Raw genomic sequence first — 57,671 nt, forward strand, 5'->3', positions numbered from 1 at the left:
GGCCTCAACCACGGCTTCGTCGACGCCGGCTCCCGGCTCGCGGTGATCACCGGCAACGACATCAGCGGCGGCCGCGGCGCCTCCACCAAGGACATGCGGCGGATGCCGTCCCGCCGGCGCAACACGATCGACCCGCTCGAGCTCAAGCCGGGCGACTTCGTGGTGCACGAGCAGCACGGCATCGGCAAGTACGTCGAGCTGGTGCAGCGCACGGTCAACGGCGCCGACCGGGAGTACCTGGTGATCGAGTACGCGCCGTCCAAGCGCGGCCAGCCCGGCGACCGGCTGTACGTGCCGACCGACCAGCTCGACCAGCTCTCCCGCTACGTCGGCGGCGAGCAGCCCTCGCTGCACAAGATGGGCGGCTCGGACTGGCAGAAGAGCAAGGCGCGGGCCCGCAAGGCGGTGCGCGAGATCGCCGCCCAGCTGATCCAGCTGTACGCGGCCCGCCAGGCGTCCAGGGGCCACGCCTTCGGCGCCGACACCCCTTGGCAGCGCGAGCTGGAAGACGCCTTCCCGTACACCGAGACCCCCGACCAGCTGGCCGCGATCAGCGAGGTCAAGCACGACATGGAGCTGGCCGTCCCGATGGACCGGCTGATCTGCGGCGACGTCGGCTACGGCAAGACCGAGATCGCCGTACGGGCGGCCTTCAAGGCGGTGCAGGACGGCAAGCAGGTGGCCGTGCTGGTGCCCACCACGCTCCTCGCCCAGCAGCACTTCAACACCTTCACCGACCGGATGGGCCAGTTCCCCGTCAAGATCAAGCAGCTGTCCCGGTTCCAGACCCCGTCCGAGGCCCGGCAGACGCTCGACGAGGCCGCCGACGGCACCGCCGACATCGTGATCGGCACCCACCGCCTGCTCGCCAGTGCGACCAGGTTCAAGAACCTCGGCCTGATCATCGTGGACGAGGAGCAGCGCTTCGGCGTCGAGCACAAGGAACAGCTCAAGGCCCTGCGCGCCTCGGTCGACGTGCTCACCATGTCGGCGACACCCATTCCCCGTACGCTCGAAATGGCCATCACCGGCATCCGCGAGATGTCCACGATCGCCACCCCGCCCGAGGAACGGCACCCGGTGCTCACCTTCGTCGGCGCCCACGACGAGAAGCAGGTGGCCGCGGCCGTGCACCGCGAGCTGCTACGCGACGGCCAGGTGTTCTACCTGCACAACCGGGTGGAGTCGATCGACCGGGCCGCCCGCAAGCTGCGCGAGCTGGTGCCCGAGGCCCGGGTCGCGGTGGCGCACGGCCAGATGAGCGAGGACCAGCTGGAAAAGGTGATGGTCGGCTTCTGGGAGAAGGAGTTCGACGTCCTGGTCTGCACCACGATCGTCGAGTCCGGCATCGACATCCCGAACGCCAACACCCTGATCGTCGAGCGCGCCGACCTGCTCGGCCTGGCCCAGCTGCACCAGATCCGCGGCCGGGTCGGCCGGGGCCGTGAGCGGGCGTACGCGTACTTCCTGTACCCGCGCGAGAAACCGCTGACCGAGCAGGCCCACGAGCGCCTCGCGACGATCGCCCAGCACACCGAGCTCGGCGCCGGCATGTACGTGGCGATGAAAGACCTAGAGATCCGCGGCGCCGGCAACCTGCTGGGCGGCGAACAGTCCGGCCACATCGAGGGCGTCGGCTTCGACTTGTACGTCCGCATGGTCGGCGAGGCGGTCCAGGCCTTCAAGGGCGAACGCCCCGAGGAGGAGCCCGAGGTGAAGATCGACCTCCCAGTCGACGCCCACCTCCCGGTCGAGTACATCTCGGTCGAGCGCCTCCGCCTGGAGATGTACCGCAAACTGGCCGAGGCCCGCGACACCAAGCAGCTGGACGAGGTGGTCGCCGAGATGACCGACCGCTACGGCGAACCCCCCGAGCAGGTCGCCAACCTGATCGCGGTCGCCCGCTTCCGCCAGGTCGCCCGCGCCTACGGCCTCACCGACGTCTCGATGCAGGGCAAACACATCCGCTTCTCGCCACTACCCTTGCCCGACTCGAAACAGCTACGCCTGAAGCGCTACCACCCCGACGCCGTGTACAAGCTGGCCACCGACCAGGTGAGCGTCCCGCGCCCGGCCACCCGCCGCGTCGGCGGCGAGCCCCTGCGCGACCAGGCGCTGCTGCAGTGGTGCGCCCAACTCCTGAAGGACGTGCTGGGGGAGGCGCCCGCCAAGGTCCCCGCCTAGACATCTGTTCGTGCGGCCGGTTGGGCTGGGTGGGTGGCCGGCCCGCACGGGCAGCAACCACGCAGCCCCGGGCCATGGCGAGCCGGCCCAGCCACCCACCAGGCCCGACCAAGCAGCGCCGGGCGACGGCATGCCAGCCCGTCTTTTGTTGCAGGAGCGTATCGGGGCTGCCGGCCACGCTGCCGGCCGTGCAGAATCTTCGGGCCTGATCAACGCCGAGCCGGGGAGCTGTCGTGGAGACCGTGGGTGCGGAGACGACCTGTTATCGCCATCCGCGGCGGGAGACGTTTGTTCGGTGCAGTCGGTGTGATCGGTTCATCTGTTCGGACTGCATGCGGGAGGCGCCGGTCGGCCAGCGCTGCCCCGAGTGTGTGAAGGGCGAGAACCGCACGATCCGGCAGGCTCGCACGATCTTCGGGGCGCGGGCCGGCGTGGCCACCGCCTACGCCACGTATTCGATCATCGGGATCAACCTGCTTGCGTACGTGGTCGAGCTGGTCCGGCCGGAGGTCGTGAACCGGTTCGACACGCTCGGGACGGGGCTGGTCGACAGCGCCGGCAGCTACTACGTCGACGACGGGACGTATCCGGGGTATCGGGCGATCGGCGTGCTGCACGGCGAGGTGTGGCGGCTGTTCACCGGCGCTTTCCTGCACCAGCTGCCGGGGAACGGGTTCGGGCTCACGCACATCGTCTTCAACCTCATGTGGATCTTCACGCTCGGCGTGTTCCTGGAGCGGCAGCTGGGCTGGGCCCGGTTCCTCGCGGTCTACCTGATCGCGACGCTGGGCAGCTCGGCGTTCGTGGTGATCATCGACCCGCACCAGAGTGCGATAGGCGCGTCCGGCGGCGGGTTCGGCCTGGCCGCCGCCTACTTCGTGCTGACACGCAAGCTGCACGAGCAGCCGATCGACCGGAACCGGCTGATGCTCAGCTTCGTGCTCTGGCTGGTGCTCGCCGCCGGGATCACGTCCTGGCAGGGGCACCTCGGCGGACTGCTCACGGGTGCGGTTGTCGCGCTGGGGATCGCGTACGCACCAAGGAAGTTTCAGACGGCGGCGCAAGTGATCGTCCTGGCGGTGGTCACGCTGGTGTTGATCGTCGCGATCGCGGCGAAGGCCGCCGGTTGATCCGGTTTCCGGGGGTCGGCGACGTGTGTCACAGCGGACGTGAGAGAGTCATGCCCATGCGCCGTGCTCGCCGACTCGTCTCCGTCGCCGTCGTCGCCTCCCTGGCCGTGATCGGGCTGTCCGCCTGTCGCTCGACCCCGAGCGTGGCGGCCTACATCGGCGCCGGCCAGATTGCCGACACGCGTGCGCAGGCCGTTTATGCCGAGGTGCACAAGGCGATCCTCGATGCCGGGAAACCCGCGCCAGGTGAGCTCGGCCCCGCCGAGGTGACCCGCGCCGACGTGGTGGGTGTCCTGGTCGGCGCCGAGCTGCTGCCCGAGATGGCGAAAGAGCAGGGTGTGTCGCTTCCGGCCGACGCCCAGATCGACAAGTATGCGAGCGCCCTCCGCCTCCCGCCGAACACGGAATTCACCCGGCTCTACGTTCAGGAGAGCCTGTACGCCAACCAGCTGATGCAGAAGGCGACCGGCGGTCCCGCGCCGACCGAGGCCGACCTGCGCGAGGTCTTCAACGGCTTCGTCGAGGCCAGCGGCGGCGACATCGGCGTCACGTTCGACCAGTTCAAGGGCACCCTCAACGACAACGGCAAGAAGGCCGTGCAGGCCGCCGTCAGCCTGCGCGAGGAGATCCGCGGCGCCGCCACCAAGGCGCAGGTCCGGATCAACCCGCGCTACGGGGAGGCCAGCGTCCCGGTCCTGATGACCCCGCTGCAGAGCGGCGTGTTCGCCCGCCTGATGAACGCCCCGCTCGTGTCGGCGGCGGACGCGGCCCCGGTCAGCGCCGCTTCCTGAGAATGACCGCGCGGATCGTCCTGCTGGTCACCTCGCCGCGGCTGCCCGCGGGCCTGCTGACCGCGGCCGCGTGGGACGTCGTACGGGCGTATCCGGTCTTCGCCGCCGCCGAGTCCGAGCAGGCGGCCGTGCTGCGGCAGTCGGGCGTGCCGGTCACGGTGGTCGAGCCCGATCCGGAGCGGCTGCTCGCCGAGTTGGGTTCCGCACCCGTGCTGATCTGGCTGGCCGGCCCGGCCGGCGACCAGGATTTCGCCCGCCGGCTGGGCCTGCGCCTGACCCGGCAGCCCGACCTGGCCGAGCTCGAGCTGATGTACGGCTCCTGGGACCCGCCCGGCGCCCGCCTGCTGGACGCGGTCGCGGTGATGGACCGCCTGGCCTCGCCCGGCGGCGACCCGTGGAAGCGGGCCCAGAACCATCGCACGCTCGCGCCGTACATGCTGGAGGAGGCGTACGAGGCGTACGACGCGATCGTGACCGAGGACATGGCCGCCCTGCGCGAGGAGTTGGGCGACGTGCTGCTGCAGGTCGTGCTGCACGCCCGGCTGGCCGAGGAGCTGCCGGACGGCTCGGCCTGGGGCATCGACGACGTGGCCGGCGGCCTCGTGGAGAAGATGGTGCGGCGCAACCCGCACGTCTTCGCCGGTGCCGACGTGGACGGCATCGACGAGATCACCGACAACTGGGAGCGGATCAAGAAGGCCGAGAAGTCCCGCGAGTCGATCCTGGACGGCATCGCGCTGAGCCAGCCCGCGCTCGCGCTGGCCGCCCAGATTCTGCAGAAGGTCGAGCGGGCCGGCCTCGACGTACCGCTGCCGACCAGCGACGATCTCGGCCCGGCGCTGCTCCGGCTGGTTGCCGAGGCGCGCGCGGCGGGCGCGGACCCCGAGGCAGAGGTACGCCGGGCCACGCTCGAATACGCCGAACTCGTGCGGAGCGCCGAGCGGAAAACTGTCAGACCGGCCGAGTAACTTTCACGGCATGCCGGAGTTCGTACCTCTTGCCGAGAGCATCGTCGACGCCATCCTGCGCGCCGATCCCGGGCTCGCGTCCGCCACGGGCGACCACCGTTTCGACGACCGCGTGCCCGACCTGTCCCCGGGCGCCGTCGCCGACCGGGTCGCCATGCTGCGTGATGCGGCCGACGCGCTCTCCGGCACCGATCCCGAGGCCTTCGGCCCGGAAGACCAGGTCGATCATGCGATTCTCTCGGCCATCGTCGAGCGAGGGCTTTTCGAGCTGACCGACGTACGTGAACACGAGTGGAACCCGCTTCACCACAACCCCGGCCCGCTCCTGCACGCGCTGATCGCCCGCCAGTTCGCGCCGGCCGAGGAACGGCTGGCCAGCCTCGGCGGCCGGCTCGCCGCGATCCCCGACGCGCTGGCCACCGCCCGGGCCGTGCTGCGCGACGTTCCGCGCATCCACGCCGAGACGGCGATCGGCCAGTTCGCCGGCACCGCCGCGCTGATCCGCGACGAGCTGCCCGCCCTGATCGCCGAGGAGCCCGGCATGCGCTCCGCGGTCGAGCCGGCCGCCGCGGCGGCGCTGGCCGCGCTCGGCGAGTTCGACGGCTGGCTGCGCGGCCGGCTCGACAGCGGCGAGCCGGGCCGTGACCCGCGCCTGGGCCGCCCGCTGTGGGAGGCGCGGCTGTGGCACACCCTCGACACCGAGCTGCCCGCCGCCGAGGTGCTGTCCCGGGCCCGTGCCCGGCTCGACCAGGTCGGCGCCGAGTTGCGCGCGGCCGCCGCCGAGCTGGTCGGCGGCCCGGAAAGCGACGAGACGGTCCGCCGCGCCCTGAGCAAGCTCGCCGCCGACCACCCCGGCGACGACACGATCGTCGACCTGGCCCGCGTGACGATGGATGAGGCGACCGATTTCGTCCGCAAGCACGACGTGCTCACCCTGCTCGACGACCCGTGCGTGATCGAGGAGATGCCGGAATTCGCCCGCGGCGTCGCGGTTGCCTATTGCGACCCGCCCGGCCCGCTCGAGACCGCCGAGGTGCCGACCTTCTATTGCATCTCGCCGACTCCCGCAGGCTGGTCGCCGGAGCGGGTCGAGTCGTTCTACCGCGAGTACAACGACCACATGATCCGCGAGCTGACCGTGCACGAGGCGATGCCCGGCCACTTCCTGCAGCTCGCCCACTCCCGCCGGTTCCGGGCCGAGACCCGGGTGCGGGCGCTGGGCTGGTCCGGCCCGTTCGTCGAGGGCTGGGCGGTGTATGCGGAGGAGCTGATGGCCGCCCTTGGCTTCGGCGGTCTCCCGGTGCGCCTCCAGCAGCTGAAGATGCAGCTCCGCATGTCGCTCAACGCCGTCATCGACCAGCTGGTCCACTGCGAGGAGCTGCCCGAGGCCGAGGCGATGGCCCTGATGACCGGCGCCGGCTTCCAGGAGGAGGGCGAGGCCGCCGGCAAGTGGCGCCGAGCCCTGCTGACCTCGACCCAGCTGAGCACGTACTTTGTGGGCTACACCGAGGTCGCCGCGATCGCCGCGGCCCGCCCCTTCGGCGCCACCCCGAAAGCCTGGCACGACGCGATGCTGGCGCACGGCTCCCCGCCACCCCGCCATCTGCGCACCCTCCTGGGCGTGTGAGGCGCCGGAACGGCCCACACCCGCTCCGGCCCGATCGACGGCGCGGCGGCGCGGCGGCTGCGCTGCGGCGGCGCGGCGGCGTGGCGGCGCCGGCGTGGCGGCTGCGCTGTGGCGGCGTGGCGGCTGCGGCGCGGCGGCGTGGCGGCTGCGCTGTGGCGGCGTGGCGGCTGCGGCACGGCGGCGTGGCGGCGTGGCGGCTGCGCTGTGGCGGCGTGGCGGCTGCGGCGCGGCGGCTGCGGCGTGGCGGCGTGGCGGCTGCGGCGTGGCGGCGTGGCGGCTGCGCTGTGGCGGCGCGGCGGCGTGGTGGCGCCGGCGTGGCGGCTGCGCTGTGGCGGCGTGGCGGCGCCGGCGTGGCGGCTGCGCGGCGGCGGCCGGGCCGAGCTGCCGTCCACCGGCCACGTGCTGCGCTTCCTCAGCCAAACACGGATTCGCACCCCGCGGCGACCCTGCTGACAACGCTGGCCGAGCGAGGGGTGCCGGTGCGCGAGGGTGAGCTGGTCACCTCGGTCACCGTAGCCGAGGCTCAGCTCGTCACGGCCGGCGAGGTGGGCCCCCTCCCGGTGGTCAATGCGGCGGTCGCGACCGAGCTCATGCGCCGCTTCCCGACACCGCCGGCTGGTGATCGCGACATTCCGGCAACGCGGGCTGGCGACGGCCGCATCGCGACGCCGCCGTGGGCCGGGTCGGCGTGGGGGCGACGTAGCCGACCGGGCGTGGCCGGGCGGTGTGGGGGGTGGCCGGGCGGTGTGGGGCGTGGCCGGGCGGTCGGGCTACTTCGTCTTGGTGCGCTTGTCGGTGAGCTTGGCGGACGGAGGGAGGTCGAAGGCGTCCGGCGCGACCTTTTCCGTGTATGTGGTCAAGGCCTGCTCGTAGTGTGTGCCCGCGATCGTGGCGGCGAAGCTGCCCAGGGCGCCCTCGTTGGTCACGCAGAGGCTGAAGCGGCGGGTCGGGGTGCCGTCGACATTGTCCAGGTCGAGGCAGAGCGCGTGGCGGCCGGCGATCGTGGTGTCGTGCTGGGTGGCGTTGACCTTTTGATCGAGCGCGGCCGTGTTGAGCAGCGCGAGCGCCGCCTCGGGGGTGATCAGCGTGCTGCCGGCCAGCGGGGCCGCGGTCGCCGGGGCCGGGTCGGTCTCGGTGCAGGCCGCCGCCTTGCCCGAGCCGCCGCTGCCCGATCCGCCGGCGCTGCCAGTTTTGCCCGCGCCGCCAGCGTTGCCCGGGCCAGCGGTTCCCGGGCCAGCGGTTCCCGGGCCAGCGGTTCCCGGGCCAGCGGTTCCCGGGCCAGCGGTTCCCGGGCCAGCGGCTTCCGGGCCAGTGCTGCCTGGGCCAGTGCTGCCTGGGCCAGTGTTGCCGGTTTTGCCCGATCCGCCGCTGCCGGTGCTGCCGGTCTTGGCGCCGCTGCAGCGGACCGTCCCCGTGGCGGTCTGGATCAGGCGGCCGCCGGGATAGACGTACGCCGTGCGGCTTGGTTTCTGGGCCTGCGTGACGGTCGCCGTGCCACCCCCGGCGAGCTGATACGTCGCCGTATAGGTGAGACCGGTCACCCGCGCCAGCTGAATGGACGTCTCCGACAGCAGGTCGTCATGGCTGATGCCCGCTGCGCTGGCCTGGTCGAGATCGGTGCACCCGGCCGCACCCAGCAGCAACGCCGCGGCGGCGGTGACGCTGAGCGCAGTAAGGCGCGGGCCGGAATGCACGACTGACACCTTGGCCTATGCACGCAACCCCGCGCAAACGAGTAACAGGCGCCCCTCAGCTACCTCGGTTCCGGGCCATCAGCTGGTGCCGCATGATGTACCGGCGTACGACCTTGGCCTGGGTCTCGTCCTGGTCTTCGGCGAAAACCGCCACCATTTCCACCGACCGGGGACCCTCGACCGGCACCTGCTGGAGCATCGAGCTCACCTTGAGCGCGGTCGCCGCGAAGGCCACCTCCTCGTCGCCGAGCGCGATCCGCAGGACCATCTCCTCGCCGTCCTCGAGGTCGATGTCGGTGAAATGCGCCCGCACCGCCCGCTCGCTCATGTCGTGCACCAGGCCGTGGGCCGGCTCCCGGTCCGGCCGGATCAAGGTGATCGCCTCGCCGCCGCCGCCGCGCACGAACGAGCGGCTCTGCAGCACCGTCGGCTGGCCGGTGATCCGGACCTCGATCCGGTTGCCGTCGACCGCGATCACGTGCCCGGGCTGGCTCATCCGCCCGCGCGGCGGCGCCGCCCAGCGCAGCTCGACCGGTGACTGTGCCGGCGGCACGTGCACCAGCGCCATGGAGAGGGTGAACCTCGTGCCGGAGGCCTGCACGACCCGCACCTCGGGGACCGTTTCGCCATACGAGGTCATCTCGATGATCGACCCGTTCGGCGGGAGCATGGAAGCACTCATAGTGCCAAGGTGATCGGCATTCGCCGAGCCGGGCTGAGGCATCGGGCGGAAGTTCACCGGCCGCGCGCACGCCCGCCACCCGGCCCCGATACGCTCAGGTCCGTGGTCGGCCGCAGGGTCGCGGTCGAAGACTGCAGCCTTAAGACATGAGGAGCGACACGACACATGGCCACCATCGAAGCAATCGTCGCCCGCGAGATTCTCGACTCCCGGGGCAACCCGACGATCGAGGTCGAGGTCGGGCTGGACGACGGCACGGTCGGCCGCGCCGCGGTGCCCTCGGGCGCCTCGACCGGCGCATTCGAGGCGCTCGAGCTGCGCGACGGCGACAAGGGGCGATACCTGGGCAAGGGCGTCGAGAAAGCGGTCGCCAACGTCGAGGACAAGATCGCCGATGAGCTCGTCGGCTACGAAGCGAGCGAGCAGCGCCTGATCGACCAGAAGATGCTCGACCTGGACGGCACCGCCGACAAGTCCGAGCTGGGGGCGAACGCGATTCTGGGCGTGTCGCTGGCGGTCGCCAAGGCCGCCGCGCTCTCCGCCGAGCTTCCGCTTTTCCGGTACGTGGGCGGGCCGAACGCCGCCGTGCTGCCGGTCCCGATGATGAACATCCTGAACGGTGGCGCGCACGCCGACTCGAACGTCGACGTCCAGGAGTTCATGATCGCCCCGATCGGCGCCCCGACCTTCCGCGAGGCGCTGCGCACCGGCGCGGAGGTCTACCACGCGCTCAAGTCGGTGCTGAAGAAGAAGGGCCTCTCCACCGGCCTGGGCGACGAGGGCGGCTTCGCCCCGAGCCTGCCGGCCAACGCCGCCGCGCTCGACCTGATCGCCGAGGCGGTCAAGGCGGCCGGCCTCGCGCTGGGCACCGACATCGTGCTGGCCATGGACGTCGCGGCGACCGAGTTCTACAAGGACGGGGCGTACGTCTTCGAGGGCTCGCCGAAGTCCACCGACGAGATGATCACCTACTACGCCAAGCTCGCCGACGAGTACCCGATCGTCTCGATCGAGGACCCGCTGGCCGAGGAGGACTGGGCCGGCTGGAGCGCGATGACCGGTCAGCTCGGTAACAAGATCCAGATCGTCGGCGACGACCTGTTCGTCACCAACCCGACCCGCATCGGCCGCGGCATCGCCGAGGGCGCGGCCAACGCCGTGCTCGTCAAGGTCAACCAGATCGGCTCGCTGACCGAGACGCTCGACGCGGTCGACCTGGCCCACCGGGCCGGCTTCAAGACGATGATGTCGCACCGCTCGGGCGAGACCGAGGACACCACGATCGCCGACCTCGCGGTGGCGGTCGGCAGCGGCCAGATCAAGACCGGTGCCCCGGCGCGGTCCGACCGGGTCGCCAAGTACAACCAGCTCCTGCGCATCGAGGAGCAGCTGGAGAGCGCCGCCCGGTACGCCGGTGCGGGGGCTTTCCCGCGTTACCGGGCCGCGTAAGGCCCGACCGAAGATCATGGAGTTGTGGCGCCCGCACAATCCGGCATAGGTTGCAGCGGGTGCCACAGCACCTGATCGGTCGAGCGGGGGTGCAAAGGTGACCACACAGCGACGTACGCCGAGCGGCCAGGGCCCGACCCGCCGCCCCGGTTCGTCGCGTGTCCGCACCACGAGCGCGACCCGCACGACCAGCGCGACCCGCGTCTCGCCGGGCCGCACCCGGTCCCGCCCGGCCCCGACCCGCCGCACGGTGAACGGCGGCACCGGCCCGGCGAAACGCACCGCCGCCCCGCGGCCACGGGCGCTGACCGGCCGCGCGACCGTCCTGATCGTCGTTTTCGTGGCGCTGGCCTTGGCGTACACGTATCCGCTTCGGGTCTATCTCGCGCAGGAGTCGCAGATCGCCCAGCTCCAGGCCGATCAGGCCGCCCAGCGCAAGGTGATCGCGGACAAGCAGGAGCAGCTGCAGAAGTGGAAGGACCCGGCGTATCTCGAGGCGCAGGCCCGGGAAAAGCTGTTCTACGTACGCCCGGGGGACAAGACGCTGCTGGTCCTGCCCAACCCGAACCCCGCCGCGAGCACCACCGGCGCGCAGCCGGCGGCCGCGCCCGACCCCTGGTACGACACGCTGTGGAGCAGCGTCCGAGCCGCCGACGAAGAGTCTCAGAACTGATGGACGAACTCAATCCGGCCGACCTCGAGCTCGTGGCGGCCCAGCTCGGCCGTACCCCCAGAGGCACCCGCGCGATCGCCCACCGCTGCCCGTGCGGCAATCCGGACGTGGTGGAGACGACGCCCCGCCTGCCCGACGGCACCCCGTTTCCCACGCTCTTCTACCTGACCTGCCCGCATGCGACCGCCGCCTGCAGCCGGCTGGAGTCGGCCGGCGTGATGCGCGACATGCAGCAGCGGCTGTCGACCGATCCGGAGCTGGCCGAGCGGTATGAGAAGGCCACCGAGGACTACCTGGCCCGGCGCAAGGCGATCGAGGACGTGCCGGAGATCGCGCAGGTGGCCGCCGGCGGCATGCCCGACCGGGTGAAGTGCCTGCATGTCCACCTCGGGCACGCGCTCGCGGTGGGCCGCGGCGTGAACCCGTTCGGCGACGAGGTGCGCGACGCCGTCGAGCCGTGGTGGATCGAGGGCCCGTGTGTCACCCTGAAAAAGGACGAATAGGTGGAAATCCGGCGAGCGCGGACGAGGGACGTCAAGGCCATCCGTGCCCTGGTCGACGAGTACACGGCCGACCGCCGCCTGCTCAGCAAGGCCACGGTCACCCTGTACGAGTCGGTGCAGGAGTTCTGGGTCGCCGTGGACGAGCAGGGTGCCGTGCTCGGGTGCGGGGCGCTGCACGTGATGTGGGAGGACCTGGCGGAGATCCGTACGGTCGCGGTCGATCCTGCCTTCCGCGGCCGGAAGATCGGGCACAAGATCGTGTCCCGCCTCCTCGATGTCGCTCGTGACCTGGGCATCGCCCGGGTCTTCTGCCTGACCTTCGAGACCCACTTCTTCGGCTCGTTCGGCTTCACCGAGATCGACGGCGCGCCCGTGCCGCACGCCGTCTACGAGCAACTGCTGCGCTCGTACGACGAGGGTGTCGCCGAATTCCTCGACCTCGAGCGGGTCAAGCCCAACACCCTGGGGAACACGAGAATGCTTCTTCATCTATGAAAGTCGCGGCATCTAGGAGAGTCGCGGCGATCGACTGCGGCACCAACTCGATCCGCCTGCTCATCGCGGACGTGTCCGGCGGCCGGCTCACCGACGTCGTCCGGCGCATGGAGATCGTCCGCCTCGGCGAGGGCGTCGACCGCACCGGCCGCCTCTCCGACGCCGCGCTGCAAAGAACCAAAAAGGCCCTGCTTGCGTACGCCGGGGAAGTCGCCGACCGCAAGGCCGACCGGGTCCGGATGTGCGCCACCTCGGCCTCGCGCGACGCCTCGAACGCCGCCGACTTCCGGGCGATGGTCCGCGAGGTGCTCGGCGTCGACCCCGAGGTGATCACCGGCGACGAGGAGGCCCGCCTCTCGTTCGCCGGCGCGGTGGCCGGCCTGACCGCCGAGCCGCCGTACCTGATCTTCGACATCGGTGGCGGCTCGACCGAGTTCGTCACCGGCGCGACCGGCGTCGAGCACGCGATCTCGGTGGACATCGGCTGCGTCCGGATGACCGAGCGGCACCTGCACGACGACCCGCCGACCGCCGCCCAGATCGAGGCCGCCACCCGCGACATCACGGCGGCCGTGGACACCGCACTGGCCGCCGTCCCCGGCCGGGAGGCGGCCACCCTGGTCGGCCTGGCCGGCACGGTCACGACGGTCACCGCGCTGGCGCTCGGCCTGCCCGGGTACGACTCCACCCGCATCCACCACGCCCGGGTCTCCCGCGCCGCGGTCGCGAAGGTGGCCGACGACCTGCTGGCCATGACCGTCGCCGCCCGCCGCGCGCTGCCGGTCATGCACCCCGGCCGCGCCGACGTGATCGGCGGCGGCGCCCTCATCCTGCGCATCATCACGGAGCGGACCGGTCAGGAGTCCCTGATCGCCTCCGAACACGACATCCTCGACGGCATCGCCTTCTCGATCGCGTAATTCAAGGTCGAGGCACCATCAGCGCCTCACCGCCGACCGGCCGGAACCCCGCGGCCTGGAACGTCCGGATGCTCCGCGCATTGCCCGCCGCCTGCTGCGACCAGACCGGCCCACCGCCCGGCACCAGATGACGCGCGGCCACCGCCAGCAGCCGCCCGAGCCCGCGATGCCGTTCGGCGGGCTCCACCTCGATCGCCGCCTCCCACCGCCCGGCCACCCCACGCCCGAGCACCAGCACCCCACCGTCGGCCGCCCACACCCGCACGTCGTCCCGATGCGCCAGCGCCCGCCGCACCCGCGGATGCTCCGGGTCCTCGATCTCCGTCAGCTCCACCGGCGGCGGCCCGTCCAGCGACGAGGCCACCGTGAGCAGATCGATGGTGTCCATCCGCCGCCGGGTCCGCACCAGCATCGCGTTAAGAAATGTGGGATTCATCGCGGCGGCCAACTCGTCGGTGTCCACATCGGCCAGCGCCCGCCGCACCCACCCCGGATCCTCGTCGACAAAGACCACCGAGTGGGCGGTGAACGCCACCACACCCGCATCCCGCGCACTCGGCTGCGCCACCACGGTCGTGGTCCCGTCGTCGGGCGGGAACCGCCCCTCGGCCGCCGCCTCCAGAATCCCGGCAAGTGTCTCGGTCACCCACCCATTAGATCCACTCGACCGGGATGTGCTGTGCTGGGACCGTGAGTTTGGGTGAGCTGATTACTCGTACGGCAGCCGGGGTTGTGGAAAACGCGGCCTCGGCCGCGTCGCTGAGCGTGCTGGACGAGCGGATCGCGGATTGTTTTGCCTGCCCGAGGCTGGTGGCCTGGCGGGAGGATGTCGCGCGGATCAAGCGGGCCTCGTTCCGCGACCAGGAGTACTGGGGGCGGCCGGTGCCCGGCTACGGCCCCGAGGACGCCGCGATCGGGATTCTCGGGCTCGCCCCGGCGGCGCACGGCGGCAACCGGACCGGCCGGGTCTTCACCGGTGACCGGTCGGGGGACGTGCTGTTCGCGGCGATGTATCGGGCCGGGCTGACCAACCAGCCGACCAGCGTTTCCGCCGATGACGGGCTGGAGCTCAAGCACACCCGGATCTTCGCGGCGGTGCGGTGTGCGCCGCCCGACAACAAGCCCACTCCGGAGGAAAGGGACACCTGCGCGCCGTGGGTACATCAGGAGATTCGTCTCATTCGCCCGACCCTGCGGGTGGTGGTGGCGCTCGGCGCGTTCGCGTGGGCGGCGTGGTGGCCGGCGATGGCCGCGGTTTATGGCACAAAAGCGCCCGTGCCTCGGCCTAAGTTCGGCCACGGCACGTTGGTGCGGGTGCCGGGCGGCCCGGATCTGCTCGGGTGTTTCCACGTCAGCCAGCAGAACACCTTCACCGGGCGGCTCACCCCGGCCATGCTCGACGATGTGTTCGGCCGTGCGAAGAGTCTGGCGGGCCTGGCATGATTCGGCACAGCCGAACGGAAGCAGCCCAAACATGGATCTCGCCGCACTGAGACGCTGGTGGCCCTTCGCCGCCGTCCTCGGGCTGCTCTTCGTGGCCGGGCTGTCCGCCACCCGGTCGGCGCCGCAGCTGGATCAGATCGAGCCGGATGCCACGCCGACCGCCGCGCCCCTGCTGCCCAAGACGCAGCCGAGCGCCAACAACGCCGCTCACGGCGGCCCGGAGGCGGCGCAGGGGCTGCCCGATTGGGTCGGGGGCGCCGCCCTCGTGCTGCTCGGCGTGGTGGGGCTGGTCGTGGTCGCCCTGGTGATCTGGGGGATCCTGCGCGACCAGGCCAAGCGCCGGGCGCGCAAGGGCCGGCGCGACGCCGCGGCCGGGCGGCACGGCGCCCGTACGGCCGAGGAGTTGGTGGCCGCGCTCGACGCCGGCCTGGAGGAACTCTCCGACACCGACCGTGACCCGCGCCGGGCGGTCATCGCCTGCTGGGTGCGGCTCGAGCAGGCCGCCGCCGCGGCCGGCACGCCGCGCAGCCCGGGGGACAGCCCGACCGACCTGGTCGGCCGCCTGCTGCGCGAGCAACAGGTCGACGAGCGGGCGCTGGCCGCGCTGCTGGCGGTCTACCGCGAGGCCCGCTACGCCACGCACACCGTCGACGACCAGATGCGGCGGCAGGCGCGCAGCGCGCTCGAGCGGCTCCGCGCCGACCTCGGGGCGGGGGTGCCGGCGTGAGCGACGGCGGTCTCGACGATCTGTTCAGCCTCGCCGGCGAGCCGGTCGAGGAGCCGGCCGAGCCGGCCGTCAAGAAACGCTCGACCCCGCTGTGGATCCTGCGCAACGCGCTGCTGATCGTCGCCGCCACGGTGGTGACTGTCGCGGCCCTGCGGTCGGCCGGCACGCACGTCTCGATCCTGCTGATCGTGGCCTTCTACACCGGCCTGCGGCTCGTGCTGTTCGCCGTCTCCGAGGTGGCGCCGCCGCCGTCGCCGAAACGCCGCAGCGGCTTCACCAGGGGCGGCGAGCGTACGCCGGACTCGTTGCGGGCGGCCGTGCGGCGCTGGGAGCGCAACCTCGACCGGGCCCACTCCGACCCGGATCTCTATGCGCGTAACGTCTTGCCCGTGCTCGCGGAGCTGGCCGACGAGCGGTTGCGGCTGCGCCACGGGATCACCCGCGCCTCCGATCCGCGCCGGGCCCGGGAGTTGCTCGGCGACCCGCTCTGGGCGGCCCTGCACGACCGTGGGCGGCGCTCGGCGAAGTCGAGTGAACTGGAGACCTACGTGAATGCGTTGGAACGACTGTGAGAAAGGTGTGCCGGTGACCGAGAACGCCCTTCCGCCGTACGAGGTGGGCAGGTTGGCCGGTGCCGTCCTGGACTCGGTCGGCAGCGTCGTGGTGGGCAAGCGCGAGTCGCTGGAACTGGTCCTGGCCGGCATCCTGGCGGGCGGCCACGTGCTGCTGGAGGACCTGCCCGGCCTGGGCAAGACGCTGACCGCCCGCAGCTTCGCGCAATCGCTGGGCCTGGATTTCCGCCGTCTGCAGTTCACCCCCGACCTGCTCCCGGCGGATGTCACCGGTTCCTTCCTGTACGACCAGCGCAAGGGCGACTTCGCCTTCCGGGCCGGCCCGGTCTTCACCAACATGCTGCTGGCCGACGAGATCAACCGGACGCCGCCGAAGACCCAGGCCGCGCTGCTCGAGGCGATGCAGGAGAAGCAGGTGTCGGTCGAGGGCGTGACCTACCGCCTCGATCCGCCGTTCCACGTGCTCGCCACCGCCAACCCGATCGAGTACGAGGGCACCTACCCGCTGCCCGAGGCGCAGCTCGACCGCTTCCTGATCCGGGTCTCGTTCGGCTACCCCACCGCCGAGGAGGAGTGGGAGGTGCTGCGCCGCCGCATGTCCCGCCGCCAGGAGGAAGCGTTCCTGCCGCCGGTGGTCGACGCGCGGATGCTGCAGGCGATGCAGGGCGCCCTCGAGTCGATCACCGTGGAGGACTCGATCGGCCGGTACATCGTGTCGCTCGCCTCGGCCACCCGCGAGCACCCCTCGGTGCTGGTCGGCTCGTCGCCGCGGGGCTCGCTGGCGCTGCTGCTGCTCGCCCGGGCCCGGGCCGCGATGGCCGGCCGCGACTTCGTGGTCCCCGAGGACGTCAAGGACGTGGCGGTGCCCGCCCTGGCGCACCGCATCACGCTCCGGCCGGAGATGTGGCTGCGCCGCGTCGACCCGGCGTTCGTGGTGCAGGAGGTGCTGACCAACGTGCCGGCGCCGGCCAGCGGGGCGTTGCCGACCTACGCGCGGCATGACTGACCGGCTGTCCCTGCGTACCGCGGTGCCACCCACGGCGGCCGGCGGCGAGGGGGAGGCGTGGGCCGGGCCGGCCTGGGTGCCGACCCGCGCGCTGGGCCGGGCGGTGCTGCTGACCGGCCTGTTCCTGCTGCTCGGCGTGGCGCTCGGCCGGGTCGACCTGGTGCTGATGGCGGCGCCGTTCGCGATCGGCGCCGCGGCCGGGCTCCGCCGGATGCCCCGCTCCGCGCCCGAGTTGACCATCACGGCCGACGAGGAACACATCGTCGAGGGTGGACACGTCGAGGCCGCGGTCACCGTGAGCAACACCGACGTCATCCCGTACGACCTGGTCGTGCTCCGCACCCGCACCTCGCCGTGGCTCAAGCTGGAGCAGGCGGACCGCCCGTTCGCGATCACGGTGCCCCGGGACGGCTGGTATTCGGTGCAGCTGCCCGGCGACGCGATGCGCTGGGGCCGGCAGCCGGTCGGCCCGGCCGCGGCCCGCGTCGCCGCCTGCGGTGGCCTGCTCGCCTGCCGCCCGGTGGTGGTCGAGGCCCGCGGCGTGCGGGTCTACCCGGTCACCGAGCCGTTCAACGCGACCGAGGCCATGCCCGCCGCCGCCGGCCTGGTCGGCAACCACCGTTCGCGCCGGCCGGGCGAGGGCGGCGAGCTTGCCGGCGTACGCCCGTTCGCGCCCGGCGACCGGCTGCGGCGCATCGACTGGCGGGTGTCGCTGCGTACCCGGGACCTGCACGTCGCCGCCACCCTCTCCGACCGTGACGCCGAGGTGGTCCTGCTGCTCGACGTGCTCGGCGAGATCGGTCTCTCCGGCGGCGTGGCCGGCAGCGCGTCGGTGCTGGACACCACGGTCCGGGCGTCCGCCGCGATCGCCGAGCACTACCTGCAGCGCGGTGACCGGGTGTCGCTGCTGGAGTACGGCGCGGCCGCCCGCCGCCTGCGCCCGGCGACCGGCCGCCGGCAGTACCTGACCGTGCTCGAGTGGCTGCTCGACGTGCGGCCCGACCCGGTCGAGGTCGACGAGAACGACTACGACAACGTCTTCGGCATCCACCACCTGTCCTCGGACGCGCTGGTCATGGTGCTCACCCCGCTGGTCGACCCGCGCTCGGCCGACATGCTGGCCCAGCTCACCCAGTCCGGCCGGTACGTGGTCGCGGTCGACACCCTGCCGGCCGATGCGAAGGTCACCGGCGGCGGCAACTGGACGCCGCTGGCCGGCCGGCTGTGGCGGCTGGAGCGGGAGAACGTGCTGGGCCGGCTGCGCGAGCACGGCGTGCCGGTGGTCGCCTGGGCCGGCGCCGGCAGCCTCGACCTGGTGCTGCGGGACGTCGCCCGGCTCGCCCTGATCCCCAGGGGACGCTGATGTTCAAGCTTGGCGCGCAGATCGACGCGGCCCGCGGCGTGCTGGCCCAGGCCACCGCCCTTCCCTTCCTGGTCCGCGCGGCGGTGGCGCTCTGCGGGCTGATCGCGATCGGCGTGGCCTGGCCGGCGGAGCTGATCGCGAGCCAGCTCACCGCGCCGCTGCTGATGCTGGTCGCGATCTATCCGGCGGTCGCGCCGCGCGGCCGCGGCGCCACCTCCTCGGCGCTGGTCGTGGTGGCCGGCTGGATCGCCGACACGGTCGGCGTCGGCGCCCACGTCGAGCTGTGGCGGGTGATCACCATCGCCACCCTGCTCTACCTGGGACACACGCTCACCGCGCTGGCCGCCGTCCTCCCGTACGACGCGATCGTGAGCTTCGACATGGTCGGCGGCTGGCTGCTGCGGGCCGGCGCGGTGGTGCTGGTCTCGGCGGTACTCACCGTGGCCACCCTCGGACTCTCCGCTGATCTTGCGGGCGGCGCGTTTGTGCTGGCCACGATCGTGGGCATCGCCTGCGCCGTGGGAGCCACGATCCTCATAGCACGCCTTTTGCGCAGAGCGTGAAATCTCTTGGAAATATGTGCGTCACGGCACTTGACAAACGGCTTTGGGATAGATCACAGAACGAGGCGCGACGGCCCGTCGCAGGCCACAATCGATACGTGAATCCGCAGCGCATCGTTGTCGTAGGGGCAGGTCACGTCGGGTTGTACGCGGCCCTTCGCCTGTCCAGGAAGCTCACCCGGCGCCGTGCCGAGGTGGTCGTCATCGACCCGCAGCCGCACATGACCTACCAGCCGTTCCTCCCCGAGGCGGCGGCCGGCAACATCAGCCCGCGGCACTCGGTGGTCCCGCTCCGCCGGGCGCTCCCCAAGTGCCGCATCGTGTCCGGCGAGGTCACGAGGATCGAGCACGCGCGCAAGACGGTCACGATCCAGCCGATCGACGGCCCGTCCACGGAGATGACGTACGACCACATCATCGTGGCGCCCGGCTCGGTGTCCCGGACCCTGCCCATCCCCGGCCTCCGGGAGCGCGGCATCGGGTTCAAGACCATCGGCGAGGCCATCTACCTGCGCAACCACATCCTGGACCGACTCGACGTCGCGGCGGTCACCCCCGACCCGGCGGTGCGCAAGGCATCGCTCACCTTCGTCTTCGTCGGCGGCGGCTTCGCCGGCATCGAGGCGCTCGCGGAGATGGAGGACGTCGTCCGCGACGCCCTGCAGTACTACCCCGACCTGGACCCGTCCGAGGTCAGGTTCGTCCTGGTCGAGGCCACCAACCGGATCCTGCCCGAGGTAGGACCGAAGATGGGTGCGTACGCGGCCCGCGCACTCGACGCCCGCGGCATCGACCTGCGGCTGGACACCCGGCTCGAGTCCTGCGTCGACGGCGAGATCGTGCTCTCCGACGGCGACCGCTTCCAAGCCGAAACCCTGGTCTGGACGGCTGGCGTGAAGCCGTCCCCCATGCTCGACCGTACGGACCTGCCCCGCGGCCCCCGCGGCCACGTCACCTGCCTGCCCACGCTGCAGGTGGCCTCCTCGTCTGGCGAGGTGCTCGACGGGGCGTGGAGCGCCGGCGACTGCGCCCAGGTGCCCGACCTGACGAACCCGGGCGCGTACTGCTCACCGAGCGCCCAGCACGCCGTACGCCAGGCTCGCGTCCTGGCCGACAACATCCGCACGGTCATCCTCGGCGGCCTCCCTCGCGAATACCGGCACAAGTACGTCGGCAGCGTCGCCGGCCTGGGCCTGTACAAGGGCGTGGCGCACGTCTACGGGATCAAGGTCAAGGGCCTGCCCGCGTGGTTCATGCACCGCACGTACCACATGAGCCGTATCCCCTCCTTCAACCGCAAGGTCCGGGTGGTCGCGGACTGGACGCTGGCCTTCTTCCTGCGCCGCGAGACGATCGCCCTGGGCCAGTTGCACGCCCCGCGCGAGGAGTTCACCCACGTCACCCCCCGGGTGGACCTACCCGACGACCGCGAAACGGTCGGCGCGGGAGCCCACTAGCCGGATTCCACCGCCCGGGCGGCAACCGATACGGTGTTACACGCCGCCCGGGTGGTGGAATGGCAGACACGGCCGCCTTAAAAGCGGCTGCCTCGAAGAGGCGTGCGGGTTCGAGACCCGCCCCGGGCACCGAGTCTGCACCATGTTCTCCCTGGTCAACGCCTTGGTCGCCGCTTGACTCGTAAGAGCGAAGCGGCTTTGTTGCCTTCGGCTGGCCGACGTCCAGCGTGTTTGTGCTGGTCAGCGCATGGCGGAGGTTTGGAGTCGCGGGGTCGGGGGGAGTCACACAAAACCTCCGCATGCCGTGTTCTCGTGGCTGGGTCGGCTTCGATGGGAAGCGTGCGAGGTTTGGTAGCGGCCGTGGCAGGCACTCCTACATCCTCTTGATCGACGATTCGGTCACCCTGGCGGGTCGCGAGGGAGAGCGATGGCACCGACACACCGGACACGTACGGGAAGAAGCGCGGTCAGGCGCCGGTCAGTTCCACCAGGGTCGCCCACGCGCCTGGTACGTCGAGTGCACGAGCGGCGTACGCGCGGTTGAGTACTTCTTCGCTGAGGTATCGGTCGTACTTGTCGTGGACCTTGGCGCGGACGGTCGCCGCGAGCGCGTCCGGTTCGGGCGCCGGACCGGCGGCGAGCTTCCGGATCAGCTCCCTGAGTTGGGTCGGCGAGCAGTTGCCCACCGTGATGGCCAGTCCGTCCTGGCCGACCGTCAGGCCGTGGGTGGCGAGGACGACGGCGAGCGTGTTCATGATCCGGTCACCCCGCCAGGGGAAGAGGACCGTCTCGGCTTGCTGGGCGAAGATCCGGCTGGTGGCGTGGCCGTACGCGTGGAATCCGGCTCGGCCCTCCGCCAGCATTGTCCGCGCGGTGGCGTCTAGGTATCGGGGCACCGCAGTCGACCGGTACAACCGGTGCATCGCCCGCCGCACCTCGTCGGCGACCTCGCCGCCGGTGCCGGGGAAGACCGGTGGCCGTCCCGCCTCGGCGGCCGTCAGCTCGATCACGCGCTGGGCGCTGTCCACCGAGATGACGCGCCACCGCGCACCGCCGAAGATCAGGAACGTGCCGGGCAGGATCGGGCGGTCGACGGGGAGGGAGCCGAGCGTGTAGCCGTCGGCGACCAGCCGGTAGTCCATCGAAGTCCGGAACGAGGCGTAGAAGCTGTAGTGGGCCAGCAGCCGTTCGCCTTCCCGGCCGGGCAGCAGCAGGCCGCCGGGCTGCTGCTCGAGCAGTTCGTGCCGGCCGAGATCACGCAGGACGGCGGCGAAGGTCGGGCGGTCGACACGATGGAACGGCCCGCGGGCGCAGAGCAGGTCGAAAAGCTGGGCGGCCGTCGCGCCGCCGTGCTGCACGGTGGCCGACAACACCTGCTGGATGAGGGTGGACAGGTGCAGTCCCGCGGTGTCGGGCGCCTCGTACCAGGATGCGATCAGCAGCTCGATCATCGCCACGGCTTGGAACAGCTCCGCGCGCAGGGCATCGGTCGGGCTGAGGCCGGCCGTGAGTTCGGGTTCAGCGACGTAGACCCGCAGGACGGCCGGGCGGCCGGGCCGGCGACCGGAGCGTCCGAGTCGCTGGCGCAGGCCGGCGACGCTCGGCGGCGCACCGATCTGGGCCACCGAGTCCACCGTGCCGACGTCCAGACCCAGCTCCAGTGTCGAGGTGCAGATCGCCGTCACCGGGGTGGCCGAGTCCTTGAGCCGCTGCTCGACGTGCTCGCGCACCTCCTTGGCGAGGCTTCCGTGGTGTGCGAGGAAGGTCGCGGGCAGCCCACTCCGTACGGCCCGCTGGGTCAGCATGTCGGCGTAGACCTCGACGGCCGCCCGGGAGTTGGCGAACACCAGGTTGTCGGTGCCGCGCAGGGTTTGGAAGAGGTGGTCGGCGATGGCGGCCCGGTCGGCGGGCTCCTTCTCCGGTACGGCCGGGGCGGCCGGTTGGAGATAGCCGCGTACCTGAAGCCGGATCTCGCCGCCGGGCTCGGTGGAGGCGACTACCGCAACCTGGGATCCGTGCCGCGGCCGGAGGAATTCCGCGGCGCCGGCGTAGTCGCCGAGGGTCGCGGACAGGGCGACTCGCGGTATTCGCCGGGCCGCGGCCGCCTCCACCCGGTGGAGCAGCGCCTGCAGCTGGGCACCGCGTTCGGTGCCGGCGAAGGAGTGCAGTTCGTCGACCACGACGTACCGGAGCCCGCCGAAGATCCGGCGGATCCGGTCGGGGTGCCGGACCAGGAGGGCCTCCAACGACTCCGGGGTGATGAGCAAAAGCCCGGCAGGCGTACGCAGGACGCGGGCTTTGCCGGCCGCCGGCGCGTCGCCGTGCCAGCGGTGTACGACCAGATCGAGCGCGCCGGCGAGGTCGCAAATGCGGTCGTACTGGTCATTGATCAAGGCTTTGAGTGGGCTCACGTAGAGCACGGCGACGCCGGCCCCGACGCCCAGGTCCTGCTTGTGGGCCAGGACCGAACAGATCGGCAGCAACGCCGCCTCGGTCTTGCCGTTCGCGGTGGCGGACGCGATGATCACGTCGCGTTCCCCGGTGATGATCAGCTCGGCGGCGCGTTCCTGCGCGTCGCGGAGGCGATCCCAGCCACGTTGATAGATCCATCGCTGCACAGCCGGGTGATACAGCGTGTACGCCTGCGACTGTTCCGCCACCGGCGTGGCAGCGGCCGGCCGGTCAGAGCCGGAATGAAGTGAGTTCGTCATCGTCGGTGCCGGCCGGCCCGGCGGTAGGGAGATCGACTTCCCGGATCAGCTCGGCCCAGCGCAGGTCGGGGTGCTGGTCCAGCAACGCGAGCAGGTCGAGGAAGCCGCGGATCGTCTCGCGCGGTGTCCGGAAGTACGCGTCGCCGAGCCGCGTCGCGCAGTGCGCCATATACGCCGTGAGCGCTTCGTCCGGGACGAGGTATCGCTGCGGGTCGCCGCCCGCGTACACGTGCCGGAGCTTGGTGAGCAGGACGAAGACATCCTCGGGGGTGAGGCTGCCCAGACTCGTCACCGGGCCGGAGTGGTCCACCCGGTCGACGCTCGCGAACTGGTTCGGCGCGAGACGCGAGGCCAGAGCCGGGTACGAGAACAGGCCGCGCCGCGGGTCCATGAGGAACTCGGGTGTGCCGCCGAACAGGACGCCGAGATGCTCGGCGCCGCCCTGAGCGGTGTCGTTGACGATCCGCAGGATTTGTTCGTAGTTGGCGTTGCGGACGGCCGATCCGGTGATCTTGTATAGGTTGACCATCTCGTCCAGGCACACGAGCAGCCCGCCGAAGCCGGCCAGCCGGACGAAGCGCGCCAGCAGCTTGAGGTGGTCGTAAACGGACGCGTCGTCCACGATCGTCCGCACGCCGAGCGCGGCCCGGGCGTCGACCCGGCTGGTGAACTCGCCGCGCAGCCAGCGAACGGCGTTGCCGCGAAGCTGCTCGTCGCCGCTGTCGTACCCCCGCCAATAGGCGCCCACCACGCTCGCGAAGTCGTAGCCGCCGGTCAGCTCGGCGACCGTGGCCAGCCTGGCCCGGATCGTCTCCGCCGGGTCGTCGCCGCTCGCGTTAGCCTCGTCGAGCGCTTTGGTGACGAACCGTTCCACCACGCTCGCCAGCGCCCCGCCGTCCGGGCGGGCGCGGGTGGCCAGGTTGCGCATCAGCTCCGCGTACAGGCTGCGTGCCTGGCCGGACGCGGCGTGCAGCCGCCGATCCGGCGACAGGTCGGCGTGCACGGTGACGAGCCGTTTCTCCAGCGCGATCGAGCGGACCAGGTGCAGGAAGAACGTCTTGCCCGAGCCGTACTCGCCGATGACGAACCGGCAACCGGCGCCGCCGTCGGCGATCCGGTCGATGTCGTGGATCGCGGCCCGCAGTTCGGCGGCCCGGCCGACCTGGATGTGCTGCTGCCCGAGGCGCGGCACCATGCCGGCCCGCAGTGACGTCACGATCGCGTCGCGCTCACGCGGCCGGATCCGGCCTTGGCGGACCGGCAGGCTCTGCTCCGTCACGAAAGGCTCTCCGGACCATGCGTCATGCGAGCAACTCCACGAGTACGTCGTTGTCGACCGCGAGCGTATCGCCGTCCACCACGACGGGCGCGCCGGTGACCTCGATGGCGGCGTCGTTCAACAGATCGAGCGCGCCTTCCGGCAGCACCCCATGGGCCGCGGCGAGCTCGGCGAACTCCGTCCTGCTCCAGGATTCGCGGGTGGCCAGGCCGCGCAGCAGCGCATCGTACGTGCGACCGAGGGCCCCGCCCGGCGCCGCGTCACCGGCGGCGTCCCGTTCGTCCTCCGGGTCGGCGAATATCTCCGCGAGCAGCGTGGCGGCCTCTTCGCTCTCCGTGACCTTGCGGCCGATCGTGCCCGAATCGAGCGTGACGTCGGTAGTCCAGGGCAACGCGTACCCGCTCGGGGAGCCATCGGCCACCTGGACGACGATCGGCTCGTCACGCTCGTGCGGGGTGCCCGGCGCCGCCGGCGGCGCGGGGTGGGGAAGGTCGGCCGCGACGCCGGCGCTGTGCTCGTGCAGCCGTCGGAAGACCAGCTCCGGTTCCAGGCCGAGGATCCGGTACACCCGGGTCAGCGCGGCAACTCCGGCCGGGCCGACCGTCCCGCTCGCCGCTTGCGCGACCGTGATCAGGTAGTGCCCGGCGATCTCCCGTTCGGCGGCGGTCAGCGTCGTGATGTGCCGGGCGAGCCGTTCGACGTCGGTGCGCATCGTCAGCAGCCAGGCCAGCCGCGCGGCCAGCCGGAGGTCCTCGCTGGGGGCCAGGGGTAGTGCTGCGGCCAGGTTGCGGACGGTGGCGAGCACCGCGGCCCAGCGCGCGTCCCGCGGATCGACCGGCGTCGAGGTTGCCCCGGCCACCGCGGCGGCACATCGCACGATCGCCGCCGCGGCGGGGAAACGAGAGCTCGGCCGATCGGACGCCGGTCGGCCGAGGCGGAACAGCACGGCCGGCCGCCGGGTCAGCGACGGGGCGCCGAACCGCACGTCGGGCTCGACGCCGAGATCCAGCAGTGCCAGCACGGCGAGGAGCGCCGCCGACTCGTCACGTGTCATCCGGTCCGGCGCCGCCGGCCAGAATGTCCAGAACTCGCCGGCGTCGACGACCGTCCACGGCCGGCCGTCGAGCCGGCGTTCCGCCCAGACCCGCAGCGCGCCGACGGCTCCATGACCGACGTCGACCAACTCGCGCGGCAGGAGCGCCGCGGCGGCGAGCGAACCCCGCCCCTGGGGAAACCGGGCCTGCCACTGGCGGTACGGCTCGAGGGCGGTGGCGGCGTCATCCACCAGGCGGCCGAGAGCCCGGGTGCAGCGAGGCTCGGCCAGGACGTCCGGCAGGTCCTCCCGGCACACGAGGGTGGTGGACAGGCCCGGGTTGGCGGGCCGGTACCGGAGGCGGATGCCCGGCACATCGTCGGGAGGCACCAGGCCGGCGCCGTGCCGATCCCGATATCGCAGCGTGAAGAGTCGTTCGAACTCCGCCGGGCAATCCCGATGCACGCTGCGCCGCGGCAGGGCCGGGTGGTCCCCGACCCACGCGCGGGCCAGGTCGACCGGAACGGGCCGGCCGGCCGCCGCGAACCGGGCCAGGGCGACCCGCAGGCCCATCCGGCCCGACTCGCCGGCCGGGGCGGCGCCGGCGGCGGGCACCGCTCGCGGAGCGGCGAGCAGTTCCAGCAAGGCAAGCAGATCGTCGAGAAAGCGGCGCAGGCTCGCCACGCCGTCGCCGTATCGGGCCCGCAGTCGGCGCACCTCGGCGATGATCGCCGGAAGCTCCGCGCGCACCCCCGGGTCGTCGTCGGCGTCCATCAGCACCCGGCGCTCCAGACCGGAGCAGAACAGCAGCACCAGGGCGGGAGCGACGGCGGCCTGCCGGCCGCCGGCCAGCCACTCCAGATACTCCCCGCGGTCCGCGGGGGACAGCAGGTGGTAGGCCGGCTGCGCTCCGGCCTGGCCGGCCGCGGGCGGCTCGCCCGGTTTCGTGACGGGCAATTCCGGGTTGATCAGCGCGGGCTCGACACTTGCGGGTGGCCCTAGCCGGCGGCCTAGGTAGAACAGGCCGCCGGGGATAGCATGGTCGCCGACCACGGCCGCGCGCCCGGGCGGGACCCACCGCCCGTCGGGGGAACCAGACCGCTGGATCACGGTGCATACTCTATCGGCCTGCTCAGTCAGCCTATTGGGGGAAATTTCACGGTGTCTCAGACAGAGGCCGGCACATCAAGCAGCCAGACGGATGTTCCGGGCACAATGGAGGCCGCTCTCGCCCGGACAGAGCGTGACGCCGAGGCGACGTTGCGCACCGCGACCGCGCTGGTTCGCGAGCTGAAGCGGGCGCACGGCGCCGCCCGCATCGGTCAGGTGCGAGACCTGCGGAAGTCGCTCGCGGCGGCGGGCGAGGCGGCGGAGGCGCTCGCCGGTGGCACCCGCTCGCTCGCCGACGGTTTCGACTTCGACGAGCAGGCCTACCTCTCGTCCGGCGACTACGTCAAGGAGCTGCTGGCCGAGGCCGAGGCGCGCGGGCTGTCGATCGTCGAGGAGGACGACCGGCTGCTGTGTTATCCGTCGCTGCTCCGGGTCCTACCCGGCGAGGCGGCGATCGAGGTGGACAAGGTCCGCGACCGCCGGCTTCGACCGTCGGTGCTGGTCACCACGCTCGCCCGCGCCCAGGAGCGAGGGGCCCGGTTCAAGGCCGAGCCGTTCCTCGACAGCCTCCGCTCGGCGTACGAGCTGCTCGTTTCGAGCACCGACACGCGGCCGGACGCGGTGGTCCGGTTGGTCGACATCTGGTCGGTGCTGACCCTGCTGCCCGGTCAGCGCGGCCAGTACTCCAAGCAGGAGTTCGCCCGCGACCTCTACCTGCTCGACCAGAGCGCCGTGACCCGCACCGCGCGCAGTCCGCGCACCCTGCGCTGGGCGGCGAGCACCGGCACCAAGGGCTCCGGCACGTTGATCACGGTGGCCCGCAACGGTCAGCAGCAGCGGTACTGGGGGGTGTCGTTCACGGCCGACGAGGTCGCCGGGGAGCAGCCATGACGGTCGCGACCATAGCCGCGCACGACTACCTCGAGTTCGTCGAGCGGGAGTACCTGACCGACTACATCGCGCGCGGCGGCGCCGCCGTCAAGCTCCTGTCCGTCGGCGACGACGCGGAACGCCTGCGCCTGTCGCACGGCTTCGCGACGGCGGGCGACTCGTTCGAGCACGCGGCGGTGGACGCCGCGACCACTCGCGTCCACCTGATCGACCAGGTGTTCATCGCGATCGCCGCCCAGCTCGACTGGGTCGCGCTGGCCGGCGCGGTGGTGCGGGCCGCGCTGGAGCGGGCGGCCTTCCCCGCTCCCGGCGACGGCGACCGGGTCGACCTGGCTGCGATCGCCCGGCACCACGACGTCGACGCCGCCGAGCTGTATCGCAGCGTCCGCCGGGCGATCGAGCAGATCGTGCTGCGGGACACCGAGCTCAGCCACGAGTTCCGGGTGGCGATGCTGCGGCTGTGCCAGGAGCGCCTGGGGCGCGGGGATGTGAGCGCAACCGAGCGGGAGACGGTCATCGGCTGGCTGCGGGGCGAGCGGCTCGCCGCCGCCGACCTGCGCGGGGTGGGACTGCGCACCAAAGTGAACCGATACAACGCGAGACCCCTGCTGCTGTCGATGACCCGCTGGCTGCGGATCGCCGGCCGGTCCGGGCTCGTGCTGCGTCTGGATCTCGACCGGCTCGCGGTCACCCGCCGTCCGCCGGTCGGGCTGCGCGACGGGTTCTACTACTCGAAGCCGGCCACGCTCGACGCCTACGAACTGGTGCGCCAGCTGATCGATGCCACCGACGAGACGGAAGGGCTGTTCGTCGCCGTCCAGCTGCCGCCGCCGCTGGTCAGCGACGAGGCGCGTGGCCTGCCCGCGTACACCGCCTTGCGGATGCGGGTGGTCGACGAGGTGCGGGACCGGCGGCGAGCCAACCCGTACGCGACGCTGGTCCGGATCGGCGCCCGCGGGCAGGAGGAGCGATGACCGGATCGGGTGCGGGGGTGAGCCCGTCCGTCATGGGCCGCCGGGCGATCGAGGCGCTGCGGGCCGGTGTGCCGAGCCGCGACGCGGTGGCCGCGCTGGGCAGCGGGCAGAGCGCGATCGAGGACCGGTTTCAGGTCCTGTGCGGGGAAGCCGCCGATGGCAACAGCGGTGGGCTGCTGCTCGGCGGCGGGTTCGGCGCGGGCAAGAGCCACCTGCTGGAGCACCTCGCCCGGCTCGCTCTCGACGCCGGTTGGACGGTCAGCCGCGTGGTGATCAGCAAGGAGACCCCGCTGTACGACCCGGCGAAGGTCTTCCGGGCGGCGGCCGACTCCGCGCTGCGGGCCGGGCAGGCCCGGCCCGCGATCATCGAGGCGGCCATGGCGCTCGACCTCGACGGCCGCGGTTACGCGGAGCTGCTGCGCTGGGCGGCGTCGAGCGGCGCCGAGCTCAACGAGCGGTTCCCCGCTACGCTTTCGCTGTTCGCCCACGCCCGGGAGCGGGACGCCGCCTTCGCCGAGACCATTCTGCGGTTCTGGTCCGGTGACCCGATCGCCGTGCCCGAGCTGAAGCGGCGCCTGAAGGAGATCGGCGAGCGCCGCCCGAACCTCCCACCGGTCGCCGTGGCGGAGCTCGCGCGGCAGCGGCCACGGTTCGTCGCCCGGCTGCTCGCCGCCGCCGGCTCGCCCGGCTGGCTGGTGCTCTTCGACGAGGTCGAGCTCATCGGGCGGTACTCACTCCTGCAGCGCGCCAAGTCGTACGCGGAACTGTCCCGCTGGATGCGCGGCGAGCACGGCCCCGGCGTACCTCTCGCGTCGGTGTTCGCGATGACCGACGACTTCGAGGCGGAGGTCATCCGGAACCGCAACGACCAGGAGCTGCTGCCCGCGAAGATCCGCGCCAAGGGCACGCCGGAAGCGGACGCGCTCGCCGCGGCGGCCGAGGTGGGCATGCGGATCATCGACCGGGAGATGCATCTGCTCACCCCGCCCGACGACGTCGAGCTCAAGCAGACGTACGATCGCCTGCGCGAACTGCACGGCCGGGCGTTCCGTTGGCAGCCGCCCGAGGTGACCGGCCTGGAGCGGCTCGGTGCGACCCGAATGCGGCAGTACGTCCGGGCCTGGATCAACGAGTGGGATCTCGTCCGGCTGGATCCCGGCTTCCGGCCGGAGACCGAGATGGTCGATGTTCCCAGCGACTACCGGGAAGACCCGGACCTGGAGCGCACGGAACCGGAGTAGCCGTCGGTTATCGTGCGGGTACGCGCGGACCGGCGGGGGATCGAATGGACGAGTTGTTCAGCCTTCCGGGCGGCCCGGCCCTGTCCGGGTCGCCGGCTCCGGCTGAGCTCTCGGTCTTCGACCGGACCTTCCCGGCGCGGGTCGCGGTGCTGATGCGGTCCCGCCCGATCACCGAGGCGATCGTCGCCGCGAACCGGCAGGACTGGCCGGCGGCCACGTACGACATCGCCACGTTCGCTCTCGCCGCGATCGATCTGGTCATCGCCCGGCAGGGCTTCGCGGAGGAGGCGACCTACGCCGAGGTGGTGGATGGCCTCACGGTGCTCGCCCGGCGTGCCGCACCGGAGCGGACGCCCGCCGAGCATCGCCGGGTCGGCGAGTACACCGTCGACGCTCTCCTCAACCGAGGGGAGCGCGAGGCGCCATTCACCTACCGGATCAGCGACTTCACCGATGCGGCCGGGGCACACCAGCAACGGCAGGTCCAGTTCCGGCTGCTGGTCGAGTGGGAGGACGCGGGGCGCGGCGAGGTCGTCCTCAAAGCCACTCGCGACGCCATCAACGCGCTGGTGGGTGGCCTGGAGTTCGACGTCGAGGACGAGCAGGTAGCCAACGAGGTGCTGCTGGAACGCCAGCTGGCCAAGGGGGCGTTCGACGCCGCGGAACGCGCCGCGGTCCGGGCCCGGCTGTTGTCGGTCTCGCTCGCGGAGGATCTCCTCGAGCTGATCAAGAACACCCGCCGGGACCTGCGCGCCGTCACCCAGGAATGGGCGACGGTCGTTCCGCAACGCCTCGCCGCGGCCCGGGACCACATCGCGGGCCGGATGGAGGCCGACCACCGCCTGCTCGCGAAGGTCCGGGAGTCGCTGGAGTCCGACGACCTGCAGGTGACCATGGCGGCCGCCCGGATCGCCGCGCTGCTCACGGAGTGCTCGCGGCGGCACGACGCGCTGCACCGGCAGGTCCTCTCCGCCCGCGGCGTGTTCCTGGAGGAGCAGAATCGGCAATCGTTCCGGCCACCGGCTCTGGGGCACCTGCCCGACCTCGACCGGGAGATCCTCACCCCGCTGCTCAGCCTGGACAGCGGGACCGCGCTGACGGTCACCGACCGATGGCTGTCGGATGTCACCGGTCCCCGGCCGCCGAAGCTGCCCAGGCTGTATCGGCTGGTCTACGACCTGTGGGCGGTACGCGATGCCACCGACGACGATCGTGACCCGGACGCCGATGACGAGGCGGGAGATCCGGATCCGCCGACCATCGGGCCGCATGTCGTGGCGGCCGCGCGGCGGGTCGTCGTCCGGACCGGCCTGCCCGCGCGGCTGTCGGCGTTACTCGCCGATGCCCTGACCGATCCCGGCCTCGACGACCCTGCCGACCGGCAGCGAGCCGCGGAGATCCTGGCGCTGGCCGCACTGTGGTGCTTCGCGCCCGAGGCAGCCGACAATGAGCACCTCGCGTCGGCGGACCTGACGGCGCGAGTCCTCGGGCCGCGAGCGGTCGCGGACGCCGACACCCGCAAGCTGGAACTGCCGGGATGGGAGGGCGACGACCTGATCATCGTCGCGCATCCGGACGCCCTGGCGGCAGCCGACCCGCAACCGGTCACCGAGGCGCTGCCATGACTCTGACACAGAACGATCACACCGACATCGGGACCCTGATCGCGTACGCCCTGCAGCCGACCCAGCGGCCCGGGCGCAGCCAGGAGTATCGCCGGGTGCTCGGCCGGTACCGTACCGAATCCGACTTCCGGATCGCCGCTGACGCCGTCCTGCACGGCCTGCAAGCCCGCGTCCTGTCCGACGGCGACCTCGGACTCGTCCTCGGTGTCAGCCCGGAGTCCCCGTTCGCCTACCGGGTCGGCGACATGCCACACGCGGCGACCCGGATCGGGCGCCTGATGGCCGGCCTCGTCCTGGTCGGCGTGGCCGCCTACGCCTACCCCACGCCGGCTGACCTGGAGGAGGAACGGATCCGCCGGGTCGCGGACCTCGAGTTCGAGCAGTGGATGCGTGCCATGTGCGAGCGCCTGCAGCAGCACGACGCCGCCGGCGAACCGGTCCCCGACGACGGCTTGGACGAGGCGTGGCGGGCCTACCACGAGATGCCGTCCACGCTCGTCGGCGACCGAGGGCGTGCCTCCGGGCGGCTGTCGCCCAAGTGCACCCTGTACTGGGTTCGCAACGTCCTCGGATGGCTCGCGGAGCAGGGCATGGCCCGCGCCGACAGCACCGGCGGGATGTGGATGCTCACCGAGCGGTTCCGCATCCAGGTCAAGGACATGGCCGGTGAACCGGCGTACACCTACCTCGCGGAGATCGCCCGCCGGCCGCACCCACGCCCGCCGGCCACCGGTCAACGGCTCGCCGCCGGAGACGGGGAAGACGCGTGACCTACCACCTGGCCGCGTTCCGGCTCCACTCGATCGGAGAACGATCCGCCCGGTTCACCGACGTCACGCTCGACCTCACCGCGCCCGGCGGCAGCGGCAGCGGCGGCCGTCCCGCCGACTCGGTCGTGTGGCTGCGCAACGGCGGCGGAAAATCCTCGCTGCTGTCGCTGTTCTACGCGATGCTGCTGCCCCGGGCGATCGACTTCATGGGCCGTACGGTGAAACGCAGCCTCACCGATTACGTGGACAGTGGCGACACCGCCCACACCGTCGCGGCGTGGCACCCGGCCGCCTCGGACACCCTGGACGGCTCGCCGGACCGCGTGCTCATCACCGGTGTGGTTTACGAATGGTCCGACCTGCGCCGTCCCGCCGACGCCGACCGGGCCCGCGACCGGCTCGACACCACGTACTACGCGTTCTACGCGGTGCCGGGCGTGCTCGACCTGGCACACCTGCCGATCCTCGACACCGCCGGCGAGCCGTGTCGCCGGGCGGCCTACGTCGCCGCGCTGAGGGGATTCGCCGCGACCTACCCGCAGGCGATGGATTTGGTCGTCGCCGAGAAACAGCACGAGTGGACGACCGCGTTGACCAGCCGAGGCCTCGACCCGGCGCTGTTTCGTACCCAGAAACAGATGAACCACGTCGAGGGCGGCGTGGAGGACATGTTCCGCTTCTCGTCCGCCCGCGAATTCATCGACCTGCTCATCGATCTCACGGTCGCGCCGGACGACGCGATCAGCGTCGCCGATCGGCTGGCCTCGATCGCCTCGCTGCTCGCCACCAAACCCGCCAAGACGGCCGAGCGTGAGTTCTGCCTCGACTCGGCAACAGGGCTGGATCGCATTCACGTCTGCCAGCAGGAGGTCACCGCGTCGGCGGACGCCCTCCGGCGGGCCGTCGACGAGGCGGCGAGGCTGTCCGCCGCCTTCGCCGCGACCGTCGTCCAAGCCGGCGAGAAAATCGAGGAGCTGGCCGCTCAGCGCGACGGCATCGAGAAGCGCCGCGCCGCCGCCGTGACCGAGGGAGGTGCCGCCTACGAGCTTGTCTACCTGTACGAGCAACGTGCCGCCCAGATGCGCCTCGACGCCGCGCACGAGCAACTCGACGCGGCCGAAGACGATGTCGAGGACATCGCTGGGCTCATCGAGGCGTGGGAAGCAGCCGGACATCTCGCGCAGAAACGGGAGTTGCAGGACGCACTGGAGCGCACCCGGCGGGAGGCCGGCGAGGAACGCGAGCGGACCGCCCCACTGCGACGCGAGCACGACCAGCACACCGCCCGGCTGCGAACCCGGTTGCGCACGCTGACCCAGGCGCACCGGGCTGAGGCCCAACGGGCTGCCGAGGCCGCCACGACGGCGAAGGCAGACGTCGACGCTCACCGCGCCGCGGCGAAGGAAGCCGGTCTGCGGGCCCAGGCCGCCGACCGGGACGCCGCGATCGCGACCGCCCGGCTGGAGTCGCTGGCCAGCGACCTCCGCACGGCGGTCCGCGACGGCGCGCTCCCGGCCGAGCAGACCGATCCGGCCGAGCACGACGCGCTTCTCGCCGAACAGCACGCCACCCTCACGGAGCTCCTGGACGAGGTCCAGAGCCGTCGGGAACAACGCCCGGCGGTCCGGCACGCGCTGACCGGCACCCTCACCACGCAGACGGGTGAGCAGGTACGGCTCGACGCGGAGCGCACCCGACTCGCGGAGCAACGCGCCGTCCTCGTCGAACGCGCGACCAAGCTCGTCGCACGGGAACGTTTGCAGGACCTGACCGAGGCCACCGGCGACGCCCCCGTGGACCTCTGGGCAGAGGCCGACACGCTGACCCGGCGGCTGTCGGACGCGGTTCTCGACACCGATGTGGCGCTCGTCCGGCTGGAGGCCGAGCGCATCGACGACCGGCGGATCCTCGACGTACACGCGCGGACCGGGCTGCTACCCACCACCGTCGACGCCGAGCGGGTCCAAGCCGTCCTGGCCGAGTACGACATCACGGCCGAGACCGGTTGGGCGCACCTGCGCACGCTCCTGCCCACCGGCCGCCTGCTGGAGACGGTCACGGACCCGAACCTGGCACGTCTCGGCGTCGGTCTCGTCATCCCCACCGCCCAGGCGGAGGACGCCGAGATCGCGCTGGCCATCGTGGACACGGCGACCACCGCACTCGTCGGTGTCTACACTGCCCGCGCTGCCGCCGCCATCGTCGGCGCCACCCGCACCGACCCGGCGGAACCGGGCCCGGTATGGACCGGACTGCAGCACGGCTTGGTCGACCCGACCTGGGCCGAGGGGACCGTCCGGCAGATCGCTGCCCGCGCCGAGACGTACGACGAGCAGCAGTCCCGGCTGACCGAGGCGCGTGAAGCCGATCGCGCTCTGCTCGGCGAGCTCACCGAACTGCTCGCCGATTGCCCCACCGGGTATCTCGAGAGCCTCGCCGGCCGGGTGAACGACCTCGACACCACCCTGCTCGACATCGAGGCGGCAATCGGAAAGACCCGCGCGGACCTCGCCGAACTCGACCGGGCGGAAGCCGAGGACCGGGCAACCGAGCAGCGCACACAACGGCAGATCTCTCGAATCGAAACCTCCCGGGCGATCCTCTCCGCGCTGATCCCGAAGATGGGCAGAGCCGCCCAGTGGCGCACCGACCTCGCCCAAGCCCAGGCACGATCGAGGGACGCCCACGGTCAGGTCGAGGGTCGCACGGCGGAGGCGAACCGTGCGCTCGACCTGGCCGCGGAGCGGAGCAGGCTCGCCGACGCCGAAGGCAGGACCGCTGACGCCTACCGGACCGAGGCAGCCGGGCTGACCATCCTCGACGCCGACCCGGAGGTCACCGACGATCCGGCGGTGTCCGTCGACGTGCTCCGCGCCCGACGTCAGGAGGCCGCCCGCGCCTGGCAGGTCCAGGCTTCCCAGTCGGTCCTCGCCGAGCGGGAAAGCAACCTCAGCGCGGCGCTGGCGATCGAGACACAGGCACTCGCCCCAGTCACCTCCGCGACCACCCAACGTGCCGCTGGCTTGCTGACCAGCGCGGAGGGGCAGACGAAGCCGGGCCGTGCGGCGGCACTGGCCGGCGCCCGGGAGGCGAAGGAGGCGGCGGTCGGACGGCAGGGCCGAGCCGCCGGCGACATCGAACAACACCGCGCGACGCTCGCCAGAATCCGAGCGCGGCGCGTCGACCCGCCCAGGCGCGCCTTGCCGATCGAACCGAGCACGGCCGAGCACGCTGACGCCCTGGCGGCCGAGCAGGACGAGATCGGCCAGGCGTGCGTCGAGAGACGGACAACCGCGGAGAGCGAACTCGGCGAGCTCGAGGGCAAGCAGCGCGACCTCCAGGGCCGGATCACGGCGTTCGAGTTGCTCGCCGACGGTCTACCCGAGCCGGTCGAGCGAGTCGTCCCGCCGTTCTCCGGAACCGACGACGAGGCCAAGACCAGCAAACAGGCAGTCATCCAGGCCATGCGCGGCACCGAGAAACGCGCGAGCGAGGCCGCGATCTCCCGAGCGAACGCGGTCGGCGACCTACGAACAACAGGCGGCAGGTACCCGGGAGTCACCACGCCCGCGAAGGACCGCGTCCTCCACGACACCGAAGAGATGCTGGCTCAGCACGCGGGATCACTCGCCAAGCAGCTCAGACTGCGCGCGGACGTGATCGGCGGAGAGCTCGCCGACATCGCCAAGGACCAGGCGATCGTGACCGACTCCCTCGCCCGCCTGGTCTCGAACACCCTCGACACCTTGCGCAAGGCCGAGCGGTACTCGCGGGTGGCAACCAAGACTGGCGGCTGGGCCGGGAAACAGATGCTCAGAATCGCCTTCGATCCACCCGCCAGCGATGCGGACCTGCGCACTTACGTCAACCGCGTCGTGGAGCGACGCATCGCCGACGGCGTCAAGCCGGAAGGACTGCCGCTGCTCAAAGACGCCGTGCACGAGGCGGCCGGAACCAGGGGCTTCACCGTCAAGGTCCTCAAACCCGCCCTGGACGTCCTGCCCACCACCGAGGACATCACCCGTCTCGGCAAATGGTCCGGCGGCGAGAAGCTGACCGTCTGCGTCGCGCTCTACTGCACCATCGCGGCGCTGCGTGCGGTGAACGCCGGACGCCGGGATCGCTCCGGCGGGGTCCTCCTGCTCGACAACCCGATCGGTCGTGCTTCCCACGGCAGCCTCGTCGGTCTCCAGCGGGCGGTCGCCGGCGCGCACAAAGTGCAGCTGGTCTACACCACCGGCGTGAAGGACCCGGACGCGGTCTCCCGGTTCCCCAACGTCATCCGATTGGACAACCGCCCGGGCCGTACGCGTAACCGCCGCTACATCGTCCCCGACGACACGATCACCGAGGAAGCCGACCAGCGTCTCATCACCGGCGTCCGGGTCGCGCATGACGAACCGGACTCCCGGACATCGACATGACGACTGCACTCGTTGACATCATCATCTCGTACGTGTCGGAACAGCCGACCAGCCGCATCCGGGTCGACGGCTTGCTCCGGCATGCCACCGCCGTCGACCCGACGCTCGTCGGCGATCCAACGGCCCGAGCCCGGCTCGCCGGCGTCCTGGCCGGTCTCGCCGAAGAGGGCGCCGTCGTGCTGCCGAAGACACGGACCGGCTGGGACGACCGGACAAAACCACCCCTGCCGCTCTGGGTGGGCAAGCCGGCCAAGCCCCGCCGGACCCTCCTGGCGCCGGCGCCGCGGGTCTGGCCACAGGCGCTAGAAGCCGCCGCCGCCCTTGCGACCCGGCCGGACGAACTTGAACTTCTCGACCGAATCGCCACCTGGCTGCGAAACAACCCCGACGCCTCGCCCGTACCCCTCGAGGAGCGATCGTTGGAGATCCTCAACGACGAGAAGGCGCTCGCTGTTGAGACGACCAAACGATTGTTCGCCACCGGCGCGCTGACCCTCGATCTCCTCGCCTGTTACCCCACGCCCGTGCCCTTCCCCTCCCAGCACGTTCCCGGCAGGGGACCGACGCGGTTACTCGTAGCGGAGAACAACGCGACCTTCCACTCGTTCCTGGAGGCGGCACGCCGGCTCAGCCCCGAATTTCGCCCCGACCTGCACATCGGCTGGGGCGGCGGCAATCAGTTCCCCACCTCCATCACCGCCGTGACGCTGCTCGACCCCACGCCGACCGCGCTCTACTACGTGGGCGACCTGGACCTCGCCGGATTACGCATCGCCACGAACGCCGCCGCCGCGGCGATCGCGCACCGGCTGCCGCCCCTTCAGCCGGCGGCCGGGCTGTACGACTGGCTGCTCGCCAACGGCAATCCCCGCCCGGACAGGTCCAATACCGGCATCGCCGACCATAGCGACCTGCTGGCCTGGCTGCCGGAGGGGCTGCGGGAGCCGGTCTCGAGACTGCTGCGCGCCCGCATGAGAATCGCCCAGGAAACACTCGGCCTTCGAGCACTCAGGCAGGACCCAGCTCTGCTGATGCAGGCCTGCCCGGAGCGAATGACCTGAATTCGAGGATTCGAACTACCAAAATCCGAGCCATCCTGCAGCAGAACGTGAGCTGGACTGGATACCGAATCTCGGCGAAGTAGCGTTGTCCGGGCGGAACGGCGAACCGCCGGGCAGGCGTTGGCCTGCCCGGCCGGAACGCCGGGGTGGAGCGGCTGGGCTCCTATCGCTGCAGGGTCAGCAGAGCCGGACGCCACGGCAGCAGGTTGTAGCTGGTGCCGTCGGAGCTGGGGTCGCGTCCCTGGTAGAGGAGCTGCAGGTTGCAGGGGTCGACGGTCATGGTCTGGTCGGGGTTGTTGCGCACGAGGTCGCCGTGGCTGATGTCGTTGGTCCACGTGGCGCCGCTGTTGGCCTTGCCGGCGAAGGGGTTGCTCTCGGTCGCGGCGTTGGGGGTCCAGGAACCGCCCAGGCTGGTGGCGGTGAACGATCGGAAGTAGCGGCCGCGGGCGCCCATCGCTTCGACGATCATGAGGTATTGGCTCTGGCCCTGGATCTTGTAGACCTGGACGGCCTCGAAGAGGTTGGCCTGCGAGTCGCTCATGATGGTGGTGTAGTTGGAGCCGAAGCTGCCCGGGAAGTTGCCGATCGGCATGCTGGCTCGGTAGATGTTGCCGTTGTCGCCGGCGAAGAACAGGTACATGTTCTGGTCGTCGCCGATGAGCGTCTGGTCGATCGGGGCCGCGCCGCCGGAGAGGCTACCGGTGAACAGGGGCTGGTTCGATGACCATCCGTTCGGGTTGGTGGGGTCGCTGGCCGTGCGGTAGAAGAACGGTGTGGCGCCCCATTGCGAGGCGATCACCCAGATGTTCTTCGGCGCGAAGTAGAACAGGGTCGGCGCCACGGTGCCCGAGGACATCGTGTTCTGCGGGGCCGAGGCCATGTCCGACCAGTTGGTGAAGAGGCCGAAGTTCATCGAGCCGTACGATCCGGCCGTGTTCGTCGTCGAGGCGTAGACCAGGTGCTTGCCGTTGTAGACGACGTTGGAGAAGTCCTTTAGCCCGACCCAGCCCGACTTCGGTGTCGCCAGCGGGCCGGTCGACGTCCAGTGGTACGTCGAGGGCAGCGTGCAGCTGCCGGACGGCGGCGGGGAGGTCGGGCCGCCGGACGGGACCAGGTGGAACTGCTGGTTGCTCTGGCCGTTGCAGGACCAGAGGATCAGCTTGGTGCCGTTGCCGGTCGCCGCGCCGGTGGCGTCGACGCAGAGTCCGGACTGCTGGCCGGTGATCGTGCCGTTGCTGTTCAGGTTCCACTGCTGGTTGGTCTGGCCGTTGCAGTCCCAGATGATCACGGTGGTGCCGTTGCTGGTGCCCTTGCCGTTGGCGTCGAGGCACTTGTTGCCGTACACCTGCAGTTGGTTGCTGGCGGTGTACGTCCAGGTCTGGTTGGCGGCGTTGGTGCAGTCGTACAACTGCACCTGGGTGCCGTTGGTCTGGGATGCGTTCGGCACGTCGATACACCGGCCGGACTGGCCCCCGACGACGGCGCCGGTGGTGGTGGCCGCGTCCGCCAGGCCCGGCAGTACCAGTGCGGCACCGGCTACGGCCAGTGCGCTCGCGGCGGCCGCCATCAGCGACCGGGAAAGGTGGGGCATGCTTCCTCCCTGAGCGGGTGGCGGTCGCGGCCATGCCGTACCGCCGCCTGGTTGATGGGGATGCCGCCCGGTTCCGGAGGAGTGCGGGAACCGGGCGCGGGCGATCAGGCCACGGTGCAGGGGATGCCGTTGAGGGTGAAGGCGGTCGGGGCGGCGGTGTTGCCGGTGTGGGTTGCCTGGAAACCGATGTCGGTGGTGGCACCGGGGGCGAGCGTCGCGTTGTAGCTGACGTTGCGGGCGTTCACCTGACCGCTGGCCGGAGTGTAGGTGGCGTTCCAGCCGGACGTGATGGACTGGCCGGAGGGCAAGGTGAAGCTCAGGGTCCAGCCGTCGATAGTGGCCGGCCCGGCGTTCGTGATGCTGATATTTGCCGTGAGGCCGGTGCTCCAGGTGTTCGTGGTGTAGGTGACCCGGGGCGCCGTGCCCGCCGGAGGGGTCGTCGTGGGGACGGCCGTGGGCGACACGCTCGGTGACGGGCTGGGCGACGAGGCACCGTTCACGCTGATTACCAACGTCATGGCGCTGTGGGCCGGGAGGGTGACGCTGACCGAGCCGTTGGTCATGGTGAGGGTGTTCTGCGGTGCGACGTTGCGGCTCGAGTCGGTCAGCCAGTTCGCGACGGGGCCGGACGCGGTGGTGCCGGCCAGGGTGAACTGCTGGGTGACCGCCGAGGTGTTCTTGTTGACGGCGACGATGACCGCGGTGTCCGCGTTCTTGTACGCCGAGACGTAGACGTTCGTCACCGGGTTCGCGGTCGCGTCGACCCGTATGTAGCCGGGGCGTACGAACCGCGCGAAATGCGCCATCATGGCGCCGCGCTTACTGATCTGACCGTCCTCGCGCATCGGACCGTAGCTGCGCCGCAGATACCACCAGACGTACGCCTGGAACTCGGCGTCGACCATGGCGTGGTGGATGTGTTCGGCCACGTCGAGCGCCCCCGGCCAGGCATCGGCCGAGTCGGTGCTGTTGGGGTAGTAGACCTCGGTCATCCAGAGCTCTTTGCCCGCGCCCTTCTGCTTGAACAGGGGGTAGGGGAAGTTCGCGTACGGCGTGCCGTAGAGGTGAGCGCCGATGATGTCGACGTTGGCCAAGGCGGCGGGGTCGTTGAGGATCGGGTCCGACATGGACTTCACGTACTGGAACGACTCGGGTGCGATGACCTTGGTGCCGATCGAGCCGGCGTTCTCCTTGAGGAATTTGACGATTTCGGCCGCGGTCCACCATGTCCAGTCGGTCGCGTAGTCGGGTTCGTTCTGCACCGAGATGGCGTACAGGGGCACGCCGTTGTTGCCCAGGTAGGTCGTGAAGTCGTTGAGGTATTGGGCATAGGCGGCGTACGAGCTCGCCTTGAGGCGTTTGGCGTTGGTCTGGCTGCCGTGGGTGAAGGTCTCGGTCATGCCGGCCGGTGGGTTCCACGGCGAGGCGAAGACGGTTGCACCGAGCTCGACCGCGCGCTTGGCCGTCGCCAGTTCGTTGCCCCACGCCGACTGGGTCTCGTTGACCGGAATTCTGAGCACAGAAAAACCCAGTTGCCCCTCGCCGGCGCTGAACGCGGTGGTGCGCTGGGCCGCGGTCAGGTCGCCCATCCAGGCCGCGTGCACCATGGCACCGAAGCCTTTGATCGTCTGCTTTGGCACCGCCGGGTTGATGTTGGCCGCTGCGGCTGACGCGTCGGTGGGCGCCATGACCGACGCGGCGACCGCGAGCACCGGTACGGCTCCCATCGTCGTCAGGACGGTTCGGCGGCTCAGCAGCCGTCGCTCCCCGCCGATCGGGTTCTCGTGGTCTGGCTCCATGTCTCGTCCTTCTGACTGTCGATGTTTGTCGATGACAATGTGACTTCGCGGTCAGGGGAGGTTCCCGGACGCCGTGCAGCTAAGGTCGGAAGCGCCCGGCGTGCCGGTCGCCAGGAATCCGAAGGTGGTGGACGCGCCGGCCGGGAGCGCGCCGTTCCAGGACGCGTTGGTCACGGTCGCGCCGGTCTGGTCGGTGCTCAGGAGCCGTTCCAGGCCTGGCTGATCGTCTGGCCGGATGGTCTGGACGATCGGGTTGTCGGCCCGGGCCTCGGCCGGCTGCCCTCCGAGAGGCACGGCGAGCAGGCGGAATGCGGCGGCGAGTTTCACGGTGTCTCCTTGGGAGATCAGGGCGTGGTGACGGCGAACCGGTTGACCGTCACGGAGCCCCCGAGCGCGGTGGTGGCGTAGTCGAAGACGCCGAACCGGTAGCCCATGAAGAACTGCCAGTCGTTGTTGAGCGTGAACGGCGGTCCCAGCGTCGTGAACGTGGTGCCATCGGTGCTGTAGGAGAACGTCGCGGTACGGCCGGAACCGGGCCGGATGTCGGCGTTGACCCGCAGCCAGATCCGGCCGCCGGAGATGTTCGCGCCGGCCGCCTCGGTTCCGGTGCCGGTCGTGGTCCATCCGCTGGTCGACATGGTCAGGCCGTTGGTCATCGAGACCCGGGTGACGCCGTTGTCCTTGCGCACGCCGATCCACGCGGACTGGTCCCGCAGCATGGCCAAACCGGCCCGGTCACCGTTGGCCATCGACGAGTAGTCGAGGGCGATGGTGGCGGTCGACGACGGGCCCGGGATGCGCCGGGTGAGGGTGTTGCGGGCGTTGTAGAGGTCGTTGGTCACGGTCGCGGTGGACAGCTGCAGCCCGTTGCCGACGCTGAACTTCGAGGTATCCGGGTTGTGGTTCCACTCGTACTGGGCGTCGAGCGCCGGGTTGGTGAAGTCGTCGGAGCCGGTCATCGGGGCCAGCGGGTGCCAGGCGAGGTTCGGCCTCGGATAGGTGGCGCCCCACCGGCCGTTGACCGTCTGCAGGACCGGCCAGCCGTCGCTGGTCCAGGTGATCGGCGCCAGCGTCGGCATCCGGCCTCCGGGGTACGCGTCGGTGAACGCCATGTACCACCAGTCGCCGTTCTGGGTCTGCACCAGGCCGCCCTGATGCGGCACGCCGCCACCGCTGATCGGACCGGGCAGGTCGAGCAGGACCTGGCGCTGCTCGTACGGCCCCCACGGGCTGCTCGAGCGGAGGACGTACTGGCCGTTGGCGGGCCGGGTGCACCAGATGTAGTAATAGTTGCCGCGCTTGTACATCCGGGAGCCTTCGAGCGTGCCGATGTTCGACGGGGTCTGGAAAACGGTCTGGGACCGGACCTGGGAGGTGAGATCGGACGACAGCTGGGCGACGCTGAGGGTGGTGTTTCCGTACGCGACGTACGGGGTGTCGCCGTCGAACAACAGCCCGGCGTCGTAGTAGCAGTTGTTGATCCGCGCCTTCTTGGTCCAGCCGCTGCCGATCGAGGTCGAGCTGTAGACGTACGTGCGGTTGAACTCGGTGCAGCCGAGCCAGTAGAAGGTCTGGTTGCTGGGCCGGTAGTTGAACGCCGACGCCCAGATGCCCTTGACGTAGGCCCGGCCGCCGTTGAGGTCGTAGGCGGCGGAGTCGAAGTCGAGGCGCGGCACCGAGTGCCCGGCGTACTCCCAGTTGACCAGATCGTAGGAGCGCAGGATCGGCGCGCCGGGGGAATAGTGCATCGTCGAGGCTGAGTAGTAGTACACGTCGCCGACCCGGATGATGTCGCCGTCCGCGAAGTCCTGCCAGATGACCGGGTTGCTGAAGGTGCTCGGTGCCGAAGGAGGCGGCCCGGTGGTCGGTCCCGTGGTGGGTCCGGTGGTCGGCGGGGTGGTGGGTCCGGTGTCGCCGGTGCACGGAACTCCGTTGAGAGCGAACGCTGCGGGAACCGGGTTGGCCGAGGTCCAGGCGCCGTTGAAGCCGAAGCCGGCGTCGCCGCCGGTCGGGATGCTGGCGTTGTAGTCCATGCTCTTCGCCGTTACCTGTGACCCGGTTTGGGTGACCGTGGCGTTCCAGGCCTGGGTCACCGTTTGGCCGGCGGCGAAGGACCAGGTGAGGTTCCAGCCGGTGACGGGATCGCCGAGGTTGGTGACGGTGACCGAGGCGCCGAAGCCGCCCTGCCACTGGTTGGTGACGGCGTAGCTGACCCGGCATCCGGTGGCGGCCTCGGCGCGGGTCGCGACGGCGGCGACGCCCAGGCCGAGCGTGAGGACCACGGTCAGGGTGAGCCGGCGCAGGCGTCTCATGCGGATCGTCTCCTCCGAGGGCGGTGTGACATCGACGGGCGGGGGTACCGAAGGAGGTGGGAGCGCTCCCATGCAGATCCATCGATATTGCCAGGATGTTTCGCGGTAGTTCAAGCCGACCATTTGCGCGGCGTACGGATAACCGGTTTTCAATGACGAAACTCGGGGCGACGGAAGGTGTGCCCGGCCGGCCAGGAGCTCCCGGCCAAGGAGTCATGGGCGGCGGTGGTCCAGGCAGGCAGCCCGGCCCAGGCGCGCAGAGCTCAGCTCGCGAGCAGGCCGCGGCGGAAGGCCACGGTTGCGGCCTCCGTGCGGCTGGCGACCTCGAGTTTTGCCAGGATGTTGGAGACGTGCACGCTGGCCGTCTTCGTGCTGATGACCAAGCGGCTGGCGATCTGCCCGTTGGTGCGTCCCTCGGCCACCAGGGCGAGCACCTCGCGTTCCCGCCCGGTGAGCCGGAAGCCGGCCGCCGGCGCCGGCGTCGGCGCCGGGATGCGGTGCGAGGGCGCCGGGCTGCCGATGTCCAGGCGGTGGCCGGCGGCCAGGGCGCGGACGTCGTCGGCCGTGACGCTTCGTAGTTGCTCGCTCAGACGGGAACATTCGGCGGCCGCAGCCGCTGCCGTCGCCCGGTCCGGCCGGGACTGGGCGCAATGCGCCTCGGCGAGCCGGAAGAGGGCGTACGCCAGCGGGTAAGCCTCGGTCGCGGCGCGGGTCGCGGTCACGGCCGCCGTCCACGCGTCGACCTCGTCCGTTCGTTCGCGCCGGGCGAGTTCGGCCGCGGTCAGAGCCTGAAAGGCCTGGGCGGGCCGGGTCCGGGCGGGCAGGGCGACCGGCGTCAGTTCCCCGTCCCGAGTATCGGCCGCGGCCCGGGCGTCCAGCCAGGCCAGCGGCCACGCGTACCGGCTCCACATGCCGCCGATCGGCCGGGACAGCACCTCCGCGAGATGTCGGCGGACCGCCGCCGGCTCGCCGCGTAGGCGGGCGAGCTCGGCCCGGCCGTAGGCCAGTGGTCCCCGGTATTGGACGCTGCGGCCGGCGGCCAGCTCGCGGGTGGCCGCCTGCAGGTCGACTGCCGCGGCGTCGGCGTCGCCCTTGCCCAGCCACAGTTCGGCGCGCAGCAGTAGCAGGGCCCCGGCGAAGACGTCGGTCGGCTCGGCGGCCAGCGACCGGGTGATCAGCTCCGCCGCGTCGTGCCAGCGGCCGCCGCGCAGCCAGGCCTCGGCGAGGTTGCCGGTGAGCAGCGCGCCGGAGGAGCGGGTGTGCCCGATCCGTTCGGCCAGCGCGAGGCCGGTCGCCGCGGTCTCCGCCGCTTCGGCGTACCGGCCTAGCAGCGTCTGCACGTCGGAGAGGTTGATGTGGGCGCGCATGCCGACCTCCGGCAGCCCGTACCTTTCGGCCAGCGCGACCCCCTCCCGCAGGGCCGCCAGTCCGGCTTCCTCCCCGCCGTCGTACGCCAGGACCGTGCCGAGCGTCAGCAGGGCATCGGCGCGCCGGGACACCGATCCGGCGGCCGTGGCCGCCGCGACGGCCCGGCGGGCGACGGAGGCGGCCTCCGCGGTCTGGTCGCTGAGCATCAGCGCGTTGGCGAGCGTGGCCAGCAGGTCGGCATGCGCGGTGGTGAGCGGGTGGTCCGGCAGCCGGGCGAGCGCGTCGCGCATCTCGGTCACGGCCTCGTGCGAGCGGCCGAGCGCGCGCAGGATCCGCGCCCGCCACCGGGTCAGCTCGATCTCCTCGGTCCCGGCCTGATCCACCAGGGCGAGCGCGCGGTGCGGTGCGCCCGCGCCCCAGGCCGCCTCGGCGGCGAGCAGGCACAGCCGCGGCCATGGCAGGGCGGCCCGCTGCTCGGCGTCGGGCACCCGAGGCCAGAGCTGCAGGGCACGCTCGAGATGGCACAGCGCCTTGGCGGGAGCGTAGGCAGCGGCCGCCTGCCGCCCGGCCTGGACCGACGCGGCCAGCGCGCGGGGCAGGTCGAGCGCGGCCGACCAGTGGTGTGCCAGGGTCGCGGCCACGCCGGCGTCGTCGCCGAGCAGACCGGGGTCGGCGGAGAGGGCTTCCCCGTACGCGGCGTGTAGCTGTACTCGCTCGCCCGGCAGTAGGTCGTCGTAGAGGGCCTCGCGAGTCAGCTCGTGCCGGAAGGCGTAGCCGTGGCCGCCGTCGTCCACGACGAGCAGGTGGTGCTCGACCACCTCACGCAGCGCCCGCTGGAGGTCGGCGCCGGTCAGGCCGGCCACCCCGGCGAGCAGCCGGTCGGCCACCCGGGGTCCGGCCGCCGCCGCTGCGCGCAGCACCTGCTGCGCCGGCTCGGAGACGCTCTCGCTGCGTGCCAGCAGGACGTCGCGCAGCGAGGGTGGCAGGTCGCCCGGGTCGGCGCCGCCCTCGACCGCCGCGAGGATCTCCTCGACCAGGTAGGCGTTGCCCTGCGAACGGTCGAAGACCAGGTCGGTGAGCCGGGCGTCGCTCGGCTGGTCACGAATGGCTCGCAGCTGGGCGTCGACCTCGGCCCGGCCGAACCGTCGCAGCTGGAGAACGCACGCCGAACGGGACCGTTCCCAGCACGCCACCAGCGGGCGTAGCGGATGCCGGCGGTGCAACTCGTCGGAGCGGTAGCTGAGCAACAGCAGGACCGGCAGGTCCCGCAGCCGGCGGACCAGGAAGACGACCATGTCCCGGGTGGACTGGTCGGCCCAGTGCAGGTCCTCGATGATCAGCAGCAGCGGGCGCTCGGCGACCAGCCGGCGAATCAGCCCCAGGACGTGCTCCAGCAACTGGGCGACCGGGGCGTCGCCGGTCGGCACGGCCGGGTCCAGATCCGGCAGCAGCCGGGCGAACTCGCGGCGGGCCGGCCCGAGCAGCCGGTCCAGCTCGGCGGGGGAGGCCTGGCAGGTCAGCCCGCGCAGCACGTCGGCCAGCGGGGCGAGCGGCATGGCCTCGCCGCCCAGTTCGACGCAGCCGCCGCCGAGCACCCGGAAGCCGCGGGCGGCGGCCAGCCGGGCGCCCTCGCCGAGCAGTCGTGACTTGCCGACCCCGGCCTCGCCGGCGACCGTCGCCACTTCGGTGTGACCGCCGGCGGCCCGCTCGATCAAGGACTGGAGGCGGTCGATCTCGGCGTGGCGTCCGACGAAGACCGGGCTGACCGGACAGTGACTCACCGTGCGAACGGTACGACCGGACGTCACCCGGCGAATACCGTGGATCGGACAGTCGGAATTCGGACCGGGGGTTCCGCCGGGCTACCTCAGGGTGCCCGCGGACACGCTCTGAGGTACTGACACCTTTCACTGTCGGGTGCCGTACCGCCGGCCTGCCGAAGGCCGACAATCCCAGGTCGGAGGCCCGGGCCGGGTGGCGCCGGGATACGGCAATCGTCCAATAGCTCGCCCGGCGGGTCGGTCCTTAGCGTTTCGGTCGTCGCGTCGCCAGCCGGGCGGCGCCGTCCGAAACGGAGTTCCGTCATGTTCCGTATCTCCCTGCGTAAGCTCGCCCTGACCGCCACCGCCGCCGCGGCAGTGCTGACCGGCGGCCTCCTGGCCGGCTCCGGCACCGCGAACGCCAGCGGCCCGCACTTCCGGATCGCGCCGTTCTCCAACGAGTTCCTCTACCTGGACGTCGCCGGTGGCTCGTACGACAACGGCGCCGGGATCATCCAGTGGTCGCTCAGCGGCGACAACCAGGTCTTCACGCTCCAGCCGTCGGGTTCGCACTTCGAACTGGTCAACCGGATGAGCGGCAAGTGCGTCACCACCAACGGCGTGGCCGGCGCTCAGCTCTACCAGTGGGACTGCAGCGGCGCGGTCAACCAGCTGTGGGACACCTCGCTGACCCCGGGCGGCACGCTGTACAACATCCGCAGCGTCTACAGCGGCCTGTACGTCGACGTCAGCGGCGGCAGCGTCAGCCAGGGCGCGGCCATCGACACCTGGTACTGGAACGACGGCAACAACCAGTGGTTCGCCGCTTTCGGCGCCTGACCAGCTCCGGCAGCACGCCCGTGGTCAGCCGGCGTGCAGCACGACGATCGACCGGGGCCGGACGGTGACCCGCGCGCCGGCGGCGACCGCGCCGCCGGTCGCGCTGCCGGTCGGCTCGTAGGTGTCGATCAGCGGTTGCCAGGCCCGGCCGTCGCGGGCGCCGGGCAGGACGAAGTCGACCGGTTCCCACCAGGCGTTCACCGTGATCAGGAAGTCGTCGTCGAGCAGCGGGTCACCCTGCTCGTCCTGGTCGGGGGCGTCGGCGCCGTCGAGGTACAGGGTCAGGCACCGCGCGCCCGGGTCGCGCCAGTCGTCGATGGTCATCGGCGTGCCGGCCGGGGTGAACCAGCCCAGCTCGGCGGTCTCGACGCCAGTCAGGAACCGGCGGCGGCGGAACACCGGGTGGGTCCGGCGGAGTTCGATCAGCGTACGGGTGAAGGCGGTCAATTGCCGGTCCGGGGCGGACCAGTGGTACCAGCTGATCTCGTTGTCCTGGCAGTAGGCGTTGTTGTTGCCGCGCTGGGTGCGGCCGAGCTCGTCGCCACCGAGCAGCATCGGCACGCCGAACGACAGCAGCAGCGTGGTGAGCATGGCGCGGCGCTGCCGATCGCGCAGGGCGACCACCTCCGGATCGGCCGTCGGACCCTCGGCCCCGCAGTTCCACGACCGGTTGTCGTCCGTACCGTCGTGGTTGTCCTCGCCGTTCGCCTCGTTGTGCTTGCTGTCGTACGAGACCAGGTCGGCCAGGGTGAACCCGTCGTGCACGGTGATCAGGTTGACCGAGGCGGTCGGGCGGCGGCCGGCCGCCTGGTACAGGTCGGAGGAGCCGGCGAAGCGGGCGGCGAACTCGCCGATCAGCCCGTCGTGGCTGCGCCAGAAGTCGCGCATCACGTCCCGGTACCGCCCGTTCCACTCGCTCCACAACGGCGGGAAACGGCCCAGGTCGTAGCTGTCGCCCTGGCCGACGTCCCACGGCTCGGCGATCAGCTTGGCGCGCGACACCACCGGGTCCTGCGCGACCAGATCGAAGAACGCGCTCAGGGTGTCGAAGCCGCCCTCCTGGCGGGCCAGCGTGGGCGCCAGGTCGAAGCGGAAGCCGTCGACGCCCATCTCGGTCAGCCAGTACCGCAGCGAATCCATGATCAGCTGGAGGGTGACCGGGTGGCCGGCGTTGAGCGAGTTCCCGGTCCCGGTGGTGTCCACGTAGTACCGGAGGTCGTCCGGATCCAGCCGGTAGTACGCCGGGTTGTGCAGGCCCCGGTGGCTCAGCGTCGGGCCGAGGTGGTTGCCCTCGGCGGTGTGGTTGAAGACCACGTCCAGGATGACCTCGAGGCCGGCGCCGTGCAGCGCGTCGACCATCGCCTGGAACTCGGCGACCTGCCCGCCGGGCCGGCCGGCCCGCACGGCGGCGGAGTAACCGGCGTGCGGCGCGAAGTAGCCGATCGTGTTGTAGCCCCAGTAGTTGGTGAGGCCACGCTCGCGGAGCAGACCCTCGGGCACGCTCTGGTGCACCGGCAGCAGCTCGACCGCGGTCACGCCGAGGCCGGTCAGGTGCGCCAGGGCCGCGTCGTGGGCCAGCCCGGCGTACGTGCCGCGCAGTTCCCCGGGCACACCCGGGTGGGTCGCGGTGAAGCCCTTGACGTGCACCTCGTAGATGACCGTGTCGGCGTACGCGTGCCGGGGCCGCTCGCCGAACTGATGCGCGGTGTCCACGACCAGGCTGCGCGGAACGTGCCCGCCCGAGTCGAGCCCGCTGGGGGCGTCCGGGTTGCCCGCCGCGTACCCGAGGATCTCCGGCCCGTAGCGCACCTCGCCGGCAACGGCCCGGGCGTACGGGTCGAGCAGCAGTTTCGCCGGATTGCACCGCAGGCCACGGCCCGGCTCGTAGGGACCGCCGACCCGATAGCCGTACGCCTGACCGGCCCCGACGCCGGGCAGGAAGCCGTGCCGGACGTCCCCGTCGCGCTCCTCCAGGGGCACCCGGGTCTCGCCCCCGGCCGCGTCGAACAGGCACAACACCACGTCGTCGCCGCCGGACACGACGGCGAAGTTCGTGCCGTCCGGCGAGGGCGTCGCGCCGAGCGGAAACGGGCTTCCCGACGAGATCTTCATGATTTGTCCAAGTCAAGCCGAATTCATCGAAGGACGGCGCAGTCCCTTGTCGACACCCTAGGGTCAGCCGTGTGCCGCTCGCATCACCGATCAGGCCCAGAACCCGCCCCCCGGCGCGTGCGGACCCCTGACGAGAGCCGGTCAGCCGGCCGGGCAGAACTGTGCCTCCAGCGCCTGGGTGAACGTGCCGATCGGGTTGTTCCAGTCGCCGTTGACGTTGATGGCGAGAACGGTCCTGCCGTCCCGGGTGCCGTAGGTGTAGGAGAACGAGCCGCTGATGGCGCCGCCCATCCCCCACACGACCCGGCCGCAGGACAGGGCGATCGAGGACATGCCCAGGCCGTAGGTGGTGTTCGGGATCCAGCCGACGGTCGGCCTGGTGTTGAACATCGCGCGCTGCTCGGCCGGCGGCAGCAGCGTTCCGGCCAGCAGGGCACCGAAGAAGTGGGTGAGGTCGCCGACGGTGGAGATCAGTCCGCCGGCCGCCCAGCTCCACGACGGGCTCAGTTCGGTGACGTCGTAGATCGGGGTCGGGTCGGGCAGCAACAGCTTCGAGTAGCCCCGGCCGTGTGGTGCCAGGATGGACGTGTCCGTGGCGGCCGGCAGATACGTGCCGGTCAGGCCGAGCGGCCGGGCGATGCGCAGCGCGATCTCCTGAGCCAGGGATCGGCCGGTGATCCGCTCGATGAGCATGCCTAGCAGGATGTAGTTCGTATTCGAGTAGCCCCAGTTCGTCCCCGGAGCGAATGGCGACGGGTGGGCCATGGCGATCCGTACGAGTTGGTCCGGCGTGTACTGGTCGAACCGGTGCACGAGGAACGGCGTCCCGACGCTTTGCTTCTGGAGCGTCGAGTCGCCCTGGTAATCGAAGATGCCGCTGGTCTGGCCGAGCAGCTCGCGGATGGTCACCCGGCGGCCGTCCTGGCCGTTACCGCGCACCACGCCGGGCAGCCACCGCTCGACGGGATCGTCGAGGCGCAGCCGGTGCTCGGCCACGAGTTGCAACACCACGGTGGCGACGAACGTCTTGGTGGTACTGCCGATGCGGAACCGGTCCGGCGGTTTGCGCTGCCGGCTGGTCGTGATGTCGGCGACGCCGGCCGTACCGAACCAGGTACGGTCCGGGCCGCGGATCTCGGCGGAGATACCCGGCAGCCCGCCGGCGACGGCTTGGTCGAGCACCTGCTGCACGGCGGCGTGGCCGTGCCAGGACGGGTTCGCCGCGGCCATTGCCGCGACGAGTAGGCCAGTGACGACGAGTCGAATCTGCATGGCCGGAAGCTATGTTGCGTTCGATCCTTCAGCAATGGTGAAACCACCGTGCATTGTGTACTCGCTGCTGAAGGCCGATGTTTGCAACGATGGTGGCAATGAATGCAATACTGGCGCTCGATGGCGAGACAGCTGACCTACGAGGACCGCCAAATCATCGCGGCCGGGCTGGCCGAGGGGTTGGCGTACACCGAGATCGCCGGCCGGCTGGAGAGGCCGACGTCGACGATCAGCCGCGAGGTCGCCCGCAACGGCGGGTATCGCGGGTACCAGGTCGACGAGGCGCAGGCGGCGACCCGGCAGCGTGCTCGCCGGCGGCGACCCGGGTCCGTGCCGCCGGCGCCCAGCGGGATCGACGCGTACGGGCGCGATCCGGCGGCGGTCCGTGAGTTCCAGGACAGGTTCACCGCGCTGATGATGCGCACCGGCCTGCCCCGGATGACCGCCCGCGTGCTCGCCTGCCTGTACACGACCGACGCCGGCTGGCTGACCGCGGCCGAACTGGTCGATCGCCTACGGGTCAGCCCGGCCTCGGTGTCCGCCGCGATCGCCGCCCTCGAGCAGCAGGAACTGGTCCGCCGAGAACGCGATCCCGGCGGGCGCCGAGACCGGTACATCGTCGATGACGACGTCTGGTTCCGCGCCTGGATCGCCAGCGCCCGGATGAACACCATCTTGGCCGAGGCGGCGCGGGAAGGCGCCCGGATCCTCGGCCGGCGAACCCCGGCCGGCTCCCGGATGCGGGACACCGGCCAGTTCTTCCAGCACGTCGGGCTGGACATGATTCGCGCTGCCGAACGCTGGCGGCACCTCTTCTCGCACGGCCGTCCCTGACGCCACCACTTTCCCGGAGGATGGGGTGGCGCCCGTCGCCGGGCGCCACCCGTTCTCCTCGATGCCGGTCAGGAGCCCAGCGTCTGGTCGTTCATCAGCTGGTTCACGTCGTCCGGGTCGAGCGCCTGCTGGAAGGCGTAGACGTCGTCGATGTCGCCGATGAAGCCCTGGGCCGCGGCGCCGTTCCACCACGACATGCCGACCAGGAACTTGCCGGTGGCGCTCCACTGCTGGGCCGCCACCTTCGCCGGCGTGGCCGCCGTCCCGTTGACGTACAACGTCGCCGACCCGCTCTCGGCGTCGTAGACGGCCGCCAGGTGCGTCCAGGCCCCGGCCGTCGCCGCGGTGGCGGCGGCCGACACCACGGTCGCCGGGCTGTTCGCGTCGGTGGCCGGTAGGACGAACTGCCAGCAGGTGCAGGCGGCCGTGAACTTCAGCTCGAATCCGCTGGAGTGCGTGCCCGCCTGGCTGACCACCGTGGCGTCGGCCGTCGTGCCGGCGAGCCTGGCCCAACCCGCGATGGTGTACGACTGGTCGGTCTTGATCCGTTGCGGCGCCGTCATCGAGCCCGTGCCGTCGAAGTGGAGCGAACCGAGGTCGTCGTCCATGCCGCCGGTGTCGCCGGCCGGGTTCGGGTGGCCCTCGCCGTTCCAGGTGACGCCGCCGGCGAGGGTGCCGTCGGCGCCGTAGACGGTCGAGTCGACGGCGGTCGTCGTCGAATTGCTGCCCTCCTCGAACTGCCAGTCGCCCATCAGGCCCTGATCCTGCACCGGGTCCCGGTCGTCGGCCTCCGCCTCGACCTCGTCGGCGCCCAGCGCCCGGAACCAGACGTTGACGTCCGAGATGTCACCGGCGAACCAGCTGCTCGCGCCCCGCCCGATCCAGGTGGCGCCCTGGCTGTCGTCGAACGGCGTCACGTCCGTCGCGACGCCGTCCGGGGCCCCGTCCACGTAGAGGTCGATGCGCTGCAGCTCGCTGTCGTAGGTCACCGCGAGGTGGGTCCACACCCCGGTCAGCGGCGCCGTCGAGGCCCTCGCCTGGAAATCGGTCACGGTGTCGCCCGAGGCGGCCGACGGCATGTCGGCCTCCCAGGCGTCGTCCGTCTTCGAGTAGGAGACGGTGAGCGAGGCGTTCCCGCTCGTGCTGGTCTTCGTGAAGAACGCCCGGTTGGCGGACTTGTCGGTCAGCCGTACCCACATGCCGACCGTGAAACTCTTCCCGGTGTTCAGCGGCAGGCCGGTGTCGGCGTAGCCGCTGGTCCCGTTGAAGGTCGCCGCGCCGCGCTGGACGTTGCGGCCGGCGCTCCAGGTGACGTTCGTGAGGGTGGCCGGGTGCGGCGCGGGCTTGTCCGGGCTGCCCGTGCCGGCGGCGCTGGTGTCGGCCGCGGTGGTGCCGCTGCCATCGCCGAACGCCCACTGGCCGACCTGGTAGGTGGTGTCGACGACGGTGGTGCCGTCGCCGGTCGTGCCGTCCTCGCTGTCCGAGTCGAGCACGAACTGGTTGGCCAGCGCCTGGTAGTAGGCGTTCGACGGGTAGGTCGTGCCGTCGGTGGCGGTGGAGAGGTAGTCCGCGCCGACGGTCGCGCCGGTGGCGGTGCCATCGGCCGACACGGCCGCCGCGAAATCGATCGCGCCGTCCGCGTTGCCGGCTAGGGCGGCGCCTCCGCCGGCGCCGAGAATGTACGCGTTGACCAGCTCGCGCGCGCTCTCCTGGACGGCGGAGTGGGCGCCGGTGAACGCCGGGAGGGTCGCCACGTACACCTTCACCGTACGGGTGGTGGTGGGCAGGTCGACGGCGTAGTTGAGCGCGTCGTCCGGGGCGTACTGCTGGATCTCGGTGGACAGCGCGACCAGTTTCGCCTCCACCGCACTCGCGCAGTTCGCCGCCGTGTCGGTGCAGGTGAGCAGGTCGCTCGAGCCGGACGAGACGAGCGCGATGCGGACGTCCGTCTGGGCCAGCAGCTCCCGGTCGGCCAGGCCACGGGCGCTCGGCGGCAGGTTCGAGTTGTAAACCTTGGGCAGGGTGTACGTGTTGCCCCAGCTCGCGCTGCCCTCGTTGAGCACGCCGACGCGCATCGGGTACGCCGTGCCGGTGTCGTCGGTCGACAGCGTGGTGGCCAGCAGGTCGCTGAGCCGGCTGCCGCCCTCGCCCGAGGCGGTGTCGGAGTTGACCGTCTGGTCGCCGTAGAGGACCACCGACCCGGCCGGGTCGGCCGGCGAGGTGGTGACGTCGACGCCGGAGAGGAACGGCACCCCGTCCATCTTCGCGTCCGTGAAGAGCGAGCCGTCGGTGTTCAGCGTGTCGTCGGCGCCGTCCTGGCCGCTCACGTAGACGACCTGCCGCCCGACCGCATGCCCGGACAGGGCCGGCACCGTGCCGTCGACCTGGAGGCTGAGCAGAACCGTGGCGTGGTCCCCGACGGTGATGGTGGCCGCGTCGCTGACCACGTCGGTGCCGGCCGGCACGGTCACCTTCGTGCTTCCGCCGAAGGTCAGCCGGACCGGTGCGGTGGTCGCCGCGGCGCCGGTGTCCTGCTGCGCGACCGAGGCCGCGTCGAAGGTCACCGGCGTCTTTCCGAAGGTGTTCGACAGGCGTACGCGGACCTTGCCGGTGCTCCCGCCGGTGCCGATGCTCAGGTGAGCCGGGATCCGCAAGGTCTGGCCGGTCAGCGTGGCGCTCGCGCCGTTCGCCTGGACCGCCGCGGTGTCCTGCGCCGCCGCCCAGCTGCCCGCCCAGCGGGTTCCGTCGGAGCCGGCCGAGGTCGGCCGGATGCCCACGCCGAGGAGGTGGTAACCGCGGACCGCGCCGGACACCGAGTTGGTGACCACCGGCAGCGAGATCGCGGCGATGGCGCTGCCGGGGCAGGTCAGCGGCACACTGACCGCGACGATTCGCGGGCTGATGCCGGTGTACTGGTGGATGTCGGACAGGTTGCGGTGGGTGAGGGTCAGGACCGCGTCGCCGTCCGGCGTATACGCCCAGTCCGGCACCGCGTCGACCGTGTACGCCTGGCTGGCGACGTTGCAGCCGCTGCCCGGGGCGTACGTGATCCGGCCCGTCGCGGTCTTCGTGTCGCCGTTGACCGACCAGCCGACCAGCACGAGCGCGTTGCCCTTGTTGACCACGCCACTGGCCGGCACGGTCACGTACTGGCCGGCCGACAGCATGTTGTCGTTGTTGCCGTCGCCGAAGGTCGCCGGCAGCTTGATCGCCGCGCCGTCCACGTTCACGGTGCCGCCGGGCGTCCAGCCGGCCGACTTGAAGTCGTTCGCCTCGAGGCTGTAGCCCCAGCCGTCGGCGTCGGCCGCCGTGATGGCCGGGGTGGTCCCGCCGGTGTATGTGCTGATGCCCTTGTTGTTGAGGCATCCCTTGGTGTCGTTGATCGAGCAGGTCAGCAGCGGCGAGAGCCGGAGGAGATCGATGCCCGACTGGTAGCCGGCCGACTTCGCGTTGATGCCGGTCATCGTGAAGGTGAGCGTGTGCACGCCCTGCGCGAGGGTCAGCGGCCCGCCGGTGGCGCTCTTGATCACCCCGAAGTCCCGGTAGACGGTCCGCATCGGATAGGGCGTGCTGTAGCCGTCGAACCCGGTGAGCAGCGACGTCTCGGTGCTCTTGCCCGAGTCCAGGGTGATGTCCCAGATGCCGTCCGCGGTGCCGACCGACAGGTTCGCGCCGATGTCCCAGTTCCCGGTCGACGGGACGTCGAAGGACATCGTCAGGGTGTCGCCCTTGGCCACCTTGCCGGTGGTACCGGTGTTGGCGAGCACCAGCTGGTAGCCGTCGCCGAAGTACATGCCGGCCGGGTTGCCCTGCTTGATCGCCACGGCGCCGGTGCTGGTCTTCACCGCCGCGGCGGGCACCGTGGTCGTGGTGCCGTCGGTGTTCTTCGCCGTGCCGCCGGCGTACAGGGCGGTACCGTACACGAAGGTCGGCGTGCTCGAACCGGCGTTGAACTCGTACGTCGTCTGCGGTGAGGTGGAGCCGGCCTGGTCGACGGCCTTGACGAAGAGCCGGTGCGGCCCCGGCGTGGCGGGGGCGAAGACGATGCCGGCCGACCCGTTGACCACGACCGTTCCGGTCCCGGTGGCGTTGTCGGCCTTGGCGTAGTAGACGGTGGTCGCCTTGATCGCGGTGCCGGTGGCCCAGGCCGTGCCCTTGTTCCCGGCGTAGGTGACGTTGGCGAGGTCGCCGTCCATCGAGAACAGATAGCCCACGACGTTGTTGGTCTTGTCGTTGCTGATCTGGAAGGTGCCCTTGTCGGTGAAGTTGCCGCCCACGATCCTCGACGGGAACTGGGCGGAGTTCACGTTCGGCGCGGTGGGCGCGCTGGTGTCGACCGTGAACTTCTGGGCCGGGCCCCAGGCCGAGGCCCATAGCCCGTCCTGGTTCTTCGCGGTGACCATCCAGGTGTAGTTGCCGTCGGGGAGCTTCGGCGTCACCGTCCAGGACGAGCCGTGGATGCTGTACTTGGTCGAACCCGGGCCATAGCCGTACGCGACGAGCTTCCCGTTCTTGTCGAGCACGTGGTAATCGACCATCAGATTGCGTACGACGCCGTTGGGGAATTTGTTCGACGCGGTCCAGGACAGCGTGGGCGTCCCGGTGGTGGTCAGGGTCCGGCCCTGGTCGGCGACCGAGGGGAAGACGTGCTGCTTGCCGTTGTCCGGGTCGACGGTCGGCCGGTAGCTGTAGTTGACCGACAGCCGCGCGCCGCCCTTGTAGCCGAGCTGCTTCCAGTCGTACTTGTCGCCCTCGTCCTTCGCCATGACCAGGAAGTTCGTGCTGCTCGCCTTCGCGCCCGCGGCCGCGTTGACCTGGCCGGTCACGGTGAACTTGAAGGTCGGCGGGGTGACGTGCACCTTCGAGGTGCCGCAGCTGAGCTCCTCGCTGTTCACCGTGCTCTGCAGCGCGCCCTTGGCCGGCTGCTTCGACCAGGACAGGTGCGAGGAGTCCCAGCCGGCGATCGAACCGGCCGCGTACACCTGCGCCGCGGTGTTGCTGCAGGAGGCGGCCCACCGGTTGGTGATGTAGAGGTAGGCGCTCTGCACGATCGCGCCTTTGATGCCCGACGTGTTCATCTGGTAGTACGTGCGGGCGACCTCGCCCGCACCGCCGTACTCCGGCCAGTTGTCGTAGCCGATCCGGGCGCTGTAGGAGCCGCTGGTCGCGGTGGAGTTGTAGACGTTCCACCCGTTGCTCGAGATCCGCGCCCACTTCATCTGGCTCGGGTTGCCCGTCCACGCCGACCAGTCGGGGTCCACGTACACCGGGTATCTGGTGGTTTTCGCGGTGAGCAGGCCCTGATCGAGGCTGAGCGTCTGCTTGCCGGAGCCGATGCCGACCTTCACCTGCGCGCGGTGACCGCCGGGCTGCTCGGCGCCGGCCAGGCTGTGTGGCGTGCCCGCGTTCGCCGCCGGGCTGCTGTCCCACATGAGTGCCGGGTTGGCCTGGAACACCTTCCCCCCGCTGAGCGCGTCCGTGGCCTCGGCACCTCCCCCCGGCAACTGGGCGGCCCGCACGTGGGTCCCGGCCAGCCCGAGGTCGAGCTGCCGTACGTCGGACCGCGCCGCGGCCCGCGCCGTCTTGACCACGAAGATCGACGAGTAGCCGGTCGCACTCGCGGTCACCCGCAGGTCGACACCGGGCAGGACCTCGGCGTACGTGGCGGTATCGCCCGACACCGTGGGCTTCGGCAGCTTGGTGCGCCAGGTGAAGCGCAGGGCGTCCGCGCCGTTCTTCAGGGTGACCAGGCTGGTGCTGCCGCCCGCGCCGAACGACACGCTCGCCAGCGCGGCCTTCGGACCGTACGTGCCGTCGGCGTGCTTGACCAGGCTGGGGTCGACCGGAACCCACTTGCCGTGCTGCCGCACCCGGTCCGGGCTGGTCGAGTAGGTGGTGGTGAGCGAGCCGTTCGGGTTCGCCACGGTGGTGGAGTACTCGTCGGTGAGCGCGCCGACCGCGACGGCCGACCCGGTCTTCGCCGCCTTCGCCACGGCCGCCGTGATGTCGGTCTTGTTTGAATTACCGGGCTTCCCGGCTGGCGCGACGCTCGTGTCCGGTGTGGACACCGGCGGCTGCGCGGGCGGTGGCGTGGCGACGGGGCCGGGGGTCTCCGCGTGGGCGGGCGTGCTCAGGCCGAGCGCGCCGGCGGTCGTGAGCGCGGTGAGGGCCGCCGCCCAGACCGGGCCGCGTGGTCGTCCACGCGGCGGCAGATGTGGGGTCATGGTCACCTTCCCGTTTGGGATCCTGATCTTCGTCAGGCGACGCCATTGTGGAACCGCCACGGGCTTTTCTCGACCCCGTCCGGGTACAGACAGATCGCGATCGCTGGCCTATCCTCCGGTCTGGAAGGTCGACGATCTTCCATTCATCACTCACTCGGCGGCCCACCCTCGGCCGCCGGGTGATCACGGGGGA

Annotated in this window: 41 protein-coding genes and 1 tRNA gene (1 of these 42 cut by a window edge); 28 read left to right on the forward strand and 14 right to left on the reverse strand. The window is 71.2% G+C overall.

The annotated features are described in order from the left end of the window. The 6 genes from mfd to IH26_RS0114205 all read left to right on the forward strand — a co-directional run. A protein-coding gene (mfd, locus tag IH26_RS0114180; RefSeq protein WP_030436639.1) for a transcription-repair coupling factor crosses the window boundary here: on the forward strand, positions 1–2,184 show its 3' portion. Its footprint begins 1,437 nt before the window's first position; only the last 2,184 of its 3,621 coding nucleotides appear in the window; the start codon falls outside the window, past its left edge; its stop codon occupies positions 2,182–2,184. Positions 2,185–2,516: 332 nt separating this feature from the next. Then, positions 2,517–3,314, forward strand: coding sequence for a rhomboid family intramembrane serine protease (locus IH26_RS0114185; RefSeq protein ID WP_084598819.1), 798 nt, complete (start codon positions 2,517–2,519; stop codon positions 3,312–3,314). Between the two features lie 56 nt (positions 3,315–3,370). Continuing rightward, positions 3,371–4,105, forward strand: coding sequence for a hypothetical protein (locus IH26_RS0114190; protein WP_030436641.1), 735 nt, complete (start codon positions 3,371–3,373; stop codon positions 4,103–4,105). A 2-nt stretch (positions 4,106–4,107) separates the two neighbouring features. Beyond that, complete coding sequence (locus IH26_RS0114195) at positions 4,108–5,073, forward strand: nucleoside triphosphate pyrophosphohydrolase (protein ID WP_030436642.1); 966 nt, start codon at positions 4,108–4,110, stop codon at positions 5,071–5,073. A 10-nt stretch (positions 5,074–5,083) separates the two neighbouring features. After that, the gene (locus IH26_RS0114200) at positions 5,084–6,700 is read left to right on the forward strand and encodes a DUF885 domain-containing protein (RefSeq protein WP_030436643.1); all 1,617 of its coding nucleotides are present in this window, start codon (positions 5,084–5,086) and stop codon (positions 6,698–6,700) included. Between the two features lie 108 nt (positions 6,701–6,808). After that, a complete protein-coding gene (locus IH26_RS0114205) occupies positions 6,809–7,153 on the forward strand; it encodes a hypothetical protein (protein WP_030436644.1) in 345 nt (114 codons plus the stop codon). Between the two features lie 317 nt (positions 7,154–7,470). Here the strand turns inward: IH26_RS0114205 and IH26_RS55810 are convergent, their stop codons facing one another. Continuing rightward, a complete protein-coding gene (locus IH26_RS55810; protein ID WP_051808096.1) occupies positions 7,471–8,394 on the reverse strand; it encodes a hypothetical protein in 924 nt (307 codons plus the stop codon). 55 nt (positions 8,395–8,449) lie between these two features. Further along, positions 8,450–9,076, reverse strand: coding sequence for a hypothetical protein (locus tag IH26_RS0114215; protein WP_245665172.1), 627 nt, complete (start codon positions 9,074–9,076; stop codon positions 8,450–8,452). A gap of 165 nt (positions 9,077–9,241) precedes the next feature. On the opposite strand from IH26_RS0114215, the gene eno reads away from it, so the two are divergent. The 5 genes from eno (at position 9,242) to IH26_RS0114240 (ending at position 13,116) form a co-directional block, all read left to right on the forward strand. After that, entirely contained in the window at positions 9,242–10,525 is a 1,284-nt protein-coding gene (gene eno, locus IH26_RS0114220; protein WP_030436647.1) for a phosphopyruvate hydratase, read from the forward strand. A gap of 97 nt (positions 10,526–10,622) precedes the next feature. Next, complete coding sequence (locus IH26_RS0114225; protein ID WP_030436648.1) at positions 10,623–11,198, forward strand: FtsB family cell division protein; 576 nt, start codon at positions 10,623–10,625, stop codon at positions 11,196–11,198. Next, on the forward strand, positions 11,198–11,701 hold the full coding sequence (locus IH26_RS0114230; protein WP_030436649.1) for a DUF501 domain-containing protein: 504 nt from the start codon (positions 11,198–11,200) through the stop codon (positions 11,699–11,701). Before IH26_RS0114225 ends, IH26_RS0114230 begins: the two co-directional genes overlap by 1 nt. Then, a complete protein-coding gene (locus IH26_RS0114235) occupies positions 11,702–12,196 on the forward strand; it encodes an amino-acid N-acetyltransferase (protein WP_030436650.1) in 495 nt (164 codons plus the stop codon). After that, on the forward strand, positions 12,193–13,116 hold the full coding sequence (locus tag IH26_RS0114240) for a Ppx/GppA phosphatase family protein (protein ID WP_030436651.1): 924 nt from the start codon (positions 12,193–12,195) through the stop codon (positions 13,114–13,116). The genes IH26_RS0114235 and IH26_RS0114240 overlap by 4 nt, the downstream gene beginning before the upstream one ends. Before the next feature lies 1 nt (position 13,117). On the opposite strand, the gene IH26_RS0114245 is transcribed toward IH26_RS0114240, so the two are convergent. Next, on the reverse strand, positions 13,118–13,762 hold the full coding sequence (locus IH26_RS0114245) for a GNAT family N-acetyltransferase (RefSeq protein ID WP_030436652.1): 645 nt from the start codon (positions 13,760–13,762) through the stop codon (positions 13,118–13,120). Positions 13,763–13,788: 26 nt separating this feature from the next. Here IH26_RS0114245 and IH26_RS0114250 point away from each other — a divergent pair, with 26 nt between their 5' ends. The 8 genes from IH26_RS0114250 (at position 13,789) to IH26_RS0114285 (ending at position 20,376) form a co-directional block, all read left to right on the forward strand. Beyond that, the gene (locus IH26_RS0114250; RefSeq protein WP_051808098.1) at positions 13,789–14,559 is read left to right on the forward strand and encodes a uracil-DNA glycosylase; all 771 of its coding nucleotides are present in this window, start codon (positions 13,789–13,791) and stop codon (positions 14,557–14,559) included. 31 nt (positions 14,560–14,590) lie between these two features. Beyond that, positions 14,591–15,286 (forward strand): DUF4129 domain-containing protein, encoded by a 696-nt coding sequence (locus tag IH26_RS0114255; protein WP_030436654.1) that lies wholly within the window; start codon positions 14,591–14,593, stop codon positions 15,284–15,286. Beyond that, the gene (locus IH26_RS0114260; RefSeq protein WP_030436655.1) at positions 15,283–15,858 is read left to right on the forward strand and encodes a hypothetical protein; all 576 of its coding nucleotides are present in this window, start codon (positions 15,283–15,285) and stop codon (positions 15,856–15,858) included. The genes IH26_RS0114255 and IH26_RS0114260 overlap by 4 nt, the downstream gene beginning before the upstream one ends. After that, positions 15,839–16,864 carry an AAA family ATPase gene (locus tag IH26_RS0114265; protein WP_034215055.1) on the forward strand — a complete coding sequence of 342 codons (1,026 nt, stop codon included), beginning with the start codon at positions 15,839–15,841 and terminating at the stop codon, positions 16,862–16,864. The genes IH26_RS0114260 and IH26_RS0114265 overlap by 20 nt, the downstream gene beginning before the upstream one ends. After that, positions 16,857–18,227, forward strand: coding sequence for a DUF58 domain-containing protein (locus IH26_RS0114270; protein WP_030436657.1), 1,371 nt, complete (start codon positions 16,857–16,859; stop codon positions 18,225–18,227). Before IH26_RS0114265 ends, IH26_RS0114270 begins: the two co-directional genes overlap by 8 nt. Then, a complete protein-coding gene (locus IH26_RS0114275) occupies positions 18,227–18,790 on the forward strand; it encodes a hypothetical protein (RefSeq protein WP_030436658.1) in 564 nt (187 codons plus the stop codon). Before IH26_RS0114270 ends, IH26_RS0114275 begins: the two co-directional genes overlap by 1 nt. Before the next feature lie 98 nt (positions 18,791–18,888). Next, positions 18,889–20,247, forward strand: a complete 1,359-nt coding sequence (locus tag IH26_RS0114280) for an NAD(P)/FAD-dependent oxidoreductase (RefSeq protein WP_030436659.1) — start codon at positions 18,889–18,891, stop codon at positions 20,245–20,247. A gap of 45 nt (positions 20,248–20,292) precedes the next feature. Further along, positions 20,293–20,376: transfer RNA gene (locus IH26_RS0114285), tRNA-Leu, on the forward strand. Positions 20,377–20,714: 338 nt separating this feature from the next. On the opposite strand, the gene IH26_RS0114290 is transcribed toward IH26_RS0114285, so the two are convergent. From IH26_RS0114290 to IH26_RS0114300, 3 genes are all read right to left on the reverse strand, one after another. Beyond that, on the reverse strand, positions 20,715–22,865 hold the full coding sequence (locus IH26_RS0114290) for a DEAD/DEAH box helicase (protein ID WP_084598833.1): 2,151 nt from the start codon (positions 22,863–22,865) through the stop codon (positions 20,715–20,717). Between the two features lie 64 nt (positions 22,866–22,929). Continuing rightward, complete coding sequence (locus IH26_RS0114295; RefSeq protein ID WP_211268641.1) at positions 22,930–24,237, reverse strand: ATP-binding protein; 1,308 nt, start codon at positions 24,235–24,237, stop codon at positions 22,930–22,932. 22 nt (positions 24,238–24,259) lie between these two features. Then, complete coding sequence (locus IH26_RS0114300) at positions 24,260–26,380, reverse strand: TerB N-terminal domain-containing protein (RefSeq protein WP_084598820.1); 2,121 nt, start codon at positions 26,378–26,380, stop codon at positions 24,260–24,262. 105 nt (positions 26,381–26,485) lie between these two features. Here IH26_RS0114300 and IH26_RS0114305 point away from each other — a divergent pair, with 105 nt between their 5' ends. Genes IH26_RS0114305 through IH26_RS0114335 form a run of 7 tightly spaced genes read left to right on the forward strand, consistent with a single transcriptional unit; the run spans position 26,486 to position 37,366 of the window. After that, positions 26,486–27,271: a hypothetical protein gene (locus tag IH26_RS0114305; protein ID WP_030436663.1), complete on the forward strand. Its 786-nt coding sequence runs from the start codon at positions 26,486–26,488 to the stop codon at positions 27,269–27,271. After that, entirely contained in the window at positions 27,268–28,245 is a 978-nt protein-coding gene (locus IH26_RS0114310; protein WP_030436664.1) for a BREX system ATP-binding domain-containing protein, read from the forward strand. The genes IH26_RS0114305 and IH26_RS0114310 overlap by 4 nt, the downstream gene beginning before the upstream one ends. After that, positions 28,242–29,486: a BREX system ATP-binding domain-containing protein gene (locus tag IH26_RS0114315; protein WP_157437179.1), complete on the forward strand. Its 1,245-nt coding sequence runs from the start codon at positions 28,242–28,244 to the stop codon at positions 29,484–29,486. Before IH26_RS0114310 ends, IH26_RS0114315 begins: the two co-directional genes overlap by 4 nt. Positions 29,487–29,530: 44 nt before the next feature. Continuing rightward, entirely contained in the window at positions 29,531–31,111 is a 1,581-nt protein-coding gene (locus IH26_RS0114320; protein ID WP_030436666.1) for a hypothetical protein, read from the forward strand. Beyond that, positions 31,108–31,881, forward strand: a complete 774-nt coding sequence (locus IH26_RS0114325) for a hypothetical protein (RefSeq protein ID WP_030436667.1) — start codon at positions 31,108–31,110, stop codon at positions 31,879–31,881. The genes IH26_RS0114320 and IH26_RS0114325 overlap by 4 nt, the downstream gene beginning before the upstream one ends. Continuing rightward, a complete protein-coding gene (locus IH26_RS0114330; RefSeq protein WP_030436668.1) occupies positions 31,878–36,305 on the forward strand; it encodes a coiled-coil domain-containing protein in 4,428 nt (1,475 codons plus the stop codon). Before IH26_RS0114325 ends, IH26_RS0114330 begins: the two co-directional genes overlap by 4 nt. Further along, positions 36,302–37,366 carry a hypothetical protein gene (locus IH26_RS0114335; protein WP_030436669.1) on the forward strand — a complete coding sequence of 355 codons (1,065 nt, stop codon included), beginning with the start codon at positions 36,302–36,304 and terminating at the stop codon, positions 37,364–37,366. The genes IH26_RS0114330 and IH26_RS0114335 overlap by 4 nt, the downstream gene beginning before the upstream one ends. Positions 37,367–37,529: 163 nt before the next feature. Here IH26_RS0114335 and IH26_RS0114340 read toward each other — a convergent pair whose 3' ends face one another. The 5 genes from IH26_RS0114340 to IH26_RS0114360 form a co-directional block, all read right to left on the reverse strand. Beyond that, positions 37,530–38,957: a non-reducing end alpha-L-arabinofuranosidase family hydrolase gene (locus IH26_RS0114340; protein ID WP_030436670.1), complete on the reverse strand. Its 1,428-nt coding sequence runs from the start codon at positions 38,955–38,957 to the stop codon at positions 37,530–37,532. 104 nt (positions 38,958–39,061) lie between these two features. Next, a complete protein-coding gene (gene xynC, locus IH26_RS0114345; RefSeq protein ID WP_051808099.1) occupies positions 39,062–40,756 on the reverse strand; it encodes a glucuronoarabinoxylan endo-1,4-beta-xylanase XynC in 1,695 nt (564 codons plus the stop codon). Positions 40,757–40,807: 51 nt separating this feature from the next. After that, complete coding sequence (locus tag IH26_RS0114350) at positions 40,808–41,083, reverse strand: cellulose binding domain-containing protein (RefSeq protein WP_030436672.1); 276 nt, start codon at positions 41,081–41,083, stop codon at positions 40,808–40,810. A 17-nt stretch (positions 41,084–41,100) separates the two neighbouring features. Further along, positions 41,101–43,068 (reverse strand): family 43 glycosylhydrolase, encoded by a 1,968-nt coding sequence (locus IH26_RS0114355; RefSeq protein ID WP_030436673.1) that lies wholly within the window; start codon positions 43,066–43,068, stop codon positions 41,101–41,103. Positions 43,069–43,331: 263 nt separating this feature from the next. Beyond that, the gene (locus IH26_RS0114360; RefSeq protein ID WP_030436674.1) at positions 43,332–46,217 is read right to left on the reverse strand and encodes an ATP-binding protein; all 2,886 of its coding nucleotides are present in this window, start codon (positions 46,215–46,217) and stop codon (positions 43,332–43,334) included. A gap of 303 nt (positions 46,218–46,520) precedes the next feature. Between IH26_RS0114360 and IH26_RS0114365 the strand changes: the two genes are divergently transcribed. Then, positions 46,521–47,036, forward strand: coding sequence for an RICIN domain-containing protein (locus IH26_RS0114365; protein WP_030436675.1), 516 nt, complete (start codon positions 46,521–46,523; stop codon positions 47,034–47,036). A 24-nt stretch (positions 47,037–47,060) separates the two neighbouring features. Here IH26_RS0114365 and glgX read toward each other — a convergent pair whose 3' ends face one another. Both glgX and IH26_RS0114375 read right to left on the reverse strand, forming a co-directional pair. Then, positions 47,061–49,148 (reverse strand): glycogen debranching protein GlgX, encoded by a 2,088-nt coding sequence (gene glgX / locus IH26_RS0114370; RefSeq protein WP_030436676.1) that lies wholly within the window; start codon positions 49,146–49,148, stop codon positions 47,061–47,063. 141 nt (positions 49,149–49,289) lie between these two features. After that, positions 49,290–50,420, reverse strand: coding sequence for a serine hydrolase domain-containing protein (locus IH26_RS0114375; protein ID WP_157437180.1), 1,131 nt, complete (start codon positions 50,418–50,420; stop codon positions 49,290–49,292). 120 nt (positions 50,421–50,540) lie between these two features. Between IH26_RS0114375 and IH26_RS0114380 the strand changes: the two genes are divergently transcribed. Then, positions 50,541–51,254 (forward strand): GbsR/MarR family transcriptional regulator, encoded by a 714-nt coding sequence (locus IH26_RS0114380; RefSeq protein ID WP_157437181.1) that lies wholly within the window; start codon positions 50,541–50,543, stop codon positions 51,252–51,254. A gap of 68 nt (positions 51,255–51,322) precedes the next feature. On the opposite strand, the gene IH26_RS0114385 is transcribed toward IH26_RS0114380, so the two are convergent. Next, positions 51,323–57,478: a LamG-like jellyroll fold domain-containing protein gene (locus IH26_RS0114385; RefSeq protein WP_030436679.1), complete on the reverse strand. Its 6,156-nt coding sequence runs from the start codon at positions 57,476–57,478 to the stop codon at positions 51,323–51,325. Between the last annotated feature and the right edge of the window lie 193 nt (positions 57,479–57,671).

This window comes from Actinoplanes subtropicus (assembly GCF_000721705.1).
Lineage (GTDB): Bacteria > Actinomycetota > Actinomycetes > Mycobacteriales > Micromonosporaceae > Actinoplanes > Actinoplanes subtropicus.

Coding starts and splice junctions, on each gene's coding strand:
- glgX (WP_030436676.1), bottom strand. CDS start 49,148: ATGAAGATCTCGTCGGGAAGCCCGTTTCCGCTCGGCGCGACGCCCTCG.
- IH26_RS0114375 (WP_157437180.1), bottom strand. CDS start 50,420: ATGCAGATTCGACTCGTCGTCACTGGCCTACTCGTCGCGGCAATGGCC.
- IH26_RS0114310 (WP_030436664.1), top strand. CDS start 27,268: ATGACGGTCGCGACCATAGCCGCGCACGACTACCTCGAGTTCGTCGAG.
- IH26_RS0114270 (WP_030436657.1), top strand. CDS start 16,857: ATGACTGACCGGCTGTCCCTGCGTACCGCGGTGCCACCCACGGCGGCC.
- IH26_RS0114195 (WP_030436642.1), top strand. CDS start 4,108: ATGACCGCGCGGATCGTCCTGCTGGTCACCTCGCCGCGGCTGCCCGCG.
- IH26_RS0114305 (WP_030436663.1), top strand. CDS start 26,486: ATGGAGGCCGCTCTCGCCCGGACAGAGCGTGACGCCGAGGCGACGTTG.
- IH26_RS0114380 (WP_157437181.1), top strand. CDS start 50,541: ATGGCGAGACAGCTGACCTACGAGGACCGCCAAATCATCGCGGCCGGG.
- IH26_RS0114365 (WP_030436675.1), top strand. CDS start 46,521: ATGTTCCGTATCTCCCTGCGTAAGCTCGCCCTGACCGCCACCGCCGCC.
- IH26_RS0114190 (WP_030436641.1), top strand. CDS start 3,371: ATGCGCCGTGCTCGCCGACTCGTCTCCGTCGCCGTCGTCGCCTCCCTG.
- IH26_RS0114340 (WP_030436670.1), bottom strand. CDS start 38,957: ATGCCCCACCTTTCCCGGTCGCTGATGGCGGCCGCCGCGAGCGCACTG.
- IH26_RS0114265 (WP_034215055.1), top strand. CDS start 15,839: ATGCGTTGGAACGACTGTGAGAAAGGTGTGCCGGTGACCGAGAACGCC.
- IH26_RS0114315 (WP_157437179.1), top strand. CDS start 28,242: ATGACCGGATCGGGTGCGGGGGTGAGCCCGTCCGTCATGGGCCGCCGG.
- IH26_RS0114320 (WP_030436666.1), top strand. CDS start 29,531: ATGGACGAGTTGTTCAGCCTTCCGGGCGGCCCGGCCCTGTCCGGGTCG.
- eno (WP_030436647.1), top strand. CDS start 9,242: ATGGCCACCATCGAAGCAATCGTCGCCCGCGAGATTCTCGACTCCCGG.
- IH26_RS0114230 (WP_030436649.1), top strand. CDS start 11,198: ATGGACGAACTCAATCCGGCCGACCTCGAGCTCGTGGCGGCCCAGCTC.
- IH26_RS0114385 (WP_030436679.1), bottom strand. CDS start 57,478: ATGACCCCACATCTGCCGCCGCGTGGACGACCACGCGGCCCGGTCTGG.
- IH26_RS0114200 (WP_030436643.1), top strand. CDS start 5,084: ATGCCGGAGTTCGTACCTCTTGCCGAGAGCATCGTCGACGCCATCCTG.
- IH26_RS0114355 (WP_030436673.1), bottom strand. CDS start 43,068: ATGAGACGCCTGCGCCGGCTCACCCTGACCGTGGTCCTCACGCTCGGC.
- IH26_RS0114325 (WP_030436667.1), top strand. CDS start 31,108: ATGACTCTGACACAGAACGATCACACCGACATCGGGACCCTGATCGCG.
- IH26_RS0114215 (WP_245665172.1), bottom strand. CDS start 9,076: ATGAGTGCTTCCATGCTCCCGCCGAACGGGTCGATCATCGAGATGACC.
- IH26_RS0114250 (WP_051808098.1), top strand. CDS start 13,789: ATGTGCTGTGCTGGGACCGTGAGTTTGGGTGAGCTGATTACTCGTACG.
- xynC (WP_051808099.1), bottom strand. CDS start 40,756: ATGGAGCCAGACCACGAGAACCCGATCGGCGGGGAGCGACGGCTGCTG.
- IH26_RS0114255 (WP_030436654.1), top strand. CDS start 14,591: ATGGATCTCGCCGCACTGAGACGCTGGTGGCCCTTCGCCGCCGTCCTC.
- IH26_RS0114275 (WP_030436658.1), top strand. CDS start 18,227: ATGTTCAAGCTTGGCGCGCAGATCGACGCGGCCCGCGGCGTGCTGGCC.
- IH26_RS0114185 (WP_084598819.1), top strand. CDS start 2,517: ATGCGGGAGGCGCCGGTCGGCCAGCGCTGCCCCGAGTGTGTGAAGGGC.
- IH26_RS0114240 (WP_030436651.1), top strand. CDS start 12,193: ATGAAAGTCGCGGCATCTAGGAGAGTCGCGGCGATCGACTGCGGCACC.
- IH26_RS0114335 (WP_030436669.1), top strand. CDS start 36,302: ATGACGACTGCACTCGTTGACATCATCATCTCGTACGTGTCGGAACAG.